45 protein-coding genes (1 of these 45 running past the window's edge) are annotated in these 57671 nt (G+C 57.9%); 13 read left to right on the forward strand and 32 right to left on the reverse strand.

Going from position 1 to position 57671, the window contains the following annotated elements; genetic code table 11:
- The 3 genes from CDH48_RS12410 to CDH48_RS12420 form a co-directional block, all read right to left on the reverse strand.
- On the reverse strand, positions 1-1078 hold a 1078-nt coding region (locus CDH48_RS12410; RefSeq protein WP_198515503.1), incomplete at its 3' end, for an alpha/beta hydrolase.
- 161 nt (positions 1079-1239) lie between these two features.
- Positions 1240-3405, reverse strand: coding sequence for a DNA helicase II (uvrD, locus tag CDH48_RS12415; protein ID WP_100689071.1), 2166 nt, complete (start codon positions 3403-3405; stop codon positions 1240-1242).
- Positions 3406-3536: 131 nt separating this feature from the next.
- Positions 3537-4991, reverse strand: coding sequence for an NAD-dependent succinate-semialdehyde dehydrogenase (locus tag CDH48_RS12420; protein ID WP_100689072.1), 1455 nt, complete (start codon positions 4989-4991; stop codon positions 3537-3539).
- A gap of 234 nt (positions 4992-5225) precedes the next feature.
- Between CDH48_RS12420 and CDH48_RS12425 the strand changes: the two genes are divergently transcribed.
- The gene (locus CDH48_RS12425) at positions 5226-6239 is read left to right on the forward strand and encodes a histone deacetylase family protein (RefSeq protein ID WP_100689073.1); all 1014 of its coding nucleotides are present in this window, start codon (positions 5226-5228) and stop codon (positions 6237-6239) included.
- 7 nt (positions 6240-6246) lie between these two features.
- Here the strand turns inward: CDH48_RS12425 and thiI are convergent, their stop codons facing one another.
- A complete protein-coding gene (gene thiI / locus CDH48_RS12430) occupies positions 6247-7701 on the reverse strand; it encodes a tRNA uracil 4-sulfurtransferase ThiI (protein ID WP_100689074.1) in 1455 nt (484 codons plus the stop codon).
- A 110-nt stretch (positions 7702-7811) separates the two neighbouring features.
- Between thiI and ppnN the strand changes: the two genes are divergently transcribed.
- A complete protein-coding gene (gene ppnN, locus CDH48_RS12435) occupies positions 7812-9194 on the forward strand; it encodes a nucleotide 5'-monophosphate nucleosidase PpnN (RefSeq protein ID WP_100689075.1) in 1383 nt (460 codons plus the stop codon).
- Positions 9195-9217: 23 nt separating this feature from the next.
- Here the strand turns inward: ppnN and CDH48_RS12440 are convergent, their stop codons facing one another.
- Positions 9218-9556, reverse strand: coding sequence for a c-type cytochrome (locus tag CDH48_RS12440; RefSeq protein WP_100689076.1), 339 nt, complete (start codon positions 9554-9556; stop codon positions 9218-9220).
- 219 nt (positions 9557-9775) lie between these two features.
- Between CDH48_RS12440 and CDH48_RS12445 the strand changes: the two genes are divergently transcribed.
- A complete protein-coding gene (locus tag CDH48_RS12445) occupies positions 9776-10879 on the forward strand; it encodes an enoyl-CoA hydratase/isomerase family protein (protein WP_100689077.1) in 1104 nt (367 codons plus the stop codon).
- Positions 10880-10900: 21 nt separating this feature from the next.
- Here CDH48_RS12445 and CDH48_RS12450 read toward each other — a convergent pair whose 3' ends face one another.
- The 3 genes from CDH48_RS12450 to CDH48_RS12460 form a co-directional block, all read right to left on the reverse strand.
- Entirely contained in the window at positions 10901-11608 is a 708-nt protein-coding gene (locus tag CDH48_RS12450; RefSeq protein ID WP_100689078.1) for an ankyrin repeat domain-containing protein, read from the reverse strand.
- Between the two features lie 70 nt (positions 11609-11678).
- Positions 11679-13835: a tRNA(Met) cytidine acetyltransferase TmcA gene (locus CDH48_RS12455; RefSeq protein ID WP_100689079.1), complete on the reverse strand. Its 2157-nt coding sequence runs from the start codon at positions 13833-13835 to the stop codon at positions 11679-11681.
- Positions 13835-14212, reverse strand: a complete 378-nt coding sequence (locus tag CDH48_RS12460; protein WP_100689080.1) for a DUF2237 family protein — start codon at positions 14210-14212, stop codon at positions 13835-13837. The genes CDH48_RS12455 and CDH48_RS12460 overlap by 1 nt, the downstream gene beginning before the upstream one ends.
- 224 nt (positions 14213-14436) lie before the next feature.
- On the opposite strand from CDH48_RS12460, the gene CDH48_RS12465 reads away from it, so the two are divergent.
- The gene (locus CDH48_RS12465; RefSeq protein WP_100689081.1) at positions 14437-16728 is read left to right on the forward strand and encodes an ATP-dependent helicase; all 2292 of its coding nucleotides are present in this window, start codon (positions 14437-14439) and stop codon (positions 16726-16728) included.
- A 171-nt stretch (positions 16729-16899) separates the two neighbouring features.
- Positions 16900-18021, forward strand: a complete 1122-nt coding sequence (locus tag CDH48_RS12470) for an OmpA family protein (protein WP_100689082.1) — start codon at positions 16900-16902, stop codon at positions 18019-18021.
- Between the two features lie 64 nt (positions 18022-18085).
- Here CDH48_RS12470 and CDH48_RS12475 read toward each other — a convergent pair whose 3' ends face one another.
- Positions 18086-19378 (reverse strand): methyltransferase, encoded by a 1293-nt coding sequence (locus tag CDH48_RS12475; RefSeq protein WP_100689083.1) that lies wholly within the window; start codon positions 19376-19378, stop codon positions 18086-18088.
- Positions 19339-20610, reverse strand: coding sequence for a D-amino acid dehydrogenase (locus CDH48_RS12480; RefSeq protein WP_100689084.1), 1272 nt, complete (start codon positions 20608-20610; stop codon positions 19339-19341). Before CDH48_RS12480 ends, CDH48_RS12475 begins: the two co-directional genes overlap by 40 nt.
- 178 nt (positions 20611-20788) lie before the next feature.
- Here CDH48_RS12480 and CDH48_RS12485 point away from each other — a divergent pair, with 178 nt between their 5' ends.
- Together CDH48_RS12485 and CDH48_RS12490 are read left to right on the forward strand one after the other, a co-directional pair.
- A complete protein-coding gene (locus CDH48_RS12485; protein ID WP_100689085.1) occupies positions 20789-21598 on the forward strand; it encodes a TatD family hydrolase in 810 nt (269 codons plus the stop codon).
- Positions 21595-22803 carry an HD-GYP domain-containing protein gene (locus CDH48_RS12490; protein WP_100689086.1) on the forward strand — a complete coding sequence of 403 codons (1209 nt, stop codon included), beginning with the start codon at positions 21595-21597 and terminating at the stop codon, positions 22801-22803. Before CDH48_RS12485 ends, CDH48_RS12490 begins: the two co-directional genes overlap by 4 nt.
- A gap of 32 nt (positions 22804-22835) precedes the next feature.
- Here CDH48_RS12490 and CDH48_RS12495 read toward each other — a convergent pair whose 3' ends face one another.
- Genes CDH48_RS12495 through CDH48_RS12515 form a run of 5 tightly spaced genes read right to left on the reverse strand, consistent with a single transcriptional unit; the run spans position 22836 to position 27303 of the window.
- On the reverse strand, positions 22836-23747 hold the full coding sequence (locus CDH48_RS12495; RefSeq protein WP_100689087.1) for a lysine exporter LysO family protein: 912 nt from the start codon (positions 23745-23747) through the stop codon (positions 22836-22838).
- Positions 23747-24067: a DUF2288 domain-containing protein gene (locus CDH48_RS12500; protein ID WP_100689088.1), complete on the reverse strand. Its 321-nt coding sequence runs from the start codon at positions 24065-24067 to the stop codon at positions 23747-23749. The genes CDH48_RS12495 and CDH48_RS12500 overlap by 1 nt, the downstream gene beginning before the upstream one ends.
- Before the next feature lie 41 nt (positions 24068-24108).
- Positions 24109-24507, reverse strand: coding sequence for a response regulator (locus tag CDH48_RS12505; RefSeq protein WP_100689089.1), 399 nt, complete (start codon positions 24505-24507; stop codon positions 24109-24111).
- Positions 24488-25648 (reverse strand): response regulator, encoded by a 1161-nt coding sequence (locus CDH48_RS12510; RefSeq protein ID WP_100689090.1) that lies wholly within the window; start codon positions 25646-25648, stop codon positions 24488-24490. Before CDH48_RS12510 ends, CDH48_RS12505 begins: the two co-directional genes overlap by 20 nt.
- Complete coding sequence (locus CDH48_RS12515; RefSeq protein ID WP_100689091.1) at positions 25639-27303, reverse strand: diguanylate cyclase; 1665 nt, start codon at positions 27301-27303, stop codon at positions 25639-25641. The genes CDH48_RS12510 and CDH48_RS12515 overlap by 10 nt, the downstream gene beginning before the upstream one ends.
- Positions 27304-27406: 103 nt before the next feature.
- Between CDH48_RS12515 and CDH48_RS12520 the strand changes: the two genes are divergently transcribed.
- Entirely contained in the window at positions 27407-29197 is a 1791-nt protein-coding gene (locus CDH48_RS12520; protein ID WP_227521076.1) for a sensor histidine kinase, read from the forward strand.
- A complete protein-coding gene (locus CDH48_RS12525; RefSeq protein WP_100689092.1) occupies positions 29194-31191 on the forward strand; it encodes an ATP-binding protein in 1998 nt (665 codons plus the stop codon). Before CDH48_RS12520 ends, CDH48_RS12525 begins: the two co-directional genes overlap by 4 nt.
- Before the next feature lie 62 nt (positions 31192-31253).
- Here the strand turns inward: CDH48_RS12525 and acnA are convergent, their stop codons facing one another.
- The gene (gene acnA, locus CDH48_RS12530; protein ID WP_100689093.1) at positions 31254-34031 is read right to left on the reverse strand and encodes an aconitate hydratase AcnA; all 2778 of its coding nucleotides are present in this window, start codon (positions 34029-34031) and stop codon (positions 31254-31256) included.
- 285 nt (positions 34032-34316) lie between these two features.
- On the opposite strand from acnA, the gene CDH48_RS12535 reads away from it, so the two are divergent.
- Entirely contained in the window at positions 34317-35780 is a 1464-nt protein-coding gene (locus CDH48_RS12535; RefSeq protein ID WP_100689094.1) for a B-box zinc finger protein, read from the forward strand.
- A 28-nt stretch (positions 35781-35808) separates the two neighbouring features.
- Here CDH48_RS12535 and CDH48_RS12540 read toward each other — a convergent pair whose 3' ends face one another.
- On the reverse strand, positions 35809-37257 hold the full coding sequence (locus CDH48_RS12540) for a rhomboid family intramembrane serine protease (RefSeq protein WP_100689095.1): 1449 nt from the start codon (positions 37255-37257) through the stop codon (positions 35809-35811).
- A gap of 195 nt (positions 37258-37452) precedes the next feature.
- On the opposite strand from CDH48_RS12540, the gene CDH48_RS12545 reads away from it, so the two are divergent.
- Positions 37453-37902, forward strand: a complete 450-nt coding sequence (locus CDH48_RS12545; protein ID WP_100689096.1) for an OmpA family protein — start codon at positions 37453-37455, stop codon at positions 37900-37902.
- 59 nt (positions 37903-37961) lie between these two features.
- On the opposite strand, the gene CDH48_RS12550 is transcribed toward CDH48_RS12545, so the two are convergent.
- The 5 genes from CDH48_RS12550 to CDH48_RS12570 form a co-directional block, all read right to left on the reverse strand.
- Positions 37962-38363 carry an MAPEG family protein gene (locus tag CDH48_RS12550; RefSeq protein ID WP_100689097.1) on the reverse strand — a complete coding sequence of 134 codons (402 nt, stop codon included), beginning with the start codon at positions 38361-38363 and terminating at the stop codon, positions 37962-37964.
- 2 nt (positions 38364-38365) lie between these two features.
- On the reverse strand, positions 38366-38608 hold the full coding sequence (locus CDH48_RS12555; protein ID WP_100689098.1) for a GlsB/YeaQ/YmgE family stress response membrane protein: 243 nt from the start codon (positions 38606-38608) through the stop codon (positions 38366-38368).
- A 120-nt stretch (positions 38609-38728) separates the two neighbouring features.
- The gene (locus CDH48_RS12560; RefSeq protein ID WP_100689099.1) at positions 38729-39427 is read right to left on the reverse strand and encodes a lysophospholipid acyltransferase family protein; all 699 of its coding nucleotides are present in this window, start codon (positions 39425-39427) and stop codon (positions 38729-38731) included.
- Between the two features lie 47 nt (positions 39428-39474).
- Complete coding sequence (locus CDH48_RS12565) at positions 39475-40077, reverse strand: class GN sortase (RefSeq protein WP_100689100.1); 603 nt, start codon at positions 40075-40077, stop codon at positions 39475-39477.
- Positions 40074-42113: a marine proteobacterial sortase target protein gene (locus CDH48_RS12570; protein ID WP_227521077.1), complete on the reverse strand. Its 2040-nt coding sequence runs from the start codon at positions 42111-42113 to the stop codon at positions 40074-40076. Before CDH48_RS12570 ends, CDH48_RS12565 begins: the two co-directional genes overlap by 4 nt.
- 423 nt (positions 42114-42536) lie before the next feature.
- Here CDH48_RS12570 and pdsR point away from each other — a divergent pair, with 423 nt between their 5' ends.
- Together pdsR and CDH48_RS12580 are read left to right on the forward strand one after the other, a co-directional pair.
- Positions 42537-43238 carry a proteobacterial dedicated sortase system response regulator gene (gene pdsR / locus CDH48_RS12575; protein WP_100689102.1) on the forward strand — a complete coding sequence of 234 codons (702 nt, stop codon included), beginning with the start codon at positions 42537-42539 and terminating at the stop codon, positions 43236-43238.
- Positions 43239-43241: 3 nt separating this feature from the next.
- Entirely contained in the window at positions 43242-45308 is a 2067-nt protein-coding gene (locus tag CDH48_RS12580; RefSeq protein WP_100689103.1) for an ATP-binding protein, read from the forward strand.
- Positions 45309-45323: 15 nt separating this feature from the next.
- On the opposite strand, the gene CDH48_RS12585 is transcribed toward CDH48_RS12580, so the two are convergent.
- From CDH48_RS12585 to tssH, 10 genes are all read right to left on the reverse strand, one after another.
- Positions 45324-46112, reverse strand: coding sequence for an ATP-binding protein (locus CDH48_RS12585; RefSeq protein ID WP_100689104.1), 789 nt, complete (start codon positions 46110-46112; stop codon positions 45324-45326).
- Between the two features lie 190 nt (positions 46113-46302).
- Positions 46303-46881 (reverse strand): porin family protein, encoded by a 579-nt coding sequence (locus CDH48_RS12590; protein WP_100689105.1) that lies wholly within the window; start codon positions 46879-46881, stop codon positions 46303-46305.
- A gap of 324 nt (positions 46882-47205) precedes the next feature.
- Positions 47206-47712 (reverse strand): hypothetical protein, encoded by a 507-nt coding sequence (locus tag CDH48_RS12595; protein WP_188437650.1) that lies wholly within the window; start codon positions 47710-47712, stop codon positions 47206-47208.
- Positions 47712-48035 carry a hypothetical protein gene (locus CDH48_RS12600; protein WP_100689106.1) on the reverse strand — a complete coding sequence of 108 codons (324 nt, stop codon included), beginning with the start codon at positions 48033-48035 and terminating at the stop codon, positions 47712-47714. The genes CDH48_RS12595 and CDH48_RS12600 overlap by 1 nt, the downstream gene beginning before the upstream one ends.
- A gap of 164 nt (positions 48036-48199) precedes the next feature.
- A complete protein-coding gene (locus CDH48_RS12605; protein WP_100689107.1) occupies positions 48200-49084 on the reverse strand; it encodes a DNA ligase in 885 nt (294 codons plus the stop codon).
- Positions 49085-49152: 68 nt separating this feature from the next.
- Complete coding sequence (gene tssM, locus CDH48_RS12610) at positions 49153-52764, reverse strand: type VI secretion system membrane subunit TssM (protein ID WP_100689108.1); 3612 nt, start codon at positions 52762-52764, stop codon at positions 49153-49155.
- 139 nt (positions 52765-52903) lie between these two features.
- Positions 52904-54358: a type VI secretion system protein TssA gene (tssA, locus tag CDH48_RS12615; RefSeq protein WP_100689109.1), complete on the reverse strand. Its 1455-nt coding sequence runs from the start codon at positions 54356-54358 to the stop codon at positions 52904-52906.
- Positions 54359-54398: 40 nt separating this feature from the next.
- The gene (gene vasI, locus CDH48_RS12620) at positions 54399-55109 is read right to left on the reverse strand and encodes a type VI secretion system-associated protein VasI (protein WP_227521079.1); all 711 of its coding nucleotides are present in this window, start codon (positions 55107-55109) and stop codon (positions 54399-54401) included.
- Positions 55106-56677, reverse strand: coding sequence for a sigma-54 interaction domain-containing protein (locus CDH48_RS12625; protein WP_100689110.1), 1572 nt, complete (start codon positions 56675-56677; stop codon positions 55106-55108). The genes vasI and CDH48_RS12625 overlap by 4 nt, the downstream gene beginning before the upstream one ends.
- 308 nt (positions 56678-56985) lie before the next feature.
- Positions 56986-57671: the 3' end of a type VI secretion system ATPase TssH gene (gene tssH / locus CDH48_RS12635; RefSeq protein WP_188437652.1), read on the reverse strand. It continues 1969 nt past the right edge of the window; 686 of the gene's 2655 nt are visible here — the last part of the coding sequence; the start codon falls outside the window, past its right edge — the gene reads right to left on this strand; its stop codon occupies positions 56986-56988.

Genomic DNA, 57671 nt, shown 5'->3' on the forward strand with positions numbered 1-57671 from the left:
CCGCTGGCTGCCAGAGAAACAGGTGGTCGACCAGATTGTGATGGCCGGTGGTGCCCAGAATGTTCAGGGCGGTCAGGCCCACCCGTGCCCCCAGTGAATGAGTGATGATGTTGATGGCAATGCCGGCGTTTGCCAGCTGGTGAAGTAGGGGCACCAAACGCCGCCCGCTTGCCATGGCATTCAGCTCCGCCTGCATGAAGTCGATGGCGCCGGTGTTCCCTGGCCAGGAAATATTGATAATGCGGCTGTAGGGCATCCAGTCCTGGCCATCAAAACCCGCAGCGCGGTTCAGCTGGTACTCCATGTGAATCGCCCAGTTGTGGGCGCCTGTGCCATTCAGCTTTTCCTCACCCGGTGTAACTGTGCTTTTGCCCGACAGTGCTTCCCCATCCTGCCAAACCGTGGCTTTATCGGGGTGCCAGCGATAGGCCTTTGCAAACGACGGTGCGTTGCCGTGGTAGGGCTCGCGGCTGCCGTCGTACTTCAGAAACCGCCCCCACTCCCCATGGGGCACGTTGTAGCCGTGTATATAGATAAGCGCGTTGTTGCCGTTTGCCCGGAAGTAATCCAGTTGCTCGTCTGTCAGTAAATCGCCTGTTGAAGGTGCCGGTTCGCGCAGGTTAATGATCACCGGTGGTGGCAAGTGTATGGCCCTGGCTGTGCGTTCGCCCTGAATAACGGTGAGATCTACCCCTTCGTCGAGGTGCTGGCCGGGGGCGAAGCGGCGTTGTTCGCTTAGGGTGTCGAACCCGATCAGGTGCTCGCCTTCTGGCTCCTCCGGCCAGTGCCAACTGGCGTTTCCGGTGACGAGTTGAGTGAAGAGAGCCTCGGCATTATCCGGCGTATCTTCAGTGCCGTTTTGCAGGTCAGCCGTGGCGACATGGCCGCTTTCATCCCTGATCGTGCCGGCGTGGGTAAAAGCCCTGGGGCGCCCGAGGTTATCCGAGCGTTGTAGCCGCACGTTTGCTTTTTCGTGTACGCAAATGGGTGCACCGTGGGCGCCCAGCGGTGCTGAGCTGGGGGTAAAGGGCAGGTTGCTTGCGTGAGCCTTCCGGCTCTGGGCTGTTGAGTCCTTCATGGTTACCTTCATCTATCCTTAGATGACCAAAAATGCAGAATGATAGTAGCCGAATGCGCAAATACTGTCACCCGCCTGATCTCTCAGAACCAATGCCCGGAAACGGCATACTGAACGAAGAGAAGGCTAAGCTTTGTGATCAGGCTCGCCGTTGCACGCACCTAGCAAGCCTCCAAGGGCGCATAAGCCAGCACCAGCCACTTGGCTCCTTCATCAAAGTTCACCTGCACCCGCGTATGGTGCCCGCTGCCCTCGGCGTTCAGAACAATACCTTCCCCAAACTTCGGGTGCCGCACTCTTTGGCCCAGGCTGAAGCCGGACTGCCGGGCAGCGTCCTGGCTGAACAGGCCTTCGTTGGGGCGATCCACCATGGCCGGGCGGGTTACCGTGTTGCGCAACCGGACCTCCTGCAGGCAATCGCTGGGGATCTCCCGCACGAACCGCGAGAGTGCGTGGAACTTTTCCTGACCATAAAGGCGGCGGGATTCTGCGTAGGTAATCACCAGCTTTTTCATGGCCCGAGTGATGCCCACATAGGCCAGTCGCCGCTCTTCCTCCATGCGCCCTGGCTCTTCCAGTGACATGCTGTGGGGGAACAGCCCTTCCTCCACACCGGCCAGGAACACCAACGGAAACTCCAGGCCCTTGGCGGAGTGCAGGGTCATGAGCTGCACACTGTCTTCATGGTCTCCCGCCTGGGATTCACCGGCATCCAGTGCCGCCTGGGCAATAAATTCCGAGAGTGGATCAACGCCCTCTTCCACCTCAAAATCCGCAAGGGCGTTAACCAGTTCTTCCAGGTTTTCCACCCGGGCCTGGGCCTTCTCACCTTTCTCGCTGGCGTGATAGTCCTTCAGTCCGCTGGCTTCAATGGTCTGCTTCATAAGCCCCTGAAGCGAGGCTTCTTCCGCCATGGCCGATAGCTCTTCAATAATGCCGATAAAGGTTTGCAAACCGGTTTTTGCCCGGCCTTTTACCTGCCCCGCCTCCAGCAATCTCTCAGCCGCCTCCCACAGGGACGCGCTCTGGTTGACTGCGTACTCACGCAGCTCCGCCAGGCTCTTGGCGCCAATGCCCCGGGTTGGCACGTTTACCACCCGCTCAAAGGCAGCATCGTCCCGCCGATAGTGCACCAAACGCAAGTAAGCCAGAGCATTGCGGATTTCCTGACGATCGTAAAAGCGCAGGCCGCCATACACCCGGTATGGAATACCATGACGCATCAGGGATTCTTCCAGCACCCGGGACTGGGCGTTGGAACGATAAAGAATCGCGGCTTCGCTGCGCAGATTACCTTCATTAACCCAAGCGGAAATGCTGTCGGCGATGTAATTGGCTTCGTCCTGCTCATTGAATGCGGCGTACAGGCTAATAGGCTCGCCTTCCACCCCGTCGGTCCAGAGTTCCTTGCCCAGCCGGCCCCGGTTGTTGGCAATCACCGAGTTGGCGGCCTTGAGGATCAGCTGGGTGGAGCGGTAATTCTGTTCCAGTCGCACCAGGCGGGCGTTGGGAAAATCCCGCTGGTACTGCTGGATGTTTTCAATTCTGGCGCCGCGCCAGCCATAAATGGACTGGTCGTCATCCCCCACCACCGTCAGCGGAACGCGTTTGCCTGCCAGCACCTGCAGCCAGGCGTACTGGATGGTGTTGGTGTCCTGAAACTCGTCTACCAGAATATGCTGGAAACGCTGCTGATAATGGGCCAGCAATTCCGGCCGGTGCAGCCAGAGCTCATGGGAGCGCAGCAGCAACTCGCCAAAATCCACCAGGCCACTCTGCTGGCAAAGCTGTTCGTAGCGCCGGTACACCTTCAGCATGGTGGAGGTGAAATGATCCCCGGGGTTTTCCTGGATATGGTCAGCCCGCAAGCCTTCGTCTTTCTGGCTGCTGATGAACCACTGGGCCTGCTTCGGCGGGAACTGGCTTTCGTCAATCTGCGCCTCCCGCATTACCCGCTTGATCAGCCGGAGCTGGTCGTCGCTGTCCAGTACCTGAAAGTTTTCCGGCAGGCCCGCGTCTTTCCAGTGCGCCCTCAGCAGGCGGTGGGCAATTCCGTGAAAGGTCCCGAACCACAATCCCCGCGACGGAATGTGCATCATCTCTTCAATGCGGAAGCGCATCTCTTTGGCAGCCTTGTTAGTAAAGGTGACTGCCAGAATCCCCGTAGGCGGAACCCGGTCTACCTGCATCAGCCACGCGATCCGGTGCACCAGTACCCGGGTTTTGCCACTCCCGGCACCGGCCAGCACCAGCAAATGGTCGTTCTGTGCCGTAACCGCCTCACGCTGGGCATCATTCAGGGAATCAATAATGTGGGAGACATCCATAGGGAACACTTTCGCTACTGGTTAAATGAACAGGTAGCAAGTATATCAGCCTTGCCCGGCGCCTGCTTTGCCGGACTGAAAACAAAGAAGGCGAGCCTCAGCCCGCCTTCTTTGTCTGCACGCCCGGGAGGTCAGAATCCGCGGGGCACCGTCTGTGCTTCAACGAACTCGAACAACCCCTCAAGCCCGCCTTCACGACCGATTCCGGAGGCTTTCATGCCGCCAAAAGGCGCCTCTGGCGTTGGCCCGGTGCCGGTATTCCAGCCCACATGGCCAAACCGCAGGCCGGCGGCAACGCGCTGGGCGCGCTCCGCATCGGCGGTGAACACGTAGGAGGCCAGACCAAATTCGGTATCGTTACCGGCCTCAATAACCTCGTCCTCAGTGCGGAAGCTGGCCATGGGCACCAGCGGCCCGAAGGTCTCTTCCCGGGAGCAGCACATATCCGGTGTTACGCCGGAAACCACCGTTGGCGGGAAAAACAGATGCCCTTCGCCCAGTTCGCCGGGCTGTTTACCCGCAACCAGCGACGCACCCTTGGCGAGCGCGTCCTCCAGATGGCGTTTTACCTTGTCGAACCCTGCTTTGTTGATGAGAGGCCCAAGGTCCACATCACCTGCAATACCATCTCCTACCGTCATTTTGTTCACACGCTCTGCAAGCTTTTCGCCAAATGCGTCCATCACCTTTTCATGAACAAAAATACGGTTTGCACACACGCAGGTCTGCCCGCCACCACGGAACTTGTTGGCGATGAGGTTATCCGCTGCAGCATCCAGATCCGCATCATCAAACACGATAAACGGCGCGTTGCCTCCCAGCTCCAGAGCCAGTTTTTTAACCTGGTCTGCAGTATCGAGAATCAGCTTGCGGCCCACCTCGGTGGAGCCGGTAAAGCTCAGCATGGGCACATCCGGGCTTTCGCACAGAACCTTGCCAATCACACTGGCCTTGCCCATTACCAGGTTCACCATACCGTCCGGCAGGTTCACGTGTTTATCCATCAGCCTGAACAGAGCGATCATGGTCAGGGGCGTTTCGCTGGCCGGTTTGATCACAGACGGACAACCTGCTGCCAGAGCGGCAGAAAGCTTTTTCGCAATCATTCCGATCGGGAAGTTCCAGGGTGTAATGAGCCCGGCGACCCCGACAGGTCGATAATGCACGGTCCAGGTACAGTCCTTGGGTTTTTCCGGGAGCGTGTGGGCGTCCAGTGCCTGAATGTGTCTGGAACAGTAATCGAAAAAGCCTGCGGCATAATCCACCTCGCCCTGGGCTTCGTTCAGGGGCTTGCCATGCTCAAGGCACAGGATACGGCCAACTTCTTCCCTGTTCTCTTTCAGCGCATCACGGATGTCTTCCAGCCATTTCCTGCGGGTTTCGATGGAATAAGGGTTGGTCAGTTTTAACGCGGATTTGCCGGCTTCCACCGCAGCCTCAACCTCACTCTCAGACATGGAAGCAACCTGGGCGATCACCTCGCCCGTTGCCGGGTTATAGACATCAAAAGTGTTGCCCGGTTTGTTATCAGTCCAGCGACCGCCGATGTAGCCGGTCAGCTTTTCCAGCAGTGGTGACTCGATCATTTCGGCTCCTGTTCAGTCAGTCAGTAAGACACCTGCAGAATAAATGCAAAGGTGCGCAAAATGTGAATGAAAGATGCATGGTTGCGTCAGTTAAATCTGTCTTTCATAGTGGATGCTGAATCACTACCTGTAAAGTCAATGGCCCGGCTTTTGAACAATCTCCATCTGTGCCTATACTCCCATTGCCTATGCTCACAGTACCGGAGCAGTACCGAACATTCAGGAGGTCGGATAATGAAAGCGTTTTTTCATCCCGCACAAGACAAGCACTCGCCCCGAACCTACTTCACCCGGGGCCAGATGCGTCAGCCTCAGGAGGTGCCGGACCGCACCAGCCAGATGCTGGAAGGTCTGAAAAAAATCGGCACACAGGTATTGCAGCCTTCGGATCAGGGTGCAGGGCCGATATCCAGGGTGCACGATCTGGGGTATCTGCGCTTTCTGGAATCCGCCCACCGGCGCTGGATGGAAATGGAGGACTGGGGAGAAGAAGTCATTTCCAACATTTTTGTCCGCTCCCCCAATCACCTGTCAGGCATTCTTGCAGAGGCAGCCCGCTATCAGGCGGACGGCAGCAGCCCCATCGGCGAACACACATGGGAAGCGGCCTACTGGTCGGCGCAGACCGCACTCGGCGCTGCGGACGCCCTCATGGCGGGTGATCGTACGGCCTACGCGGTTTGCCGGCCGCCGGGGCACCATGCCCGCAAGGACTCCGCAGGTGGTTTCTGCTATCTCAACAATGCTGCCATCGCCGCCGAACACATGAAGCCCCGTTTCCCGCGCCTGGTGATTCTGGATACCGACATGCACCACGGCCAGGGTATCCAGGAAATCTTCTACGATCGCAGCGACGTGCTTTACATCTCCATCCACGGCGACCCTACCAATTTTTACCCGGTGGTCACCGGTTTTGAAAATGAGCGCGGCGAAGGCGAGGGTTACGGCTACAACATCAACATGCCCATGCCCCACGGTTCATCTGAAGAAGATTTTTTTGGCAAACTCGACGAGGCCCTGGCGGCCATCCGGCTGTTCCAGCCCGACGCCCTGATCCTGACCCTGGGCTTTGATATTTACAAGGACGATCCACAGGCCAAGGTTTCGGTGTCCTCAGAGGGGTTTTGTCGCCTGAGCGCGCACATGCGCCAGCTTGGCCTTCCCATGCTGGTTGTTCAGGAAGGCGGCTACGATCTCGATACGCTGAGCGAAAATGTTCAGCAGTTCTTCAAGGGCCTGGCCGGCTGAAAAAGCCTTATGAAGCGGGCGCGTAAACCTTGATGTTTTCGTGCCCTTCCGCTTTCAGATGCACGGCGTGCATCCGGCTCATGGTGCCGCGATCGCAATAGAGCAGATACTGGCGCTCTGGCGGCAACTCTCCCACCTTGCGGTTCAATTCATAAAACGGAATCTTCAGGATCTCATTACCGGTGAGTTTTAACGGAGAATGTTCCCCTTCTGCCGGGTGCCGCACGTCAATAATGACATCATTCACAGCTGGCGTTGTCACCAGATCCACGTCTTCCGGGGTGGTGGTGGTTGCAAGCAGCTCATGAACCGGCGTTTCCTCACGGGCCTCAATAGCCTGCGACAGGACCAGAGGATCCATTGCTGCCTCATCTGCCTCCACCCTGCTCAGGCGCGCACGGGTGGCTGGCTTCCGGGATATCACACCACAGTATTCGGGCATGTTTCGAGCGTAGGGTTCTGTACCAATTTCCCGGGCAATGTTGATGATGGATTCCTTGTCCATGGCAATCAGCGGTCGCAGAACCACCACTTCGCTGGCCCGGTCAACCACGTTCAGGTTAGTCAGGGTCTGGCTCGAAACCTGGGCCACCGCGTCGCCGGTTACCAGGCCAACGGCATTGTTATTTCGGGCGATTTCGCTGGCGGCCTTCAGCATTTGCCGCTTAAGCACCACCCCCCAATGCCGGTGACCCACCGACCGCATGATTTCTTCCACCACACCTTCAAAAGGCACGGATATAAATTTGGCACCATGGGATGCCCCGTAGCGATCCCACAGGTAGTGGACGACCTGGCGTACACCAACTTCGTGCGCCACACCACCCAGATTGAAAAACAGAAAGTGGTTACGAAGGCCACGGCGCAGCATGAGGTAGGCTGCAACCGAGGAATCATAGCCCCCGGACACCAGTGTCATCACATTTTCAACACTGCCCAGCGGGTAGCCGCCCAAACCACGATGCCTGCGATGGGCAATGTGGAAGCGCTCGCCCCGCACTTCAATGCGTACCTCCACATCCGGAGATCGCAGATCAACACGGGCACCAGTTGCCGACTGCATCAGCGCCCTGCCTACCGCACGCTGGACATCCACCGATTGGAAGTCATGTTCTCCGTGGCGCCGGGCACGAACCGCAAAGGACTTTCTGTCAAGCCGCCCCGAGAACGCCGCCACCGCTTTATCCGCAATATCCTCCAGGCTGACAAGCGGGAACTCAGCTATCTCCTGAATGGTGGAAATGCCGGGAATGCGCAAAAGTTCATCGATTACCAGGCCGTCCAGCCCCCGGCCCTCTGGCACTTCAACATCCACCCGGTCCCAGCTGCCGTCTACTATAATACCGTAGTCAAGCTGTGCCAGAAGTTTACGGATATTCTGGCGCAGGTGCCGCATCTGGCGCCGGCGGACAGGCTTACTCTTGATGGTAACCTCAGGGGCAGGACGGATCAGAAGTTTCATAAATGGGCGCTTGGTCGGATGGTGTATTATGGGTAAAACGCTTAGTGTAACGTTTTGACGCTACGCCTCAAAATCTGGCAATACCGCAACACTCGGGAGCTGTTCCGTACATGACTGAAACAACCATCAATGCTCTTGTATCACCTGAGGGCAGCCTGGAAATACTTTCCAATCACGAAGTCAATCTGCTCAAAGACAGAAGCGAAGGCGGCCTGTACCGGCTGTTCCGCCAGTGCGCTCTTGCCGTGCTCAACACCGGCGTTGTGACTGATGACTGCCAGGGCTTGATGGATGCCCACAAGGATTTTGATATACGGCTGATACCCCAGCCAAGGGGCCTGAAGCTGGAGCTGATCAACGCCCCGGCACATGCCTTTGTGGACGACGAAATGCTGCGGGCCATTCGCGAGCACCTGTTCTCGGTACTGCGGGATATTGTTTACACCCACTCAACGCCGCCTTTTGCCCGGATTCTGAAGAGCAACGAGCCTGCTGATCTTACCAATATGGTGTTTCACATCCTGCGGAACGCCAGAGCGCTTCAGACTGGCCGTCAGCCCGATCTGGTCGTTTGCTGGGGGGGGCACTCCATCAGCGATAAGGAATACCAGTACAGCAAGGAGGTCGGGCACCAGCTTGGCCTGCGGAAACTGAGCATTTGCACCGGTTGTGGCCCGGGCGCCATGAAAGGCCCCATGAAAGGCGCCACCATTGCCCACGCCAAGCAGCGGATAAAAAATGGCCGCTATATCGGCATCACCGAGCCTGGCATTATCGGCGCGGAATCACCAAACCCTATTGTAAACGAACTGGTGATTATGCCAGACATCGAAAAACGCCTGGAGGCCTTTGTGCGCTGTGGCCACGGTGTGGTCGTTTTCCCCGGGGGTGTGGGCACAGCAGAGGAAATCCTCTACCTGCTGGGTATTCTCTTACATCCGGACAATGCCGACCTGCCGTTTCCGGTCGTTTTCACGGGCAGGCCGGAAAATGCTGAATATTTCGAGATGATCGACAAGTTCATCCGTAACGCCCTCGGTGATGACGCCGCCAGCAGATACGAAATCATCATTGATGACCCGGTGCGTGTAGCGCAGACCATGAAAAGAGGCATGAAAAAGGTCGAGACCTTCCGGCGCGCCATGCAGGATGCCTATTACTTCAACTGGATGCTGAAGATCGATCCGGTCTTCCAGCTGCCCTTCGAGCCGGATCACGAAAACATGCTCGCCCTGGAGTTACACCGCGATCAACCCGTGCACCTTATTGCCGCTAATCTGAGAAAGGCATTCAGTGGCATCGTTGCGGGCAATGTGAAGGAAGGAGGGATGCGGAAAGTAAAGGAGAGGGGGCCGTTTGAAATCGCCGGGGATCCAATGCTGCTCAAGCCGCTGGAAGCCATGCTGGAACAGTTCGTTGCGCAGAACCGGATGAAATTGCCGGGCGTATCGGCCTATCGCCCGAGCTATCGAATTGTCAACACAGCAGCCTGAGCTGCTGTGTTGACATACAGCCCTTACTTGCCGCCGTCTGCTGGCAGGCTTGCGAAGTAGGCTGCGAGGTCGGCGATATCCTCATCGCTGAGGGCCATGGCCTGGCCCTGCATGATGGCAGCCTGGCCACCGCTACGCTGCTTGTCCTTGTAGGCCTTCAGGGAGGAGACCAGATACTGTTCGTGCTGACCCGCCAGGTTAGGATACATTGGAATCTGGGCAATCCCGTTCTGGCCGTGGCAGGCAGCACAAACGGCCGCTTTGGCCTTGCCTGCTTCCGCATCACCGGCAGCCGAGGATACTGCAGGAACAGCGGCGCTCAGTGCAAAAAGACCTGCAACAGCATAGTGTTTGAAATTCATTATGGTTAACCTCTCATCATCGTTTTAAGGTTTGCGAACCGGTATTGTGAACCGAACCGAAAACTGGCTGAACCTTATAGCACACACGTGCGATAGCGCAAATGCCATAGGTCAATGCGTTTGACTCAAAGCTCGCATTCTTTCACTTTCAGCCGGTTAGAGCGATTATACGATCAAAGATCAAATTAGAGATTATTTTACCGAGCGGAGACACCGTTAATGTCCGTAGAGGTCCAGGAATTTCCCTGTCGCGAGGGACATATGGGGCTGATGACCCTGAACTCCCCCGCCACAATCAATGCCCTGACTGAAGAAATGATCCTCACTATCAGGGACACGCTGGAACACTGGGCGGCGGACGAGCGCATCTGCCTTGTTGTGATACGAGGCGCCGGAGACAGAGGCTTTTGCGCAGGGGGCGATATACAGCAACTGTATCGATCATTAAAAGGCATTGAGAATCCCGAAGCAGCCTTCAGTGTTTTCCGCTATGAATATGCGCTGGACTACGCCCTGCACCGGTTTCCGAAACCGGTTGTCGGCATCGGCCACGGCATCATAATGGGCGGCGGCCTGGGCCTGTTTTCCGCCTGCCGTTATCGCATGCTGACACCAAGCGCCACTCTGGCCATGCCGGAAATTTCCATAGGCCTGTTCCCGGATGTTGGTGCAAGCTGGTTTCTCAACCGGCTGCCGGGTCGCCTTGGTTTGTTTATGGGCCTGACCGGGGCTCGTATGAATGTGACCGACGCACTGCGCGTGGGGTTGGCAGACATGGCTCTGCCTTCGGAGGATCAGCAAGGCCTACTCACGCAACTGCGTAACGAGCGCTGGAGTGGCAACACAGCAGCCGATGACAATCGCCTGTTCCGCTTGCTGCATCAATTGGAAACCCGGGATTACCATGCGCTGCCGGCCAGCCACCTGGAGTTGCACGAAAGAGATATTGCAAGGCTGTGTGCTGGCTCCAGCCTGACGGACATTATTGACCGGTTGCTGACGGCTCGCATCGACACTGACTGGTGGCAAGCCTGCATCAAAACAATGCAGGCGGGTTGCCCCGTCTCGGCATGGCTACTGTGGAATCAGCTCGGAAAAGCCCAGCAGATGTCACTCAAAGATGTGTTCCGGATGGAACTGGCCATGGTCTGGGAATGCGCGCGCAGGCCCGATCTTCTCGAAGGCATAAGAGCCAGGTTGATTGACCGCGACCAGAACCCGCAGTGGTCTTTCCCGCGTATTGAAGACGTGCCCCAGAGCGTTATTGACGCCCACTTCCTGCCCGTGTGGGACGATCAGACTGACCCCATGCAGCTGGAATAATACAGGGCTTCCACGCTGGTATCAGAACTCGGCCCCCGCCTGCACCAGCAACACTTCCAGATCCCGATGATTGCCGGCGCGGGCCACGTCCAGAGCAGTCGTGCCACTCTCTGCACGGAAGTTCACATCGGCGCCAGCGGCCAGAAGCATCTCGGCAGTCAGCAAATCGCCCGTTGCTACCACTTTCATCAGCAGCGATTCGCCATCCTGGCTGACGTTCACGTTGGCACCCGCTGCCAGCAGTACCTTGACCACAGACAACTCACCCTTCTCGGCAGCCCGCATGATTGCTGTGTAGCCTTGGGTATCCGGAGCATTCACTTTGGCGCCAGCGGACAACAGCAGGCGCACAAGCCGACGGTCGCCCTGCTCCGAGGCCACCATCAGGGGTGTAACCTGATCACTCTCCGCAAGATCCGGATTCGCTCCGCGGCTTAACAGGTACCACACAACACGGTCTGCCTGCGCGCGAACAGCCGCCATTAACGGGGTGCCAGCCCCGGTAAGTGTATTCAGAGGGGCACCCGACTCGATCAGATTGCCAACCGCTTCAAAATCGCCCTCTGCGGCTGCCTTATAAAGAGTGGAGCCTGAAGGGCTGTCAGCCTGCTGGCTCAGATTGGCCGGAGCTGCTCTGGATGCGCAGCCTGAAAGCATAGTTAACGCTGGAAACAGCAACAAAGTGGATAGCAGGATCGAAAACAGGAAGGAGCCGGTTCCCTTGGCCATAACGGGTAGTCTCTGAAATTTTATTCCGGCCTATTCTGAGCGGGTGGCGGCCACAATTAAATCGAGCGGGTCACAACTCTGGCCCGTTTTGCAAAAGTTCACGGACCACAGCACGCATGCGGTCTTCACCCTCGCGCTGGCCCGAGCACAAGCCCTCCTTGCGCAACTCAGGCCAGCTCCACCCTTGCAGTACCGACCGGCACCAGAGGTGCGCATCCTGATGCCCGCGAAGCCAAACCATCACGGCCGGTGCCAGGCTCAGTTCACGCAGAACCGGCAGAGTCAGCAAAAACCCCCGGTGCCCACCCCCAAAATTTTTCAGATCCCGGATGTCTGCCGTATCCGGCGAGAGCCCTGCAGGCAGATCGCTGGTCATATCCATCAACAACGCCGGCTCCAGGGCTTTCCAGCTCAGTGGCACCAGCACCAGCCAGTGCCGGGCCAGCCGCATACGAATCCGCTGAACCAGAGATTCTCCCTGCGCACTCAGGGCACGGATCATCTGCACCGGGTACTCGCCGCTGGTGGCCTCCTGCTGAAAACCAATGCGTGCAAGCGCCAATCCGCTGGTGGCCCAGAAGCCATAAAGATCGGCACTGCCGCCAAAACTGGTACCGATAAAATCCACCCCCACCTGGCTGGCATCCAGAGCCGCCGCTGCAACCAGGCTGCCACCGATTCCCCTGCGCCGGGCCTGTGCGGACACGGCAATGCGGATAATCCGTAAACCACGCTGGCTGGCCGCCTCCGGAAACCCGCTGTGGCTGGCCAGGGACTGAGGCAGAAGGTGCCCGCGGACCCGGCGCTTGCCGCTGGCTACCTGTTCTGCCAGAGCGTTACTGAGGCCGCCTTCCACGGCACCCCAGAGCACACCCAGGGTTTGCCCGTTAATCCGGGCCCGCCAACTCCTTGCAAGCGGGTCGTCCATCCACTGGCGAAGGTCGGCCGGGGTTGTCCGGTAATGAGCATTGACCAGCAGACCAAATGCGTCCGCAAGTTCCGCTTCGGAAGCCAGCCCGGGCTGCCAGGGCTCGATCACCAGATCTCCGGACCGCTCCACTGCCAGGTCATCCGGATTATGATCGGCCCCCAATAAAAACAGCCTGAAAATCAAACGTTCCAGGGGATCATGAGTGGCCCAGCGTACAGGCCTTGAGAGCGTCTGTGATTGCCACTGAGGTGTGGCCTGTTCAAGAATCTGCCGGAAACGAACGGCAAACCCACGCCCCGCCCCTTCATAACCATGGACGGTGGAAGCAAAAGCGACTCGCGGCCAGCCCAGAAGAACTCGCTTGAGCAGGGAAACGGGAATAGCCGCAGCTTCGTCTACCATGATCACTTCCGCTTCCGGTTTTTCACTGAGTAACTCCCGAATCGGCAGAAAGCGTAGCAGCGCGCCCGACCCGGTTACTATGCGCTCTTCCCTGGCATCCTGCACCTCAGCACCCAGGCTTTGCCGGGCGTGCTCGAACAGAGCATTCACATTAGCCCTTGATGGCGCTGTTACCAGAACCTGCCTGCGCCCCTGCTGCAGTAACTGTGCTGCAGCCATGCCCAGCGCCGCAGATTTGCCCCGCCCCCGGTCAGCAGTCACCACAATTGGCCGGCGCCGGCGCCCCAGCCCGAAGGCCACCAGCTTGCCGACCAACTCCTGCTGATCGGGAGTTGTGGCAACGGTAAATTCGGGTTTGAGGTTGGGCAGCTCGGGCAGTGCCAGGGCTTCTGACGAACCAATCTGCACCCGGATTACTGACGAATCGGCCGCCAGAATGCCCGCCATTCGCCTGGCAAAAGGATGTGGCTGGTCATGGTCCAGACCGGTTCTTGCATAATCCGGATCGGCAAAGTGCTCCCACTCCGCCAGCGAAGGCATCAGCCAGAACAGCAACCCGCCCGCTTTCAACGTACCTGAAAGCGCCGCAAACGCATCCGGCGGGTTCCCCTGCCAGCCATCCCATACGATGACTGATGTTTCCTGCCCCAACCACTGGCGGGCCTTGGCCGGGTCAATACTGGTAAGGCGATTATCGGGCACATCACCGGCAGGCCCGACCCATAGCCCGCCTTCTGCGTTAATGCCTGGCAGCAGCGTTTGCAGCCACTGCATGGCAAGCGCACGCGCGCCTTCCAGCAATACCAGCCGCCGATGTCCGGCAGCGGCAAGGCCGGACTGCAGCGAGCGCCAGGCGTCGGCATCGGGCACAGGAGGCACTATCCCGAAGGTCATTAACTGAGATCTATGCCGTGGGATTTCAGATCACCAAGAGCACAGTGTTCCAGAGCCGCCTGATGCGTGGCCCGCAACCGGACTCGCGGCGCACTGCCGGCTTCAAACGCTTCATGCCAACGAGCCGCACACAGGCACCAGTTGTCTCCCGCTTTCAGGCCCGGAAACCCGAACGCGGGCACGGGCGTACTCAAATCGTTGCCGCGGGCTTTGGAAAACTCCAGAAATTCGTCGGTTACCACCGCGCAAACCGTATGCGACCCATGGTCATCCGGGCCGGTGTTGCAGCAACCGTCCCGGTAAAAGCCGGTTTCCGGGTCGGTGCCACAGGTTTCCAGTTCTTCACCCAGTACGTTAATCGATTTTTCAGTTTGCATGCCTGTTCTCTCTGGCCTTGGGAGTTAGCGACGAGGCGAGACCTTATCCAAAATACGCTGTAAATACATCCATGTACGCTCGGCTCCGCCATCCATGGCTCCGCACGATTTTGGATAAGGTCTCGCCTCGTCGCTCTCCAACTATTGAGGTGGATTCGCCCAGTTAATCCGTCATGTTAACGGCACAGGTACCGCCACTACCAGTTGGCCAGTACAATAGCCCCATGCCGACAAACACCCCGGAACCCCACACCCTGGATCTTCCTGATTTTCTCACCGACGAGCAGCGGGCAATTATTACCGCCGGCTACGAGCACTCGGTGATCACTGCTGTGGCCGGCAGTGGCAAAACCTCCACCCTGGCCTGGCGCATTCGCTATCTGCTGCAGCAAGGTCACGATCCGGCCCGCATGCTGGTGCTGATGTTCAACCGCAGCGCCCGTGTGGATTTTGAGCGCAAGCTGCAAGAGGTGTGTCATCAGAGCGGCTTGGTGCTTCCGGAAATCCGCACCTACCACGCCATGGGGCTGCGGCTGTATAAGCGCTTTGTACGGGAAGGTTACCTGCCTGGTTTTTCGGAGAAAATTCTGACCGAGCAGGAAATCAGTTTCCAGGCCTGGTTGTTAACCCGTCGGCTGGCGCCGGAAGAACTGGCGGATGAAATAAAGCGCAACAAGAAGGATTTTGTTGAAACCGCAACCGGGTTTATTGATCTGGTGAAAACCACCCTGTCGCCCGCCGAGATGGTATTTGAAGAGTTGGGTTATTCACAAAAGCACCGGTACCTGATTGATTTATTTCACAGTTTTGAACAGTGGCGCAAAGAGCACAGTCGGATCAGTTTCGCCGACATGCTGTACGAGCCGGTCATGGCCATTCACCAGAACCCGCCCCTGCAACGGCTGGTGGGCAACAAGATGGATCTGATTCTGGTGGATGAGTACCAGGACACCAACGAGATTCAGCACTTGTTGCTGCGCTACGTTGCCGGGGACCGTGCCCGGGTAACGGTCGTGGGGGATCCGGATCAGACCATTTACGAGTTCCGGGGCGCAAAGCCCGAGTTTATTCTCAAACGCTTCAGTGACGAGTTTGAAAGCCCGCTGGAGCAAACACTGAGTTATACCTTCCGCTATGGCCACCGCGTGGCACTGCTGGCCAACCATCTGATTTGCCACAACAGCGGGCGCAAGGATGTGCTGTGCCACTCCCACCCCTCCACGCCGGCTACGGAGATCACCCTGCACCGGGCTGCGAACGATGCAGAGGCGGTATTACAGATACTCGGGCGGGAAACAGGTGATGATCTTTCAGGTAACCTGGCGGACACCGCCATTTTGTTCCGGGTGTGGAGCCAGAGCGTGCCCATTGAGCTCAAGTTGCTGGCCCTGCAGATCCCTTATCGCATTGACGCTGGCAAAGGCGCGCTGTTCAGCCGCGAAGTACAGGCCATTACGGCATTGCTGAAAGTGGTTTCCGGAACGCTGGAAAGGCTGCCGGAGGACGATCGGCTTGAGCTGGCAAGACTGCTTCTGCGCTTCCCGCATGTCGGCCTCAAAGAATCGGAGCTGGAGCAACTGGCGCGTTTTCTTGCAGGGTTTACTTCCGCTTGGCATGAGCGCCTGCTGGCACTGGATTTTGGCGCCCTGGCTCCCATGGCTGCACGCAAGTTGCGTAAACTGGGTGAGATTCTGCAACAGTTGCGCGGTTATTCCGGCCCCGTTGCAGGGCTGATCACAGTCTATGCGGAGCACACCGACCTCTATGAAGGTGTTCGCAGCCTGGCGCTTACCCATGACACTGCAGAGGAGCGCATAGATACCATTCACGGCTTGCGCGAATACCTCAAAGGCCTGGATGTGGATGCTGAAGGAGCCCTTGTGCACCTCAAGGCACTGCGCCAGCAAGCCAGTGAAAAGCGGGCTGGCGGGGGCGTTCTGCTCTCCACCATTCATCGCACCAAGGGGCTGGAATGGTCGCGGGTGATTATTCCCGGGTTACAGGAGAAGTACCTGCCCCATAGCCCGCGCGCCCAGGACAATACCCGGGAGATTCTGGAAAGCGAACGACGCCTGCTGTACGTCGCCATGACACGCACCCGCAAAGCTTTGCACCTGATCAGCCGGCCAGAGAGCAACCAGCCCCATCTGGATGGTGATCAGGGCCCCAGCCGGTTTGTCGACGAATTCTGTTTTGATCTGGCCAATGAGTTCGGGCACTGGCTTGATAACCGGGCGCCCGATACCGACCGTTCCCTCAAGCTGGAAGCGCCATTAACGCCTGTTGGCTCCCGTTACGCAGCGCAGGAGGGTGTTGCCCTTGAGGGCAGGGCACTGACAATCGCCGGCAGCAAGTCACCCCTGTGGCACCAGCCGCGCCTCAATCACAGCATTTTTGGTATAGGTAGTGTGATCGCAGAAGACGAAAGCTCATTCGAAGTACATTTTTCCAGCGGCGAAAAAATGAACTTCAGTAAAAAAAGCGCACATCTCTATTTCAGCATTCCATCCCCGTGAAAGGTCAGACTATAGGGCCGGTCGAGGAACTGACACGTACATTCCCTGATGTAACATTAATTATCAATTCTTTGTTTTTTGTAACCCTTTAGCTTAAGTTACCCGTACATGCACACCCTGAACATTTCTATGATTCAGCCGTTGTAATAAAACCCGAACAGGAGGTTCTGCATGAACATCATGCGCCCGATCGCGATGGCTGCCATCGCCAGCACTCTTGCCGCGCCAGCCCTGGCCGAACGTAAAGAAACGGTATACATCAACCCTTTCGCCGCTTTTCAGCTTTTCGATGACAAGCGTGACCTGAGCGAAACCGGTACGTTTGGAGTGGGCCTGGAATACCGGTTTGCGCCCAACTGGGCGGTCGAGGCGTTATATTCCCGCGCCGATGCAGACCGGAAATACGTTGACGGCTCTTCAGAATTCGAAGAGCTCCGCCTGGATGCCACCTATTACTTTGCGCCCCAGGACAAAGCCTGGAACCCGTACGTATCCGTAGGCGCGGGCCATGCAGATTTCGGTGTCGGGGATACAATCAGCTATAACACCGCGGGTACTGGCCATGATGAAACCCGCGTTAACGTGGGTACCGGGTTTCGCTACAATGTAACGGATTCCTTAGCTTTGCGTGGCGACCTGCGCGAGTTTCACGGCATCGATGAAAGTACCTTTGACACCCAGGTATCTCTGGGTATCAGCTTTGCTTTTAACCGTACAGTAGGCACTTCGGCTCCTGCACCCAGGAGCCCGGTCGATACAGACGGTGATGGCGTGCCTGATGCGCGTGATGCCTGCCCTGACACGCCACGGGGTGCGGAGGTAGATAGCCGGGGCTGTGAACTGGACAGCGATAATGACGGTGTCGTCGACAGCCAGGATCTCTGCCCCAACACCACGGCGGGTGCCGTGGTCGATGAAACCGGTTGTGAAGGCGTAACCGAAACTATTGAAACCTTTACCATTGAGGTTCAGTTCCCGACCAACAGCTCTGTCATCAGCAATGCGTATGATGACGAGATTCGCCGCGTTGCCGATTTCCTGAGTGAAAACCCGGAAACCATCGTGGAAATTGCCGGCCACTCGGACAGCACCGGCGATGCCGGCTATAACCAGAGCCTGTCTCAGCGTCGCGCCGAAGCCGTTGCTGATCGCCTGACTGGCCCGCTGGGGGTAGATCCTGAAAAAGTCAGCGCCAGAGGCTATGGTGAATCACAGCCCGTTGCCTCCAACGACACTGCTGCAGGCCGCGCCCAGAACCGTCGGGTTGAAGCCCGCATTCAGGTTCGTCGCTGATTTAGCCTGAGCGCAGGTAAAAAGTAAGTGGAGTCAGAAAGGCGCCCTCGGGCGCCTTTCTGACTCAAAGACGGCTGTGTTGAGTCGGTGGAGTACCGCAAACCCTGACTGCGTCCAGCAACAGATTCCTGGGCGTCAGTGTGCGGGCACAAAAATGGCCAAGCCGCACCCTGTATCCCTGCTCTTCAAGAAAAACCGCGTAGTCCAGAACCATCCAGAGCTCCAGTGGTCGGCGAAACACATGCCGGAGCAGCTCATAGCGGCGAACCTCAGCGTGGCGTTGCATGCCGTGGGCGAGCCAGTAATCAAAATCGATGTTATCCGGCAGACGGAACTGTTTTTTCTCTGCGGCCCAATGGCAGAAGGCGGGGAACCCCTTGTGGATCAGCCGTGGAGAACACGAAGGCAGCGGCAGATAGTGATCGGCACCGCGAACAGCCCGTTGCAGGCCATCAAAGCCCAGCCGCCACTGGCTTAAGGTTGTCGCTTGCGCCCTGACGCCTGCCGGCGCGGTTACGGTTTCCCGCACCGCAAGGCGCAGATCATCGCGATGTGGCTTCAACCTGTTGTCATAGGCCCGTGCAAACTCAGAGAGTACCTCATAGGGGCCATCTGAAATCTTGTGGTAACAGCAGGGTGACACACTCAGGCGCGGCAAAGCCGCAGCAGCACCACGCCGCAGTAACTGCCGGTGAAGATCACCACAGGCATGCAGGGCTGCAACATGAACCTGGTCCGGCAAGCGCAGGCTCTGCGCCATCACATCCTGCCGGCGGATCTGAACGCCATCGCCGAAGCGGGCGGCCAGGCGATTACCGCTGGCCACCAGCTCCGGGTTCCATTCGTACCCTTCAGAGGGCTGCCGGCTCGAGGCCGCCAGGGTTCGGGACAAATGCCCCTTGCCACAGCACCAGTCAAGGGTGGCATGCTTCAGGGGTTGAAGCGCAGCCACAAAGGCACCCGCCTGTTCCCGCTTGCGCCCGGGCATGTCTGTTGCCCTGGCTTCCGGCAGTGTCGCCGCTCTGACCTCAGCAAGCCCGGGTGACAGATCAGGCAGGCTGGTCAGGCGATCGTACAGGGCCAGTTCCGGCAGGTGTCGGGAAGCCCTTTCGGCCAGCGCACCGGGTGCATCAGCCAGTGCATCACACTCCGCATCGGTAAGCTCTGCCAGCATGTGCGCCAACCCGGGATAGCTTTGAATCCAGCCTGGCCGACGTTGTGTAAACGGCGCCGGCTGCCAGATGGGCTGATGCTGCACCAGCCAGTCATTGAGCATTTGCCAGCGCGAGTAGTGGGATTCAGCTGGCTGCTGAACACTCACTCCTGATGGCGCCCCGGGCGGAAGGCATCCAGGCATACGGCGGGTTCCTCACCATCAATCACCTGGGCGATCACATCAGCACTGCCCGCCGAGAAGGTCCAGCCGAAGGTACCGTGGCCTGTATTGAGATACAGATTGCTGCGCGGTCCGCGGCCAATAATGGCAGGGCCGTCCGGCGTCATTGGGCGAAAACCGGTCCAGGTTTCTGCGGCACTGAGATCCGCGCAACCCGGATAGCGGGACTCCACGGATTTCCGGATGGTTGCGATACGCGCCTCAGGAATATCACGGTTGAAACCAGCCAGTTCCACAAAACCGGTGGCGCGCAAGCGGTCACCCAGGCGCGTCGACACAACTTTGTAGTTGTCGTCGTGGATCGTGGAAACCGGCGCCTTTTCCGGATTTTTCAGTGGCACGGTAATGCTGTAGCCCTTGATCGGGTATATGGGCAGTTTAAGACCCAGCGGCCGAACCAGTTCCGGCGACCAGCAACCGGCACTGATCACAAAGGCATCGGCTGCAAGGGTTTCTTGCTGACCAGTTTCGTTACGCAACAACACGGCCTCGACAGTCTGGCTATTGGCCTTCAGCCGCTCCACCTGAACGTTGTAACGGAACTGGACGCCTTTGTCCTGGCAGGCCCGGGCGAGACCCTGGGAAAACAGGTGGCAGTCACCCGTGCCATCGGTGTCATAACTCAAGGCGCCATATAACGGGCCATTGCGGGCCATGCCGGGTTCCGCCTCGTATACCTGCTCCGGTGTCAGCAGCCGGGACGCGATGCCCATTTCGTTCAATATCCGCTGCGTGCCCCGGTACACCTCCAGCTCGTCAGGCGTGCTGGCAAGGTGAAGCAGGCCACGGTGGCCGCCATCAAACGCCAGATTCAGTTCCTCTTCAAGCCTGAGAAAGCGTTCACGGCTGTGAATACCGAGGCGAAGCATGGCGCGTTTGTTCAAACCAAACAGGCCTGGTGACCAGGCATAACGCAGGGTAGACAACATGAATCGCACGGCATCCAGCGACGGTGGTAGCCGCAGTTTCAACGGACCATCCTGTTTGATGAGCCAGGGTAAGGCCTTAAAGACCATGCTCGGGTCCGCCCAGGGGTAAACCACACCGTAGGACCGCTGGGCGGCGTTACCCTTACTGGTTTCGTCCCCCGCGGTATCATGACGCTCAAGCACCGTAACCTGGTGCCCGCGACGGTTCAGTTCCCAGGCGGTGGTAACACCCACTACGCCACCACCAATAACGACAACGTGCATCCGCACCTCCATTTCTTATTAACCCTGTGGGGTAGCCTTTGGCTACGCGACACCCGCCATCAAGGAAACCCCGTACCAGTCACTGTAGGCCAATATACGGACAACTGATAAACTCGAAGCCAAGAATCCCCTTAAAGCAGTCAATATAACCGCCCGTATAGGAGCCTAGCAGCAGTTCATGAGTAAAAAACGTCGCGAGATTCCCGTATTCGATCACCCGATTATCGAGACCCATTGCCATCTGGATTACCTCAGGGACCGCCCCTTGCAGGAAACCCTTGAACAAACACATCGGGTGAATATCGAGCGGGTCATCACTATCGCCGTTTCACCAGGCAATCTGGCGCGCGTACGTGAACTCACCACTATGGCGTCCTGGCTTTACGGCACCCAGGGCATCCATCCCCATGAGGCGGAGAGCTACAACGATGCGGTCGAACAGGAAATCCGTACGCACGCCCGGGACGACGGAATCGTTGCGGTTGGCGAAATCGGGCTGGATTATTTTTACGATAATGCAGACCGTGGTGTACAGCGTGAGGTATTCCGGCGCCAGCTTCAGATTGCCTGTGACACCGACCGCCCGGTGGTTATCCACAGCCGGGATGCAGACGAAGACACCATCGCCATACTCAAAGAGTTTGAGCGGTCTCTCAAACGCCGTGGCGTCATCCACAGCTTCACCTCGGGCCCGGGTCTTGCAAGATATGCACTGGATCAGGGCTGGAATCTCGGCTTTAACGGCATTACCACCTTCAACAAGGCGGAAAACGTGCGGGATATTGTTCGTATGGCCCCCATCAGCCAGATTCTTCTGGAAACCGATGCCCCGTTTCTCACCCCCGTGCCCTACCGTGGCCGGGAGAATGCCCCCTTCTACCTGCCTTTCATAGCGGAAAAGATCGCCGAAGTGAAACAAATGCCACTGGACGACGTATTGATCCAGACCTATCAGAACAGCCTGAGAACGTTTTTCCCCACACAATGATCAAACGCATCCCCATCTCCGCACTGAGGGTCGGCATGTACATCACCGACCTGAACAACGACTGGATCCCTCACAATGTTCAGCGCAGGCGCGGTCTCATCAAGCGGGAAGAGACCATAGACAAGATCCGCAGGATGGGCGTGCGGTATGTCTATATCAATGCGGACAAAGGACTGGACACCCAGGATTCCGAGACAGTGGCAGAGGTGGACACTCGCAATGAAGCAGCCCTGCAACAGGCGGGGGAGCAAAAACCCGGCATTGCACCCCGTGTTTCGCTTAATGAAGAAATGCCCGCCGCCATGGCGATTCATGCGGAAGCCCAGGGGCTGGTCAATAATTTCATGAACAGTGCAAAACTGGGCACGCCTGTTGATGTTGCACCTATTCACAAGCTCGCGGACGAACTGCAAAACTCCGCGTCCCGAAACCCTAACGCCCTGAGTTGTCTGGGGCGTATACGGGAGAAAGATAACTACCTGCTTGAACACTCGGTAAATCTGAGTGTCCTGATGACGGTCTTCGGACAGTACCAGAAACTGCCTGCGGATATCATGCATCAAACCGTTGTGGGTGCCCTGCTGCACGATCTCGGAAAAATTCTCACGCCCGATGACGTGCTGCACAAGCCCGGCCGCCTTACGCCGGAAGAGTATGAAGTCATGAAACTCCATGCCCGGCACTCCCGCGACATTCTGGCTGCAACAGAGGGCATCGGCGAACTTACCGTCATCACCGCAGCGCAACACCACGAGCGCATGGATGGCACCGGCTATCCGGAGGGTCTCAAGGGCGATAATATTTCAGTTTACGGACGTATGGTAGCCATTGCAGATGTCTATGATGCGATTACCGCAGACCGCGTTTATCACAAGGGCCTGACGCCCTCGCAAGGTCTCAGGAAACTGCTGGAATGGAGTGGAGATCACCTGGATCCGGCGTTGGTCAAGGCGTTCATCCGCTGCATCGGCCTGTATCCGGTCGGGTCGCTGGTTTTACTGGACAGCGGGCGGCTTGGCGTTGTGGTGGAAACCAATGAAGAAGATCAGCGGCTACCGGTTGTGCGGGTGATGTATCACACCAAATTCCGCATGCCGATCACCGTAACGACCATCGATCTCTCGAAAGCCGGCAATCAGGACCGCATTCTGCGCACCGTCGATCCCGGGCAATACAAAATTGATGTGCGCAAATTTCTTGCCTGAAGCATTACTGCCGTATTGAAGCGCTCTGTCAATCAACCCAACGACAGGAAAACGCCCATCAGTACCGGCGACAGAAACGACAACAGAAAGCCCGAGGCAATCGCTACGGGTACGCAGCTGAGCCCACCACTGCTGCGGATAATCGGAAGTGTGAAGTCCATGGACGTGGCCCCGCCATAACCTATGGCCATGGCCGGCCGGGTACCAATCACCAGGGGGATGATGGCCAGAGCTATGATTTCACGCAGCACATCATTCACAAATGCCACGCCGCCCCATGCCGGCCCCAGGGCATCGCCGATCACAATGCCCGACAGTGAGTACCAGCCAAACCCCGAAGCCAGCGCAAGCACGTCATGCCACGGCAGCCCCAGCACAGGAACAAGAGCGATACCTGCCAGCAAAGAACTGATCACCAGCACCAGTGCGATGCCAAGACCCTGAGTATTCATCAGAAGTTTACGCAAAGACAGCCCGGCATTGCGAAGCTGCAGGCCGATCAGAAACAGCAGAAGCATCAGTGCCCCAGTGGCAACCTGCTCCGCCTGTGGCAGCTCCGGTAGCAGAAAGTAGCCCGACAGCACACCCGCCAGCACTGCCAGCAGGGGCCTGGCCGCTGCCATGAACAGGCGCACATACCCTGTTCCGCCAGAGGCTGCATCCCGGGGCTCCGGGGTCATCGGTCGCCAGCGGTGAAACAGCCACAGTCCTGCCATGTTGGCAACAAACAGCACGATCACCAGCATCGACATCTGTACAGCCATGGTACCGAGCTGATCCGACAAGCCCTCCATCTGGCCCAGCCCGAGCCCCAGCAGGGCCAGAATGAAGTACACCAGCGCCTCCACAAGATAGTGAATGGCCGTCATCAGACGGCGATTTTCAAGAGCCAGGGCAAAGCCCAGAAACAGCGGGGCAAGAATCAGCAATGCATCTGTGAGCATCAATGCACCGTTGAGTCGGAGCGATCCTGAACCAGCACCCAGGGTGCCACAACCACTGCCCACAGTTCTGCGTCACGATCATACCAGGCGCGGGCCAGATCCGGTGATACGTCACCGACATCGCCAGCAGCCAGCCATTGCTCGAACCGGGCCCGGTTATCGGCGGTGAGCTCAGAGGCCACATCCAGCAAATCCAGCGCCTTGCCAACACGCACGACCTGGCCCCGGGCGTAGTAGGTTTGCAGCTCGTGCCAGCGTATGCGGGAGGTTTCCAGATTAAGCCTGGCTTTGATTTCATCAATGTTGCGGGAAGAAGTCATGGCGGCCTTTTACAGTAATGGCAGAATAAACGGGCGGGAGCTTAACCGATCGTACAGTCCTGGTTCCAGATCCCACGAATTCTTTCGGCCAGCGTAAGCGGATCAAAGGGTTTGGGAATAACGCCCGCTGCCCCCTGTGCAAGGTAGCTCTCTATTTCGTCACTCTGCACTTTTGCTGTCATGAACACAGCGGGCGTTTCCGTATAACCCGGCAAATCGCGGATGGCCTTCAGCGTGGCAGGGCCGTCCATACCCGGCATCATCACATCAAGGAGGATCAGCTGGGGCCGGCATTCATCTATCTGCTCCAGCGCCTGAGTCCCGGATTCGCAGGTTGTCAGATCAAAACCACCAATATCCTCAAGTGCCAGCGCTGCGACGGTTCGGATATCCGGTTCGTCTTCAATCATCAGAATGCGTTCAAGAACCGTGTCTGGCATCGTCTGCGCCCTGTTCCTTGTGTTCAATTCCCAGCCTTCGCAGCAAAGTAATGCATTCCGCACTGCCTGCCTGCTCAGCCGCCAGTAGAGCCGCTGTTCTCATGACCAGTTTCGACTGGCTGACATTGCTTTTGCTTAGAAAATACACGGCACCGATCAGCTCTCTCAGATCCAGGGGCAAACGCCACTGCACCTTGATCCGGTTGCCCAGCCTTTCTGCCCAGTAAGCGATGGCCGAATCAATCTCTTCAAACTCGGGCGGCTCACCGCTTTGGTCGCAGTGGTTCTGCAACACTTTCAAGGCTGCCAATTCCCCGGCACGGCTCAGCAGGCCAGCCGTGTAATAGATCGCCGGCGTGTCACCCACTTTTCTGGCCAGCGCACGGGCAGCTTCAGCCACTCGCAACGCCTGTTCCTGCTCAAGCTGTGCCCGCTCTGCCAGGCGCGGGCAGGAAAGCTTGCCGGCAATATCCAGCGACAGGGCCAGCGCCTGATTCAGCGCCATCGCAACACCCAGCAGACTGATTGCCTCTTTCAGGGTTTTGATCGGCGTGCCAGAGCGACGAAACGAAGCGCTGTTCGCCACCTCCAGCATTTTTGCGCTCAGCGCCGGTTGCTTTTTCCATTCTTCAGCGAGCATGCCGGCATCCAGCTCATCACGTTTTTCCATGAGCGAGAGTATTGCCCCGGAATCGATCTGGCCGGGCAACTGAATTGGGGAATTACAGGCTGCCTCCATTTTTTCATTCAAGGTGGTGGAGGCGCCATCCAGATTGATTGCGGCAGGCACCAGTTCAGTCAGTCTCTGGTGCAGAACATCCACCTGAAACGGCTTGCTGATGTAACCATTGATGCGCAGATGCGCGGCTGCGAGGATGGAGTCGCGATCCGCACGGCCACTGATCATGATTACAGGCACATCGTTATCGACTTTTCGCACCGCACGAATAAGCTCAAGCCCGGTGCCATCCGGCAGATTCCAGTCTGTGATAACCAGATCCACACGCTGTTTCTGCCAGCCCTCGAGCGCATCTTCCACCCGGGTATGCTTGCGGATCGCGACCCCCGGGTAAGCAGCCGCCACAACGGTTTCCAGAAGGTCACCGATCAGCTCGTCATCTTCGAGTATCATTACCTGCATGGCGGTTCCTCAATGGCAACCGTAACGCCATTGCGCCCGGCCCGCTTGCGCTGATACAGGGCCTGATCTGCCGCCTCGATGGCCTTTTCACCAGACGCAAAGGCGTTCAGTGCCGCAACACCGGCGCTGAAAGTCACTGAAAACTCTTCATTACCTGCGTTAAACACCAGCCGCGCAAAATCCTGGCTCAGGGCCTCAAGCACTTCAACAGCTTTATCCAGCGAGCATTCAGGCAACACAACGACAAATTCCTCGCCACCATAGCGGCCAATGATATCGGTATTACGCAACCGGTGGCGCAGCAGGTTGGACAAGGCCTTGATCACCGTATCGCCCGTTGCATGGCCATAGGTATCATTGATCCGTTTGAAATGATCCAGATCGAGCATGGCGACCACCGAGTCATGGCCGGAACGGATACAACGTGCGTGCTCGCGATTCAGCTCGGTTTTTGCAAGCCCGTGTTTGAGAAGGCCTGTGAGGCTGTCAAGCGACACCAGCTTGCCAAGCTGGCGGGCACGATAGCAGCGTATTCTCGCGGTGCGTAGCAAAAACTCGTCGGATACCGGCTTGGTGACAAAATCATCACCGCCCCGGGCCAGAACGTCCAACTGAAGATCCCGGTCTTCTTCCGAGGAAAAGAAGATAATCGGCAAACTGACCCATTCTGCCTGGAATCGCAGCATCCGTGCCAGAACCGGGCCCTGGTAGTGCCCCATCTGTACATCCATGAACAGTATATCGGGCCGGAATTCGGCCAGCTCCGCCAACAGGCGAGACGGGTCATCAAGCGCCCTGACCTCCAGGCCGCCGCTGGTGAGAACCAGCCGGTAATGCTCAAGCAACTCCGGATCATCGTCAATGATCATCACCCGTCCGGTCAGTGTTGCCAGCCCCTCCGCAAGCAGTTGCTCAACGCGATCGGCCAATGCCGGAATATCCTGGGGTTCATCAATACAGGCATCCACGCCAAAACGGGCCAGCCGGTAGCGGGTGGTAAAATCATGGGCCTCGCTGAAACAGATTGCAGGGACGCTGTGCAGTCTCTCGCTCCAGCCTGCATTCTCATCCTGCAAAAGCGTGTCCCTCACCATGACAAGCTCCACATCCTCCATGCTTTCCGGCCAATCCTCCTGCGGGCCGAGACTGCGAAGCCGGTAACCATACAAAGACAAGCCTTGGGAAATCAGCTGCGCAAGTTCCTGGTCCGGTTCCTGAATCAACAATACTGGCTGCGCGCAGGTTTCAAACGCCCTGGGCTGGTGCCAACCCGTTGATACCGGCTCGGCTGAGCCCAGGAGATCGCCAAGACCGACAATCTGGCTTTCAAGGCCTGCCGCCAGCATGTGTGTCAGCTGCCGGCGAATCTGCTCACGGTCTGCCCCGAGAACAACCTTGTCTGCCAGAGGCTGGAGGGCAATTTCCAGCTTTCTGGCCTGTTCACCCAGCCTGGGAAACCCCATGGTGCCCGCAGAGCCAGCCAGGCGGTGCAGCAGCTGGCTGGCAGCAATCAGCTCGCCGACCGCTTCCGCATTCCGGGATGCATTGAATATACTGGCGACCAAACAATCAATTTCACGTATCGTTTTATCCTGAAAACGGTTACGCAGAGTCTCCAGTTTTTTGCGCACCTCGTATGAAGGACTGTGAGGCATAAAGGCTCTTGTTGGTTTGTCACGCACGAATGCTATGAATGTCGTTTCAATTACTGTTCAATCAAAACAAGTTTTTCTGTAAATAGCCAGACAGGAGCAGGTCTTGAGTCATATTTCCCTGGTTGTCCGCCTTGTCATCATAGTGATTGCCGGCAGCCTGACAGCGGTTGGTGCCGTTGTCTATACCGCTTATGGGGCGTTAGTGGAGGACTTTCAGGCCAATCTTTCTGCCCAGCAGGCAAGCGAAACAGCCAATGTTTCCAATCTTGTCAGTCAAAGCCTGGAACTTCGCCTCAGCGCGCTTGATCAATTCACCCCCCTGTTGGTTGATGATAACCGGCTATTGCCCCGAGACCGGCTAACAGAACTGCTGCGCAAACAGAAAAAACTGGCGGAGCTGTTTCCCCACAGCCTCGTTGTGATGTCTTCAGACGCCACCGCACTCGCGGAGAACGTTCATGTGCCCGGCAGAGTGGGCACCTGGTACGGCGACCGCTACCACGTAAAAGACGCCATTGAAGCCCGCCGTCCCATCATAAGCCGCCCCATTATAGGCCGGACGACGGGTGTGCCGCTGATGGTCTTTACTGCTCCTATTGAATCCAACAACGGGGAGCTTCTGGGCCTTCTGAGCGGCAGTTTGCGCATGGACCAGACACGGCTGATCCCTGAGTATATACGAAGCGGTGCCAGTGACGACTCATTGTTCCTGGTCGTCGATACCAGCAATTTCTTCTTTGTTGAAGGCTCTGGCGAAAGCCGGATGATCGAGATGCTGCCAGATCCCGGGGAAAACCTGCTAATTGATGCCGCCCTCTCAGGCATTCGCTTTGGCGAAGTGAAAGCCGAATCGGGGCAAACGCTGATCTATGCAACCAGCCACCTGCAACGTCTCGGGTGGCTGTTCATCCGTGCGGTGCCCAAGTCACTTGCAACGGCCCCGGCCATGGAAGCCTTTGACCGGTTTCTGCTGGCCAGCGCCGGCCTCACCCTCGGCATACTGCTATTAAGCTACGTGGCTCTCGGATCAACCACCGCAACATTGACCCGGATGACCCGGCGCATAGGCTCCATGATACAGAAGCCCGAATCTTCCCGGCGCCTCCGGGAGCAAGGTGCCCCGGAAGTGCGGGATCTGGCCCGGGCATTTAACCGTTTAATGGATGAACGGGATGCCACCAACCGCCTCAAAGACAATTTTGTTTCCAATGTCAGCCATGAATTACGCACCCCTCTGACATCCATGAACGGTGCCCTGAAGCTCCTCCAGTCCGGAGCAGCAGGGGAGCTTCCCGAGCGCGCCAGAGACATGACCGCACTGGCCCTGCGCAACGGTGAACGCCTGCAACTGCTTATCCGGGACATGCTGGATTTCAACAAGCTCGCCAGCGGCAAGATGCGCCTGAGTTTTCAGGCGGAAAACCTGCAGGATCTTGTTAGGGATGCGGTATGCAGTAACCAGGGCATGGCGCAGGAGGCGGGAGTCCGGTTAACCGCAAAGGAAATCCCCAAAACAACTCTGTACACAGACGGCCACAGGCTGCGCCAGATTCTCGATAACTTTATCAGCAACGCCATCAAATTCTCACCTGCGAACGGTCAGGTGAGTGTCCATGCCCGGCAGACCGGCGATAACCGGCTGCGCATTACTATCAGCGATCAGGGGCCCGGCGTGCCGGATGATTTCAAAAACGAGATTTTTGAACGCTTCGCGCAGGCGGAAGTGGGCACCACAAGGGCAAAGGGTGGCACCGGCCTGGGGCTGACCATCAGTCACCAGCTTGCGGAGCTCCTGAACGGCAGTGTCGGGTTCTATAACAACAACGGCGCGCATTTCTGGGTGGAACTGCCCATGGGCGACCCTGAAGCAGACGAGGCGGCGAAGGTATCATGAAAGCACCCGACCTACCTGAAAATGAAAGTGCCCGGCAGGCGGCACTGGACCAGCTGCGGATTCTCGATACCCCGCCTGAAGCCCGCTTCGACCGGCTCACCCGCATGGCCGCCAGGCTTCTGGATGCCCCCATTGCGCTGATTTCCCTGATTGACCACGACCGTCAGTGGTTCAAGTCATCTGTCGGCCTGGATGTCAGTGAAACCCCGAGAAGCCTGTCATTTTGCGGTCATGCCATTTTCGACAAGGAGCCGCTGGTCATCGAAGACGCGCGCCTGGATGAACGCTTCCACGACAACCCGCTGGTGACCGGCGACCCGAGCATCCGGTTCTACGCAGGCATGCCCCTTCACACTGCCGATGGCCACGCCCTGGGCACCTTGTGCGTTATCGACCGCAAACCGCGCACACTTGGCAAAGAGTGCCGTCAGTACCTGCGCGACCTGGCCGACTGCATCGAGGAACAGATCAGTGCCCGCAAGCTGGCTCTGCACTACCGGGAACAGGAGCTGCAAAACCAGAATGACTCGCTGGTCATGCTCAAACAGCTTGTCGACCTGGTGCCCGGAGGGCTGTATCAGTTCCGCCGGTATCCGGATGAAAGCATGAGCTTTCCGTTCACCAGCAAGGGGGTCGAGCGCTGGTTTGGCGTAACGGAAGAGCAGGCCCGGGAGAGCGCGGCCGAGCTTTTTGCAATGATCCACCCGGAAGATACGTCTGCCGTAATGGCTTCCATTGAGGAGTCCGCCCGGCAGCTGAGCACCTGGTCCATTCAGTTCCGGATATGCGACAAAAACGGGCAGGTACGCTGGGTTGAAGGCAATTCCACACCACAGAAACTCCCGGATGAAAGCATCATCTGGCACGGATACATGGAAGACATCAACGACAAAATGCAGGCTACGGTAAAGCTGCAAGAAAGCGAACAACAGCTCCGCCGGCTGTTCGAACTCGCCCCCTCGGGCATTGTTCTTGCCGACTATCGCAGCGGTGCCATCATTGATGTGAACGCCTCCATGCTGAGATCAACGGGCTATCGTAAAGAGCAGTTCCTCGAACTGGACTACCGCCAACTGCTCGCCCCCAGTCATCTGTCGTTGCGCGCTGAAATTCTGAAACAGCTGCAAGAAACCGGCTACTTTGGCCCTGTAGAGCAGGAGATGATTGACAGCAAAGGCAATTTTTATCCTGCCATTGTGCACAGCATGCTGATTCGTGACGCTGTCGATCGCAAACTTTTATGGGTCCTTGCAGAAGATATCTCCGAGCGTAAAAAAATAGAGCGCATGAAAAACCAGTTCGTTTCTACCGTCAGCCACGAACTGCGTACACCACTCACGTCGATCACAGGTTCCATAAGCCTGCTGGCCAGCGGCGCCGCCGGTGTTTTGCCTCCGAAAGCGCACAGTATGATGGCCATTGCCGAACGTAATACGAAGCATCTGGCCTCACTGATCAACGACTTGCTGGACATAGAAAAACTGGTAGAGGGCAAGCTGAGCCTGGAGTTGCGGAAACAGGCGCTCGCGCCACTACTGGAGCAGGCAGTTTCTTTAAATGAGCCCTACGGTGCGCAGCGTGACGTCACACTTGCTCTGTCCCCCGATACCCCCCGGACAGATGTGGTGGTAGATAGCCAGCGGCTGCTGCAGGCGCTGAACAACCTGATATCCAACGCCATCAAGTTTTCCCCGGCGCCGGGCCAGGTTGAGGTTTCAGCGCAGCTGCATGCGGATGTGGAAAAACCGTTTGTTTCCATTGCCGTTGTCGACAACGGCGAGGGAGTTCCGGAGGCCTTCCGGGACCAGATTTTCAATCGTTTCGCCCAGGCGGACAGTTCCGATACCCGCAGGCAGGGCGGAACCGGCCTGGGGCTGGCAATCACGCGGGAACTGGTTACGGCCATGCATGGCGAGGTCGGTTTCGACTCGGTGCCGGGACAGGGTTCCACTTTCTGGATACGCCTGCCGGTGGCCGGTAACTATACGCCATAATAAAAACCGGCAGCCTTTATTCAGACTGCCGGTTTTCGTTTTCAACCAGCCAAACGGCTGGATCAGGCAGATTTAAGCATCTCTCGCACCACATAGTGCAGGATGCCACCGTGGACGAAGTACACCGCCTCGTTGGCCGTATCAATCCGCGATTTCAGATCACAGCTTGCGGTGGAACCGTCCTTGTAGGTTACCGTCATGGTCAGGGTCTGGCCCGGTGTTATGTCACCAGACAAACCATTGATGCTGATGGTTTCCTCACCGGTCAGCTTGAGGCTCTTGCGGTCCGTACCTTCCGGGAACTGCAGTGGCATTACGCCCATGCCGATCAGGTTGGAACGGTGAATCCGCTCGTAGGATTCCGCCACGACCGCGCGCACGCCCAGCAACCGAGTGCCCTTGGCCGCCCAGTCGCGGCTTGAGCCGGTTCCGTATTCCTTTCCGGCAATCACAACCAGCGGGGTTCCCTGCTCCTGGTACTTCATGGCGGCATCGTAGACCGGCATTTGCTCCCCGGTGGGCACAAACTTGGTGAAACCGCCTTCAACACCGTCCAGCATTTCGTTGCGGATGCGCACGTTGGCAAAGGTGCCGCGCATCATCACTTCGTGGTTACCCCGGCGGGAGCCGTAGGAGTTGAAGTTTTTCGGCTCTACTCCGCGCTCCTGCAGGTACTTGCCAGCGGGGCTGTCAGCACTGAAGGAACCGGCGGGGGAAATGTGGTCGGTGGTCACCGAATCCCCCAGCAGGGCCAGAATATTCGCGTCCACAATATCTTCCACCGGGTCCGGCTCCGGGCCCATACCTTCAAAGAAGGGCGGGTGCTGGATGTAGGTGGAATCTTCCGACCAGGTGTACACCTTGGTTTGCGGCACTTCTATGGCCTGCCAGGTGGCATCGCCGTCGAACACCGCGGCGTATTCGGTGCGGAACATGTCGGTTTTGACTTTTTCCACCGCCTCGGCCACTTCCTGCTGGCTCGGCCACAGGTCTTTCAGATACACCGGGTTGCCATCCTGGTCCTCACCCAGCGGGTCTTCCGCCAGGTTCAGCCGCACGTTGCCAGCCAGGGCGTATGCCACTACCAGGGGCGGCGATGCCAGCCAGTTGGTTTTCACCAACGGGTGAATACGGCCTTCAAAGTTACGGTTGCCAGACAGCACCGAGGCCACAGTTATATCGCCATCGGTAATGGCTTTTTCTACCGCATCCGGCAGCGGGCCGGAGTTACCGATACAGGTGGTGCAGCCGTAACCCACCAGGTCAAAACCCAGCTTGTTCAAGTCGTCCTGGAAGCCACCCGCCTCCAGGTACTCGGTAACCACTTTGGAGCCTGGCGCCAGAGAGGTTTTTACCCAGGGTTTGGTTTTCAGGCCTTTGGCCACGGCTTTGCGGGCCACCAGGCCAGCCGCCATCATCACACTGGGATTGGAGGTGTTGGTGCAGGAAGTAATGGCAGCAATCACCACCGCGCCCGGGTCCAGACGGGTATCCTGCCCGTTGAGGGTCAGCTCCCGGCTGCAGGGATGACGATAGCTCTTATCGACACCCACGGCGGTCTGGCCACCTTCGGACTTCAGTTGGCTCTCACGCTTGTCTGGCCCGTCCGAGGCTTTCGGACTGCCTTCGGCGGTTTCCATCAGCAACTCGAACGCCGCTTTCATGTTTTTCAGGGCGACCCGGTCCTGCGGGCGCTTGGGTCCGGCCATGCTGGCTTCAACATCGCCCATGTCGAGCTCAAGAGTGGCCGTGTAAACCGGCTCATGGCCCGGCTCACGCCACAAACCCTGGGCTTTGGCGTAGGCTTCCACAAGCTCGATCTGCTGATCGTCGCGACCAGTCAGCCGCAGGTATTTGAGGGTTTGCTCATCCACCGGGAAGAAGCCGCAGGTTGCGCCATATTCCGGCGACATATTGGCGATGGTGGCACGGTCTGCCACGGGCATGTCTTTGAGGCCATCACCGTAGAATTCCACAAACTTGCCCACCACGCCTTTCTTGCGCAGCATCTCGGTAACGGTGAGAACGAGATCCGTGGCGGTGATGCCCTCTCGCAGTTTGCCGGTGATCTTGAAACCCACCACCTCGGGTATCAGCATGGAGACCGGCTGCCCGAGCATGGCGGCTTCGGCTTCAATGCCACCCACACCCCAGCCAAGAATGCCCAGGCCGTTAATCATGGTGGTGTGGGAGTCTGTACCCACCAGCGTATCCGGATAGGCAATGGTTTTATCGCCCTGTTCCCTGTGCCAGACGGTTTTGCCAAGATATTCAAGGTTTACCTGATGGCAGATACCGGTTCCCGGCGGCACCACGCGGAAGTTATCAAAGGCTTGCTGGCCCCAGCGCAGGAATTCGTAGCGCTCCTGGTTGCGCTCCATTTCGATGGCAACGTTTTCTTCAAAGGCTGATGAAGTGCCGAACCTGTCGACCATTACCGAGTGGTCAATAACCAGATCCACAGGCGACAGCGGGTTGATCAGCGCGGGATCTCCACCTGCCTTTTTAACCGCCTCGCGCATGGCGGCCAGATCCACCACGCCGGGCACGCCGGTAAAGTCCTGCATGAGAACCCGCGCCGGGCGGAACTGGATCTCCGTATCCGAGCGCTTGTCTTTCAGCCATTGCACCATGGCATCTACGTGGCTCTGATCCACGGTTACGCCGTCTTCATTGCGCAACAGGTTTTCCAGAAGTACTTTCAGGGAAAAAGGCAGGCGATTGATGTCGCCGAGGGACTCTGCCGCTTTCGGCAGACTGTAATAATGGAAGGTTTTACCGCCAGCACTCAGGCTGGTGAGTGTATTCAGGCTGTCTTTGCCAAGGCTGTCATTCGTCATAAATTGTGCCTCCGTTCTTCGTCATGATCCGAGCACTTTTACAAGTTCCGCTGCGACCGCAAACAATCAGGCTGGCGCAAAACTCAGGGAATGTGAAGTCTTATATAACTATTGCATCGAATAATTATAGTTCAACCTCACTCCCGTGAATGTTCGCAATTCATGGCCCGAATACCACACTGCGAACACAACCACGACAATCTGCCAAAGGGTTTGCTGCGATTGTCCCGGACATCTGGCATGATTGTAACTCCGCTTTCTGACGGATCAGGACAAACACCTACCGTGAAACACGATTGCCACTACCACCCGGGCGACCCTGCCAAATGGCACTGCGGCGAATGCCAGATTCACTACTGCGCGCGCTGCATGCCTGATGCGGATACCCGTCAACGCCGAGCTCTGTGCCCGGGGTGCAGTAAAGCCATGCGGTATCTGGGAGCCGCCACAGAGATCGTCCCCTTCTGGAACCGCATTGGTTCGTTTTTTCGCTACCCGTTCCACACGGATCCGCTGATCGTCATCGCTATCTGCACACTGGTCCCTCTTTTTGCACCCGCCAACCTGATCGGTCTTATCGTATGGCTGGTGCTCGCTCTGGCCCTGTTCAAATACACCTACGCGGTGATCAATCATACAGCGGAAGGCCACCTGACTCCTCCATCCGTATCGGTTGCCTTCACCGGCAGCGGGTTCAACGTGGTTATACTCCAGTTGCTGGTGTTCATTGTCATGGGCGGCCTGGTGGCCTCAGCCGCCATGCTGGGCGGCCCCTTGCTGATGCTGCTTGCATTGGCATTTGTGGTACTGGCATTGCCTGCCAGCATCATGATACTCGCCATGGAGCGGTCGGTGACCGCTGCGGTCAACCCAATGAACCTGGCCGTTCTGATGTCCCGTATTGGCACGCCCTACTTCCTGCTTTATGGCTACCTGATCCTGCTTACCCTGGCCTCCGGTGTGGCCCAGGATTTTGCCCACAATCACTTTCCTTTCTGGTTTTCACAGCCTTTGTCCGGTTTTCTGAACAGTACCTTCACCCTGATCCTGTTCAATATGCTGGGCTACCTGTTGTTCCAGTATCAGGAGGAGCTGGGATTTGCCTCGGATATTCAGGGCGACACCGATGGCATGGATATGCATCAGCGGGATCGCAGCACGCGCTTTGACGCCGACATTGATATGAACCTGAAAGATGGAAATTACGACCGTGTTCAGAGCATGCTGAAAGAGGCGCTGAAGCGGAACCGGGAGGACCCGCTGCGTATCGGCCAGCTCCACCAACTGCTGGTTGCCCGAAACGATGCGACGGAGCTTTACCAGTATCACCCGAGGATCCTGGGCTGGCTGGCCGACCGGAACGATAACGCGGGCATAGCCAGGGTTCTGGCCATGCTTGAGGAAGCCGAGCCGGGGTTCAAGCTGGATGACCCGGAGCTGTCCGTGCGCTGTGCCCGCTGCCTGTATCAGCGGGGGCAATACAAGCTGGCTCTAAAACTGCTGCAGGACTTCCACAAACGTTTTCCGGACAGCGAAGAGCTGGCTCCCGCCTATTTGCTGGTTGCACAAACGCTGGCAAACGGTCTGAACCAGTGGGAGAAGGCGACAGCGTTTCTGACGTTTATCCAGAAGCGTTGCGCGAATCACCCGCTGCATGAACAAGTGCCGGTGTTTCTGGAGCAAGCTGAGAAGAGAGAGTTGCTCAAAGGCCCAAAGGCGTCATTCTCACTGGCAGACCAGGGAAGGTGAGGGGAGGCCCTCCCGGCTACCGCCAAACTTAGCCAGCCTGAAGCAACTGCCGGTAGTGCCGGGCTTTCGGTGCCATTTGGAGCTTTTCAAACTCTTCTGCTAACAGGCGACACGCCTCTGCAGTCAGCAGCGGATCATCCGCTCCACGCAGCCGCTCAAAGGCTTTCTCTGCCGCCTTGAGATCGTGCTGCTTGAGACTGGCGAACAACACCCGGTTATGGTCTTCTGCCGCAAGGGGATTATGGCCCTCCCCTTTGCTCAGGTATTCCTGCCACACGGAAATCATCTGCTCCGGCTGGCGGCGACTCAGGGCATCATTCATCAGCTCCCGGGTGCGGTTCCGATACTCTGGCAAGTCCGGTCGGAGTTTGGCGAGATGGTATAGGTGCTCCAGCAGTATGGGCCTGTCGGGATAATTCCCGCGCAAAGCTTCAAACTGCCGCCGGGCCAGATCGAAATCCATCCTGCCCAGGCTTGCCATGGCCTGGGCGTAGCCGGCTGTGAAGCGTTCGTCCTTTTCGTCCTCTTCCGGCTCAAAAAACTCCTCGCGTACCTGCAGCCAGCTTTTGCCCAGCAGCCAGACCAGCCCGGCACCAGCCAGCAGGCCGCCAGCGTGGGCCATGTAGGCAATACCGGTTGCACCGGCGTACCAGTAGTCGTAAATTTCCTTGCCCAGCCACACCGGGAGTATGGCCAGAGCAGGCGCCCGGAAGTAGTTGAAGTACACACCGATGAAATAGAAGAAGCGGATTTTTTTCAAGCCGTAGATGGCCACGTACATGCCCATCAGCCCGGAGATCGAACCGGAGGCCCCTACAAGCGGTACATGGCTGCCCGGCGAGAACAGGGTGAAAACAACACCAGACAGCGCACCGCAGAGCAGATAGGCCAGCAGATACCGGCCCGGGCCGAGGGCTTTTTCAACGGTAAAACCCAGCAGGAACAGGAACAGCAGGTTACCGACAATGTGCCCCCAGCCCCCGTGCAGGAACTGGTAGGTAATCAGCGTGTATAAGGACAGTTGCGCGGGAATCAGCCCCAGTTGTTGCGCACTCAGGCGCTGGATGTAGGTTTCTTCAATAAGGCTCCTCTGCTCCAGCCAGTGTCTTCGCTCAGCGGGCGCCCAGATCACCTCGCGATTTTGCAGCAGGTACTGGTAAAACTCGCGATCCATGAGCAGGCTGACGGAAAGCCAGAATTCCTCGTCATCTTCCCGCAACTTCTGGAACTGCCGAAGCTCGAAAACCCGGTCTTCTTCACCGTCAAAGCGGATTTTGCGCTGCAGATAATCCTCATAGGCGGGCCCTTCCAGTGCCGGCAACCCGGAATCCATATAGGTATCGACTGCCTGTTCCAGCTTGCGGCTGTCTCCCCCCTGGTAAAACAGGGAAACCAGAATGCAACTGAGCATCAGTCCAAGAGTAACCCAGGGTGGGTGCTTCCAGTTAACGGCGTTCTCGGCGGGAATTATCAACATGGGCGGTCACAATTCATCATAATCTGTCCCTGAAATGGTGTTTTCTATCATATCAGTGTCTTGTTTTGGCGCTTAAATGGCTTTCAGCGCGAAGGTTATTTCTAGACCTTCCGCCAATTGCCGTTATTCCCGCCTCCGCTGATAGTGAGCCGGAATAACAAGAAAAACCAGAGACCTGGAACAAGGATACTGCAGATGACCATACTCGTACTGGAGAACCCGGAGCTGATTGCCAAAGCTGTCCTGGCATCCGGTTTTAATGCGACGACCTTTCCGGCCCAGACCGCTGAAGCCATACGCCCGCACCGGATGAGGTTTCACTACAGTTTCAACAAGCACACGCTGGAGAGCTCAGACAGGGCGATTATCCGCCAACATGCTGCCTATCTGAGGCAGCACCCGTCCATCAATATCCGGATACATGGTCATGCTGATAACTTCGGTGCCGAGGACTATAACCGGTTTTTGTCACGACTGCGGACAAACGCTGTCGCCAGACTGCTCATTGAAGAGGGGGTTTGCGAATCACGCCTTCTCACTGCCAGCTGGGGGTCAGCCCGCCCCTTCACAACGCCGGATGACAGGGCCGCTAACCGCCGGGTTGAGATTGAATATCTGACCAGCGAGATGGCAAAAGCTCTCTAGAGAAGCAATGGCCGGGGCCGGAATGGTTGGGTTGGCCCCGGATTCTGTGGCTGGCACCGTCAGCCGTATACGCTCCAGACATTCCAGAGCAGAAGAATCGCGGCTGCCAGAATGGCCAGCCAGGTCAGCACTATGCCAAGCGCCCGTGCTTTATGCTCGCCGCCATGGCCACTAATCATGCCCCAGGCATGGAGAATACGGCCCACCACCAGAGCCATACCTGTCCAGTAAACAAGGCCGCTCGCCACACCGTTCAGCTCCGCGATACCCAGCATGATAAGACCCAGCGGTGCATACTCTATAAGATTACCGTGGGCCCGGACGGCCGCCTCAAAATCACGATCGTCGGTTGTGCCCAGGGCTTTTTTGTACTTCAGGCGGAATCTCACCACCTGCACCGATAACACCAGCAGAAGAATACCGAGTACGGCCGCAAACACTCCGGTAACAGGTACAATCATGTTCAGCTCTTCCTGATTTTGCTGACAATCGCCAGCAGTAATATTGCACCCACTGTGGCGGTTACCAGTTCGCCAACTGCGCCCTGCGCCGCAAGGCCCAGCAAACGGAATACAAAGCCGCCAAGGAAGGAACCGACGATACCAATACCAATATTAGCCAGCACACCGAAACCACGGCCTTTCATAATCAGACCGGCGAGCCAGCCGGCTACACCACCAATAATCAGGAACAGAATCAGGTTCATCTTTTGCCTCTCTTGTAGCGGGGATTCCATGAAGCATTCATCGAAAAGCGCAATCAGACTCGCAAAGACTGCCCTGTTTTTGCCCTTGTTTCAACCACTTCGGCCAACGAACGCTCGACCTCAGAGAGAGGCAACGGCTGCTGTCATCTGTTGGTGGCAACGTTCGATCAGAGCGGGAACATCATCAGTGGTCAGGCCTGTAGTTTCCACGGGCGGCAAAATCCGGACAGCAACAGGTTCCCGCTTACCGAGCCAGCTCACTGCCTTGTTCCGGTATTCTGCGTTGCAAACCATGACAATCGGAGCACCGGATGCCACGGCCGCATAAAAGGCCCCTTTTTTGAATTTCTGCACGCCACGGCCTTTGCTGCGAGTCCCTTCCGGGAATACCCACAGGCTTTTGTTGTCCTGAATAATGGCATCGCTGGTGGCCTGCATAACAGCAACAGCCTTACGGGAACGAGAGCGGTTCAGCATCACGTTGCCTCCCAGCCAGAACACAAGCCCAAATCCGGGGAGCCACACGAGCGCTGATTTACCAACCGTAACCGTACGTGGAGGCATCAGATCACCCATTACAAACAGATCATCGTTGTATTGATGGTTGGCAATGACCACAACCGGTCGGTCTTTTGGCATGTTCTCTGCCCCCTGCAGGGGCCGCTTCATACCCAGTATTACCCGGCCAACACGCGCCATGGTCCAGCCCAGCAGCCGGTTGTTGTCCGGGTTGAACGGCCGGAAAATATAAACCGGTAACGCCAGGAAGCAGATCACAGGAACACTCAGCCAGGCCAGCAGACTTCTTGCAACATCCATACGGAAAACTCTGAAACAGGATTTTGGCGCACAAGTGTACGCCAGATTTACAGACCTGCAACAGTGTCAATTTCCACTGGCGGGCCCTGGATACTGCCACCCTCTGCATGAGCCTCCACCACATACCGGAGCGGGCCTCCCGCATCCATGCTGTTGAATGGATAACAGGTAACCAACAGCAGCACATTCCCGGGCAACGTTTGTGTATCAATGAACTCCGAGCGGCTATCCACAATTCGTGTTTCGTGTACCCGATAACCCTGCCACCGGCCGTCCCGGCGTTGCAACCGGAGCTCGTCACCTTGTTCCAGGTGTTTCAGGGGCCGGAAATGTGTATCCCTGTGCCCCGCAATCACCACAGCACCCCGCTGGCCATAGGCTCCCATCATCTGACCTGGCCCGAATGCCAGGCTTTCGCCATGGACGCCGGCCAGTACAATCATGGAATCGCCCACATCCGGCATAGACAGCTTTGCAACAGGCCAGGTATCTGCCCAGGGCCATGGCCGTGCCTCCGTCTGCCGAGCCTGGCTTTCAGCCCAGGCAATTTCCAGCAATTCCTGGGCTACCACCGCTTTTAACGGAACCCAAAGGCCGAACACCAACAGGGTGGCAGAGCTGGTTATAAGCAACAGCAGTAAACGGCTCATGGGTACGCCCGCCTTTGCAGCAGCATCATCGCAGCACCGAGCATCAAGCCAAAAAAACCCAGGGCAATCAGCAAAGGCGCGAAAGTAGCCGTTTGTGGGTAGCGCGCCAAACCGGGCTGGCTGCCAGCGGGTAACAGAGTCGGCAGATGATCCCGCACCAGACGGGTCTCTGCAGCACGAGCCGGCGTTTTATCAACCGCCACGAAGCTGGTAAAAGGCGACATCAGACTGTGCTTAACCGCCAGTTCAGTGATCTGTGTTTTGGCCGGTTCTTTCGCCTGAATCCGCGCTTCATCCAGAAGACTGTCGATTTTCTCCCGCGCCCAGTAGCGATTCAGCCCGGTGCCGGGTGCTGCCTGCTGTAAATCCAGGTTTTGCTGCCACTTGCCACCTCCCGGCAGCTGGCCAGACACACTCAACTCACCCGTCGGCGAAACGCCACGTACCACCTGCAACAAGGGCTCGCCCTGAAACAGGTCACCGGGCCGGAGCGGAAAGCTGTCTTCCATTGCCGCTTCAGACTGCCCCGGCCAGTTCACCTGGATATCCGTCAACACCGGCGCCTCCATGGCCGCAAACAACCTTGCCAGCGGCCCACTGATATCCGCCGGATCCTGTACCGAGGTATAGCTGCCACGCCCCCAGCGTGCGGCCTCGCGCATGAAATGCCTGTTGGGCGCTGAACCTATGGCCACCGTAAACAACCGCTGATCACCCAGCTGGCGCCGAATCTGGCTGAACAGCGCCGATTCATTGCCCACCGCGCCGTCAGTTATAAACACCACCTGGCGAACTCTTGTGGATTCTTCCTGCAGCTCACCAGTGTTCTCGCCCTGTCCTTCCAGTGCCAGGGTCAGTGCCGGCGCCATTTCCGTACCCCCATCGGCCGTCAACCCGCTCACATACTGCCGCGCCCGGGCCAGATTATTGGCCGTCGCCATTTCCGGTCGCATAAACAAAGCGTGGGGCTGGGAATTAAACTGAATCACATTAAACCGATCACCAGGCGCCAGCGTTTCCAGCCCCAGCTGTAAAGCTTCCCTCGCCTGCCGAATCGACTCCCCGGCCATAGAGCCGGAAGTATCAATCACAAACGTCAGGTTCCGGGGCAAACGGGTTTTACCCGCCCGCCCCGGCATCACCATCGCCAGCAGATAATCTTCCCCCTCCCACTGCTGATGAAAAACCGCCGCCCCCGGCTCCTGCCCCGCAATCGGCTGCCAGCGCAACACAAAATCCCGGTTCATCACAATATTCCCCGCCCGGGGTGCTACCGACACCACCTGCCCATCCTGCCGGGCAGCCACCTCATGGCTGGGGCTGAATACCCGCGCCAGCGGCAACCCGGCATCAACCGTAAGCCGGACCGAAGCCCGGTGGCTGTCCGCTGCCACATCGGCCACATCCACCGTAAAGGGACTGATCGCATCCGCATCCGCCACCTCCGTGGTGGGCACCGCCCAGCCACCCTGCCACTGCTGCGGCGCCACCACCAAAGGCTCACCCGGCATATACCGGGGCGTCAGCGTCGTCGGCACACTCAACTCAAACACCCCATCCCGATAGCTCACCAACTGCTGATAACTGAGCTCCACACTCACCTCAGCCCCCGGCGGAATATTCGCCACCCGAGTGGTAAATAAATTCGGCCGCTGCTGCTCAACCGTCGCCGCATGACGCCCGGCATCCCGAGCCGCCTCATAAGTCTTCTTCGCTTCCGCACGGGGCTGAACCTCCCCCACAATCGTGCGCCTTCCCACCTTCATGGTCAGCCCATAAACACTGGCCTTTTCCGGCAGCGGAAACACAAACACCCCCTCGCGCCAGTCATCACTCGTGTTCTTAAACGACCGCACCAGCTTACTGTCTGCAATCAGCCCACTAACCCGAACATCAAAGTCACTCCCCAGCACCAAAGCGGGTTCCTGCCACTGCCCTTTACCGTCCACAAAGTGCAAGGCTCCTGCGGAATCTTCATTGCCGGTGTTGGCCTCTGCATAAAGCGGCTGCACAAACAAAACCAGCAACATAGCCATCCACAAACTAACCCCTTCCATAAAGCGCCGAACACGAATCGAGCGCCCTGCACTGAGCCCGCGCGAGCGGCTGAAGCCCCTCCCGAAACCGTGCGGAGCCATGGATGGCGGAGCCGAGCGTACAGGGACGTATCCACAGCATGTTTCGGGAGGGGCTTCAGCCGCTCGGGTGGGCGGACTAGAGCAAAACGGGAAAGCGCTATGTTGAGAGGACAGAGAAGAAAACATCATGGCAATAATCCTTTGGCTACATGACTAAATCAGACACAGCCATTCCACCAACCAAAAAAGGTACCCCCATGGCAGAATCAAACATTCCGCGAACAAAAAATGATGAATTATGGCAACGCAGCAAGCTACCCTTGTTCTAAACGCCTCCCGTGTTTAAATAGACCCCAACACCCACAAACAACAGCCAAAAACATGAAAAAACACCTGGTTCTGATAGAGGACGAACCCGCCATCCGCGACAACTACCGCGCCGCCTTCGAACGCCGCGGTTATCGCGTATCCACCTACGGTGATCGGTCATCAGCATGGCAGGTCCTGCGCCAAAGCCTGCCCGACCTCGCCATCATCGACGTCGGCCTGGGCAACGAACCCGAAGGCGGCTTCACCCTATGCCAGGACCTGCGCTCGCTATCCGCAACCCTGCCCATCATCTTTCTGACCGCCCGCGACAGCGACATAGACTCAGTACACGGCCTGCGCCTGGGCGCCGATGATTACGTCACCAAAGACATGAGCATGGAACATCTGCTGGCAAGAGTGACCGCCCTGCTGCGCCGGGCCGACGCCTGGGCCGAAGCCCTGCAAAAGCCGGATGAAGTGGTCAACCGGGGCCGCCTCAGCCTCAATGTGGACCGCATGACCGTAGCCTGGGATGAAAACGCAATCGACCTCACGGTTACCGAATTCTGGATGTTGCATTCACTGGTGCAGCACCCCGGCCACGTGCGCAGCCGCGAGCAACTGATGAAAGCCGCCAACACGCACCTGGATGACAACACCGTCACCTCCCACATCAAACGCATCCGCAGCAAATTCCTGCAGATCGACAGCACCTTCGACAGCATCCAGACCGCCTACGGCATGGGCTATCGCTGGAACGCCCGTGAGCTCTGATTCGTGACCCTCAAGCGCCAACTCTTCGTTGCCAGCCTGCTGATGCTGCTGATTCCCTGGGCCGGCCTGCAGTTTGTTCTGGAACTGGACCAGGCTCTTCGACAACAGGCGCTGCAGCAATTAAAAGACCAGGCAGAGCGATTGGCGCAGACTGCCGGCGACCTCAGCCTGGACCTTCCCCCGGTGGCCTCCCGGACGCCTGCCATCTACGTGGAAAGCCTGAACACCCCACTCAAACTGGACGGTTTCAGTGACGACTGGCCGGGCTACGATGAGAGTGAGCAGCTTCAGCCCTGGCAGTCTGCTGCACAGTCGGATCAACCCAGAGAAAGCACCGGCAAACCCACCCTGCGCTGGCAAGCGGCTACCGACCAGAGACATCTGTACCTGCTGATACGCGTTGGCAACCGCCAGCCTGTATTTTTCAACCCCGGCTCCCCGGAACAGCCCCATGACCGGCTCCTGCTCTGGCTGGAGCCTGCAGACGGGTCACTGAACCCCGCGGCCCGGACAGCTTCCTGGCTGATACGAACTCCTGCACCGGGCAAGGTTTATGCAACGACGGTTGATGCCGCCAGTAAAGCAAGCGAAAACACACCCGACTATCGTGTCAGCGGAGCCTGGCAGCCGGCAGGCAACGGCTGGCAGCTGGAATTGGAGCTTCCCAAGCCGCCGCGGGGCAGCCGCCTGGGTTTTGCTGCCCGATGGCAGGACACCCCGGAACCGGCCCAGATATCCACATCAACAAACCCGCTACCGGTTCTGGTCGAGCGCAAACCCTTGCTGGAACGGCAGCTGGCCCCGGGTATGGACCGGGGGCAAATGGCCCGGCTGGTTGAGCCCGCGGGCTGGATAATCGCTCAACAATCAACACCTGCGCGGCAAAAACGGCCAGAGTTTGATGAACTCAGCCTCTTGCAGATTGCCGAACACATCAGCCTCAATGCCTTGCGGGCGCTGATACAGATCTATCAACCAGAACCGGCAACCCTTGCTGCCGGTGCCAACCGGCTGAACATGGATGCCCTGCCAGCCGAAGGCCTCGTGCGCCATGAAAACGGCAGCGTCTGGCTGATGACCACCGAGCCTGTCTTCGGGGGACGAACCCTGGTACTGGAACAATCCATGGACCAACTGTTAACACTGTCCGGCTCCACCCTTGGCTCAGTCATCGCCCGCAGCACACTGATGATTGTTGGCCTCACGCTGGTTTTGCTGGGCTATGCCAGCTGGCTGTCCTGGCGTATTACCCGCCTGCAGCGTGCAGTCAGTACCAGCATTGATGCCGACGGCCGGATCATTGGCACCCTTCCGGGCTCCAGCGCCCAGGACGAACTGGGGCAGCTACAGAACCACTTCGCCCAGATGGCCGACCGGCTGCACGGCTATAATCGTTACCTGGAGAGCTTTTCGCGGCGCCTGTCCCATGAACTCAAAACTCCGGTGGCGGTGGTGCGATCTTCGCTGGAAAACCTCTCCCACAGTGAAACTGAAGAAGAGCGCTCGCAATACATCGGGCGCGCAGCCGCAGCGACCGAGCGCTTGCGGAAAATACTCAATGGCATGAGCGAGGCGGCCAGGTTGGAGCAAAGCTTTGATCATGCTGACAAAGAGACCTTCGATCTGGCGGAGGTTATCAGCCAGGCAACTGCGGCCTATCAGACCCTGGATCCACATCATCAATTTAACTTCACAGGGCCGGAATCCGGTATCCTTCTGGCCGGCTCCCCTGAGCTGATGGTGCAGCTGCTTGACAAACTCGTGGATAATGCCCGGGATTTCACGCCGCAAGACGGTCAGATTCATATTGGCGTTGAGCAAGCGGGGAGTCAGATTTGCCTGTCCGTTTTCAACGAAGGCTCGGCCCTGCCGGATAATCCGGACACCAGCATTTTCAGCCCCTTCGTATCCGTTCGCCAGGGCCAGGAAGAAGGGCATCTCGGGCAAGGCCTGTTAATCGTTCAACTGATCGCCGATTTTCACGGTGGGCGCGTTGAAGCCGAAAATCAGGCTCGCCATGGCGTTGAAGGTGTGTGTTTCAAGGTTCTTATGCCGTCCGCCCATTGCTAGTGTCCCGTCTGGAACTCATCTCTCCAAACCGGTTTCATCACCGGCAAACTGCCGGTAAAACTGCTGCGCCGTGCGGCCATTGCGCACGCCTTTTTGGGTGGCAAAGCGGATGGCTTCACGGTGCAGGTTTTCCCGATCCACAGCGTCCGGGAATAGCGCATCCACCGCCTGCAAATACACTTCCTGGGGAAAGGCGTAAAAGGATAGCTGCAGGCCAAAGCGGTCGGCCAGGGAAACCTGTTCCTCAATGGCCTCAGCGGGATGAATTTCGCCATCCTGAGTGTGGCCTTTCAGGTTGTCAGACATGAATTCCGGCATCAGATGGCGCCGATTCGAGGTGGCGTATACCCGAACATTCTCCGGAGGCAGCTCCAGTGAACCTTCAAGCACGCTCTTCAGGGCCTTGTAGCCGGATTCGCCCACATCAAAGGACAGGTCATCACAGAAAATGATGAAGCGATACGGCAAATCGCAGATGTTATCCACAATCTCCGGCAGGTTCACCAGATCATCCTTGTCGACTTCGATGATTCTCAGGCCCTGCTCCCTGTAACGATTAAGCAGTGCCTTGATCAGGGAAGACTTGCCAGTGCCTCTTGCACCCCAGAGCAGCACGTTATTGGACGGCTTGCCGGCCAGAAAGCGTTCGGTGTTGCGGGCAAGCGCCTGCTGCTGGTGCTCAATACCGGTCAGAGAGCCCCATTGAACCGGATCCAGCCTTCGCACCGCACGCAAGCCGGAGCGATGGCGCCGCCACACCGCTGCGGGGGTTGATGACCAGTCAAAGGGTTCATTTCCAGACATGTGCTCTGTTCCTGTTCAGCTGTTTATTTACCGCCTTGCGTTCCGGCTCACCGTCGGGCAATGCGGTATCAGTATATCTGTATGAGCTGCAGGGGGGCTATCGGGAAGCTAACAAGGAGAAAAGGTGCAGAAGCCTCGCCTCTGCACCTTATCGGGGGTCAGACTACATCGGGGGTCATACTACGGCGGATCAGAACTGGAACTTGAGACCAACCTGAGCGGTATCGAAGTCCGGGCCATCATTGTTCAACTGGCCGTTAAAGTCGTCTTCGTCTACGTCAACATTGTAGCGATTATATTCCAGGAACGTGGTCAGGTGCTCTGTAATGCGGAAGTCAACACCTGCGCCCACAACGGGGCTTACCTCATCATAGGTCTCGCTCTCATCGAACGCGTCCACGTCCAGCGCAGCCGCAAAGGCACCCGCTTTGGCGTAAACACCAAAGCTGTCCGTTACCGGCAGACGACCAACTGCCACCAGGGAGCCACCCTTCAGCTTACTTTCAACGTCGTCTTTACCGAAGTTGCCAAAGTCTATGTAATCCGCTTCCAGAGCAAAAAACTGGTTGAACTGATAACCGACACCTGCGCCGTACAGATCATTCGAATCGTCAAAGTCGCCATTGTGCGACTTGTAACCACCGTAGCTACCCTTGATGTAAGGGCCGGAGGCGTCACGATCCGAAGAACTTTGAGCGAAGGCTGCCGGGGCAGCGAATACACTGGCAGACAAAATCGTGGCACAGGCAATACGAGCTTTGGAGTTCATAATGCTTTTTCCTCGCTGGTTAGAAGTTCCGTTCGTAAAAGCGTTTTCCGGGTAGCTGCATTGATTCATGACTCCCGAAACACGTATTTCCACCCTAACGCCTCTGATCACGAATTTGGGTTAAATCCGGACTAAATCCTCTTAATTCTTTATTAATATTTTTCAAAAAAAACCCTGAATAAATCTTTGAAGTCATAGACTTGAATGTCTGGAACGGTTGCAGCCCGACAGCTGTGCAAATACAGTAATCATGCCTTGAGGAAAGAAATCCTGAGGTCCCAGAAGGGAGGGTGCAAAAAGGACAAACAACAGGATGGCAAACGATCAGTCGACGGGAGCCTTGTCTGCCGGGGGTGCTGGAGCCTCTTCCGGTGCACCGGTCCCCGGGGCATCAGATTCGGCAGATTGGCGCATCAGAACCATGCCGCCCTGGAGCAACAATTTCTTTAATCTCGGGTCGCTCTGCTCTGCAACGCCAACGGCAAACGCCAGCGCCGCCGCCTCTAGTGGATTGCGGGTAATCAGTGAGCGTAATAGCTCAATGGGCGAGCCCAAGTGCGGACTGCTGCTTTGCGCATCGCGGCCGGCTTTGGCCGGGCGGGTCATGCGATAGAAGAAGAACGCGAGCAGGCACAGGCATACACCCCCTGTAATCGCCATGGCGCCTGGCTTACCCACAAAGGGAGCCAGGGCCAGGGTCGCTGCGTTGACCAGCAGATAAAAGCCGGTAACCAACAACGCCGTAAGCAGCACCAACGCCAAAACCATCCCGGTGATTGCCGCGACAGCCTTGCGAAGGGCGCTCTGGATCGTTGCAGAATCAGGCATCATCAGCGGTCAAGCATCTTACCTACAATGATACCGGCGAGGAACATGAGGATGACCGTAAGAAACGGCCTTTCCTCAATTTTGTGCTCCACGCTCTCGACCGTTTGTGAGCCTGCCTCCGTCGCACGAGTCAGGGCAGCATCGCCCCGTTTGCGCAGGTTTTCAAACACGGCATGAGCCTCACGGCTGATCTCTTCTTTCAGGTTACTGGCACTGGTTTTCTGACCTTCTGCAACGGCTTTGGTCAGTGAGGCAAGGTCTTCCCTCAGTAGCTGAAGGTCTTCTTTGACGCGAGCGTAATCATCTTGTGCTGTTTGCTTTTCCATGAGCTTGTCTCCTGATTGATTCCTGACTTCATTCGACAACGGCCTGGAACAGGCCCCTTTCGAGAACCCATAAAGCCATTCACAGATTACTCTAGCACAAGGCCTGAATTTCGTGACAACTGGCAAATCTTCCAGAGACACCTGATAAAGCCGGTAAAACCGTATTACGGCTGAAATCCGGACGATTCCGGCTCATCGTCACGCACACGCAAAAAACTTGCAAAGCGCGGTAGACCGGTTGCCGTAAGGCCATAGTATTTGAAGGTAATGCGGGTTCCGGGCAGGGGTGGTCGAGTGCGCAGATCGTCACTGAAGCCGGTGCCTATGCGGAAGCGCCGGCCGCTGGGAAGCTCCACCTCTAACGCCCCCATCATGCCCTGGAGCCGGCCCTTGCCCGGTATATGCGCGACCACCACCGCCTCGGCATCCTCATAGGTCTTCACCTTCAGCAAGTCGTCAGAGCGGCCCGCTCTGTATAAACTGTCTTGCCGTTTCAACATCAGGCCCTCACCGCCCTGTGCGACGATCCTTTCCAGATCGGCCATCAATGCGGAATGGGAGGTTGCAGGCTTTTGCGCCACCAGTACCAGGTGCGGAGAACGGGATTCCAGTACCAACCTCTGCAACTGTTCATACCGTTGATAAAACGGGCCGGGGCCTGGCACGTCAAACACATGAAACCGGATCCCACGCCACTCCTCATCCAGCGGTGTCTGTTTACGCACGGCACCGGAAAGTTCTGCGAAGCGCTGGCGACCCATCCACAGCTCACCGTCCAGAGGTATAGCGGGGAACTCTGAAGTAAACCAGGCCGGGGCCTGATAGACGTTGCCATTGCGGGATAAAAAGGCCTGGCCATTCCAGTAAGCTCTTACGCCATCCAGTTTCTCACTGATCCAGTAATTCTCCAGTGCAACGCCTTGCTGATAGGTACTGGCCAGGGGCACGGGGGGCAAGCTGACCTCACCAGATCTCACAGCAACAGCCAAAGCCAGCCATAAAGCAGACAACATAAGCCTGAAAGCGAATGTTGTTCGGCCAGTCAGCATTCTTTATTCCCTGCCTTTTGCTGCCAATTCATCGCAGGCTACTCCATGTCGCTTTTGAGGTAGGTCACTTAATACAAGTTGCGCGGTATCCGGTACCCGGATAACAGCTGCTGGGTAAACGGATTGATATTGCTGGCCGCGTGCAGGCGGTAGCGCATTTCTCCGTCATCCACCCGGAAGCGCACATCCACGGCACTGCTGCTGACGCCGGTTATATCGGCTTTATCCAGTAACCGGAATAATGCCCAGGGCCCGTTCTCTGAAATGCTGCGGGGTGAACGGTTTACCTGCACCGGCACCAGGGTAATCCGGCTTTCAACCGCTTCGCGCAGGGTGTTGGGCCAGACCAGCGGTATGCTCTGGCGCGGGCCATGGCTGAACTCCACCAACTGGCCATCCAGATTCACCACACTGCGGCGTTTGTTGGAAGACAGGTTCAGGGGCTCCAGGGCAAACTCCACATCCAGGGTGCCACTGCGGGTGAAGTAGGCACTGCGAATCTTGTCCGCGTTGCCTAGAGCCGCCAGCACATCCCGGCGCACCAGGCTGGCCCGGCGGGCATCCCCGACCTGCTCCGGATGATCCTCCAGGAACAGCTTCAGGTTGTCCTTGTAGAAGCTGTCCAGCACGCCGCCGGGGGCAAAAAACCGCTCAAAATCCTGCAGCGCCACATCGCGCCCGGCACTGGCGTTAAACGGATAATGCCTGGCCAGGTTCTGCTGGAACGGCTGGTAGACCTCCCGGTACCATTCCCGCTCCAGTTGCGCCACGGCCTGGTCCAGCAATACCCGCCAGCTTTCTGTGGCCAGCCGGTTCAGCAACCGGTTCAGTGGCTCGGGCTGGTGCACCGCCATGCGCTGCAGGGTGAAAATCGGGTCGGCGCCCTGCAACCCCATTCTGGCCCGGGCGGCGTTAAGGGCGGCCTTACCCTTGTCCGGCGACTCCTGAACATTGCGCATGTATTCGTGCAGGTCGCTGACCACCCGCATGATCTGCTCAAGCCCGCTGGGTTGGTCCCCGTTCTTGAGGGTGAGCTGGTTCAGGTCGGCAAACTGGCGCTCAATGTTCTGCAGCATGCGGAAATGCGGCGACTGCTCCAGCAACTCACGGGCCGTGACACCCTCCCCTTCGGCAGCGGGTATCAACCGGGTATTACGGCTTACCTGACCAAGGAACTGGGCCAGGGGCTGATGACCACCGGTCAGGCTTTCCAGTATGCGGACCCCGTGATTCAGGTCGTCAAAGGTCTGAATGTCCACCCGGCTCAGGGCGGTTCGCCAGGCATTGGCGTAGTGTTCGGCGTAGAGATTCTGCAAGCTGGCCTGCAACTCAGCCTCGTCGGCTTTACTGAATTCCACGTTGTCCCGGCGGCCCAGCACCCAGGCGTCGATCAGGGCCAACTCGGTCACCGTGGCGGATTTGCGCAGGAACCATTTCTCCAGGCCATCACGGGTCAGTAAGGCCGGGATGCTCAGGGGATCATCAGCCAGCGCCTGTGCCGCTTGCCGTTCAGATTCATTGGCAACCGGCTCGCCGTACTGGTCTATCCGCACAAACACGTTGCTGAAGGCAGGGCCGGAGGTGCGGGCCAGGTCGTTTGGCTGGCTGAATTCCCGGGCGGCTTCAATTTCCAGATCCCGATACACCCGGTCTGGCGTAGAGATACGCCCCAGTTCGTGCTGTGACCACTGTACGCTGCTTTTGAAGGGAGCCAGCGCCATATCCGCAGTGACATCCCCGTTCCGCGCCTGTTGGGCCAGGTCTGTGTAAGACATGGCGTAGTCCAGATGCCCCATCAATCTTTGCTGAACATCCCGGCGCCCCGGGAAGGCCCGCTGCCAGTATTCGCTCATGTAGCGGGAAACAATATCCTGGCGACGACCACTGGCATCGTAGAGCATCCTGAGCACCCTCAGGTGTTCAAGGCGCTCCGGGCTGTTGTCCGGTGCCCGGCTCATCTCACCCATCACCCCGAACATCAGCGCCGGCAGGTACTGGTACGCCAGCATATCCAGGTAGGAAGCTTCCACTTCCGGCCCCACCTTGTGGCCCTGATACAGCCCCATATCGCTGATCAGCGGCCATTGTTTGCGGTGGTCACCGAACGCCAGGGTCGCCCGGCGTAACTGATCCAGAGGCTCCAGCAGGTTACGCCCCGTGGTGTCCGGCTCGTAACCCACAGGCTGCCAGTTATCGATAAAGCTTTTAACCCGTGTTTCAACCGAGGCCGCGGCTTCCGCGTTCTTGATGAAGTAATGCTGCCAGCCCGCGGTTACGCCGGTACCGACACACACTGCCACCACCGCCGCAGCGGCCACGCGGCGCTGGCGGCTGCGCACAACCCGCCGGTTATCCCCGGCAAGCCCGGCTTCGGGATAGATGATCCCGGGGAAAAGCGATTGGGTAAACAGGCTGGCAGACTGGCCTGTACGCTGAGCGGGCTGTATGGGGCCGGATACCTGATAGTGGCTGGCGGCGGCAGAAACAAAGGCATCTTCCGGCACGCCTTCCTGCACAACCGAGGTGAAGTAGGTACCGCGAACCAGGGCCGGTGTTGAAAACGCATCCGCCGACAGAAGGCTGGTGAGGAAGTTTTCCAGCGCGGGCTTCATGCCTGCAAGCTGGCGGGTAAATGAGTAGGTAGATGCCCGCTCCTCTGCGTCCCGGGTATTGGCCAGCACGTCTGGCAGGCGCTCGCTCAGGCGCGCCACCATCCCGCTGTAGCGTTCGGAGAATTCGTTCAGCCAATCGTCGTTATCCAGTTGACCTTCCAGCCGGAAGGTGAAACCCAACGCCTGTTCTTTTTCCTGCTTGCTCATGCTTCGTACAAAGGGCCCAAAGCCGTACAGCAGATCCATTTTGGTGAAGGACACATAGACCGGCAGGCGCGAGCCTATTTGCTCCATCAACTCTCGCAGCCGGGTGCGCAGCAAAATGGCATGAGCTTCCCGCTGCTCCTCGCTGGCCGTGCTCAGCTGGGCCAGATCAATGGCCAGAATCACGCCGTTAAGCGGGCGTTGCGGGCGGTTGCGCTCAAGCCACTGGATAAAATGCGCCCACAACCGCTGCTGTATTTCCCCGGCAGTGCTTTGATTCTCTCCCTGGCTCAGCAGTTCACCATCCGGGTCAATCAGCACGCCGTTATCGCCAATCCACCAGTCAAACCCGAAGGGATTGCGATCCGCCCGATTGTTGCGGGTGACGTTGGTGAGGGTATAGATTTGCCCGGAACGCTGGATCAGACTGGTTTTACCGGCATCTTCCAGACCCATAACCAGATACCAGGGCAAGCGGTAAACACCCCGGCGCCCCGGCAGGTTGCTCTTCAGCGCCGTAAGTTGGCGATCCAGCAAGCGCTGCTGACGGCGCTCCATGGGCAGGATCGGATCTTCCTGCTCCTGCTGTTCCTCGGCTTTCGCTGCATTTACCTTGCCCAGGCGGCGGGCCAGCACCGTGCCCCAGACCATGACGACCAGCAGCACAACGCCCAGAGTCACCAGCGCCCGCATCTGCCAGGCTGCCAGCGGGAACTCACCGCGCACCTCCCACCTTGGCCCCAGCCACCAGGTAGCTACCAGGACCGCAATCAGGCCCAGCGCCAAGGTAACCGGTGCCGCGTTTTTAATGTATGGCAGAAGCCAGCGACCGATGAGTAAAGCTTTTCTCCACATGGTGTCCATTCCTGCTGTGTGTACGTCTTACAATAACCAGTGTTCGGCTGGCTAATTCGTTAATCCCGGACTGAGAGCTCTGGCCAAGGCGCCAACCTGCCGGTGTGGTGGTTCCACAGCAAAGGTTGGCAACACAGGTCCAGAGTTCTCAGGACAGTCGATCAAGTTGTTTCAGGAGTGCGGGCTCCCAGTCTTCAATAACCAGGCCCGCTACCTGCTGCTGCAGATCCTGAACCTGCCGCGAAGCCAGGCTCACCAGGCCGCTGTCTTTCATCAGCTGTGCCGACGCCAGGCGCCAATAGAACTGTTCCCGCGGCTCCCTGGCCCCGGCCAGCCCGTCTTCCAGCAATTGCATCGCCGGCGCCAGACCTTTCTGGGTAGACAGCTCCCGCGCTGTGTCATAAGCCTGTTCCCAGGGGCTGGCACCGCCGCCGGACTGCCCGGAAGCACTGGCAGGAGCAGACAGAAGCCATTCTTCTGTTTCCGAGGGTAAAAACGGGGTGCCATCGTTGAACGTCAATTCCGCCAGTTGCGGCAGCTTTTCCAAAAACTCGTTAGCGGCTGCCCGAATGGCTTCGGCACAGGCGTCACACCCCAGTGCGGCGGCCACACCAGCGCTGAGGCGGTGACCCTCAAGCCAGAAGGGGCTTACCGACAGGCTCTGCTCTATGCGCTGCCAAAGGGTATGATCCGGTGCCTTTTCCAGGGCTTCCCGGTAATCGGCTACCCGGTCGGCACTCACGGCCGCCAGATCTGAACGCTTGCCATCCCGGGTAGGCGGCACCGACGTAATGCTCTGCCAGATGGCGTAGCGGCGGATCTGATAGCCCAGGGGCCGCTCCGGTTCGGTGCCGGTGAGCATATCCGCCACTTTCAGCAGGCTCTGGCGGGTGGTCCGCACGTCGCTCGGGTCCAATGTGAGCGCGCCAAGGGATGGGCTGGCAGGTGTGCTTGCAGGCGTTGCACTGGCTTTGGTGCCGCCTGCTGTGCTGGACGGGCTTGTAGCTTGCGCCTCGGGTTTGCTTTCAGCCCGGGTGCCGGTTTCCTGAGCCCGGGGCAACTTTTCAACAGCGCGTTTCAGATCCCGCAACGCATCATCGGGCAACTCTTTTTGTTCCGCCTGAGCCTGAAGCTTTGCCAGCAACTCAAGACAATAGCTGCGGCCATCCCCCACGCTGGCATCAAAGGTTTTTCCATCGACACCCTTGGCTGCCCGCTGGAGCATCTGGGTAAACATCATTTTCCGCGCCCGCTTGCCCTTGTCACCGGGGTAAGGCCCGCCTGCCTCCCACCAGCCATCAAGCACGCGATGGAGCAGATACAGGGAGAGGGCGAAGCGTTCGCCGTCGCCGCCACGCTGCAGGGCAATCAGAAGAAAGCCGAGCACTTTCAGGTCTTTGCTTCTGGCAGACAGGATTTTCAGGGATTCGCTCTCAACCTTGCCCCAGTCGATATCCGTGTGAGCAAGGGAGCCGATTTTCATGATTTCGTCTTCCAGAAACGCCAGGGCGGCATCCTCGCCCAGCGCCTGGCCTGTGGGCAATTCGACTTCCAATGGCGATACCACCTGTTCAATGTAGGGATGCTGTTCTATTACCTGCATGGTCTCTTCCCTCGCGTCCTTGCCTGTCTATTCCCGCCGGTTACCAGCCACAGCGTTTACGAAGCGGGCGAATGGCGTCTCCAAAACCCGTCAAATCAAATAACAGACCGTCTATGGGGCTGTTTTGAGAGAACACACGAATGTCTGTTTCCCGCTCTATGGCCTTGACCGCCCGGATTGCCGGCAAACCGCGGCCGATGCTGAGTACGTAGCCGTTGTCGCGCACTCGCCAGGCGTTTTGACCGGTGTTTTCCGAGGTACCAAGCCCGATGTTCACTCGCTCCGCCTCAAGCGGCTCCGGCAGCATCAGGGTCAGTTCGGTGATGTTGTTATGGCACTGCAACGCAAGCAAAGGCCGGGGCGGCTGCGCACCCAAAGCCGGCACGGTTACCAGAAGGCCTGCGGCCTGGCCGGTGTCGCGGTATTGAACGCCACCGGTGGAGGCATCTGCTTCTGCCTGGGCATAAGCCTGGCGCCAGCGGCTGGAAGCGGGCCTGAGGTTAACCTGTGTGCCGGGCACAGCACCGGCTACAGGTTCCGCCAAAGGCGTACCGAACACCTGGTCAAAACACGCCAGTCGCTCCAGCCGCCGGGTTTCGCTGGTGCATTTTCGGGCATGGTCCAGCAATCCGGCCTGCACCGGGGTATTTGCCGCCCCAAGCATCACAAGGGCGGCGTAAAAGCCGGTTAGCGATGGCTTTTTAAACAATGCCCAGGCGCACGCAAGGAAGTGCCTCATTGCAAGTTTCATAAATCGGTTACCTGATACTTCAAACACTTGTGGGCCAGGGTGCGCTTGGGTAGTCCCAGACTCTCGGCAGCCTGGGCGCGGTTGCCGCCGTACTGGTGCAAACGCTCCCGGATAACCGCGGCTTCAAAGGCCTGAGCGGCGGCTTTGAGGTCGCGGATTTCCCCGGTACCGGGCACGGAGGCTATGCCCGGGCTTTGAATCTCGCCACCATAGGTCTCCGAAACGCAGGGATCGGTATACAGGTCGGTGAGTTGCAGCATTTCCGGCTGAATGTCATCCCCTGCCGGGGTCTGCAAGCATGCCAATTCAATGATGTTGCGCAACTCCCGGGCGTTACCGGGAAAATCGTAAGTTGCCAGCACTTTCAAGGCGTGGCTGCTGATGCCCAGAGGCCCGGCACCTTCACGCTCGGTATACAGGCGGATAAAGTGACGGCTGAGGGCTTCCAGATCATCCAGGCGTTCCCGCAGCGGCAATATCTGCAGTGGGAACTGGCTCAGGCGGTAGAACAGGTCCCGGCGGAAGCTGCCGTCCTCTATGCTTTGGCGCAGGGGTTGGTGGGTAGCCGCGACCAGCCGGAAATCGGAGTGCTGTTCCTTTTGTGCGCCAAGGGGCCGGAACTGACGGCTTTCCAGAACCCGCAAGAGTTTGGATTGCAGCGCCATGGGCATGTCGCCAATTTCGTCCAGAAACAGGGTGCCGCCATTGGCCTGGGCCAGAAGCCCCTCTTTGGCCTGATCGGCACCGGAGAAGGCGCCTTTGGTGTGGCCGAAGAGTTCGCTCTCCAGCAGGCTGTCCGGTATGGCGGCGCAGTTGACCACCACTAGGGGGCCGTCGGCGCGGTCGGATAGTTCGTGGATGCCTCTGGCCACGACGTCTTTGCCACAGCCGGTTTCGCCCTGAACCAGCACGGATAACTGGCTGCTGGCTGCGCGCACTACCTGGGCACGCAGGCGGGTCATGGCTTCGGAGGGGCCGACCAGTGTTTGCGCCAGGTTTTCGCTGCGCTTGCGGAGGGTTTCGGCGTCGTGCAGGTCGTCCAGAGAGCGTTTTAGCAGGCGGCGTTGCCACACCTGGTCACGGCTTTGCAGCTGGGCGATCCATTGGTGGGTGAGCAACTGCAGGAGGCCGCGGTACAGGGGTTGGGCGGTTATGCCGTTCCAGTCGGATTCGTCGCGGCAGAGGATGAGTATGCCCAGGGTTCGGCCGTCGTCGCCTTTTAGGGGTTCGAGCCACAGGGATTTGGGGCGGTCGCTGGCTTCCATGAGGCTTTGGAAGCCAGGGTGATCGAGGCGGTAGCTTGCGGCCCGTGTGAGTTCGCGGGCTTTGCCGGTTTGCAGCAGGTGGGCGAAGGGGTGGCTGAAGTCGCCGCAGTCGAATTCGCCGGTTTCAGCCAGGTCGCTGCAGTGCAGTGTGCGGCCGCTGAGGTCGAGTTCGAGTGCCCAGCAGCGGGTAAGGCCGAAGGTGTTTTCCAGCTGCGTTGTGGCGGTTTTCAGCAAATCCGGCAATGTGGTTTGGCGTGTCAGTGCGACTGCCAGCTCTATGCCGGTGTGCAGTTCCATCTGCATCCGTCCCATTTTTCTTTTCCCTTATATTCCTGTTATCCGGCCTTGTTCTGGCCCGGTCGCACAGCGTGGGGCTTGGCTTTCCAGAATGTGCTTTGACTGCCGCTCAGCAAGCGGATTGGCTTCCCGAAACACGCTGTGAATACATCCTTGTACGCTTGGCTCTTGTTTACCGCCCGCACACCACGGGGTTGAGCTTTCCAAAACACGCCGTGAATACGTCCCTGTAGGCTCCGCTCCGCCATCCATGGCTCCGCAGGGTTTTGGAAAGCTCAACCCCGCGGTGCGCTACGATTCAGGAAGCCTTCACGTTAAGCTACGATTCCAGTAAATTTGTTCTCTGAAACCCCAAGGGTTACCTGTGTTACCGGCTCTTTCGCCGCCAGCTTCTCCAGCAACGCCAACGAGATCGGCGGCAACAGTTCACCTTCAATGATCGATTCCAGCATGCGGGCACCGTTTTCGCTTCTGGTTGCGCGGCTGCGGATGGCTTCTACCAGGCCGTCTTCCATCACCACCTCTGTGTGGTAACGGTCGCGGATTTGCTGTGCCAGGCGTTCCAGTTTGTCGCCGACGATGCGGTTGAGGGTGTCTTCGCCCAACGGCAGGTAGGGTACGACTTCCATTCGGGCCAGCAACGCGGGTTTGAAGAAGTCGGCCAGTTCCGGGTAGAGGGCTTCTTCGATGTTCTCCGGGTGTTCGGCGTGGTTGACGATGGTCTGGTAGCCGAGGTTGGAGGTGAGGAAGAAGACCACGTTTTTGCAGTCGATCAACCGGCCTTCGCCGTCTGCCAGTTCGCCTTTGTCGAAGGCCTGGTAGAAGAGGTTGAGGACTTCCGGGTGGGCTTTTTCGACTTCGTCGAGCAACACCACGGAGTAGGGTTTCTGGCGGATGGCTTCGGTGAGGATGCCGCCTTCGCCAAAGCCGACGTAGCCCGGAGGTGAGCCGATGAGGCGGGAGACTGTGTGTTTCTCCTGGTACTCGGACATGTTGATGG

Source organism: Marinobacter aromaticivorans, assembly GCF_002806975.1.
GTDB classification, from domain to species: domain Bacteria; phylum Pseudomonadota; class Gammaproteobacteria; order Pseudomonadales; family Oleiphilaceae; genus Marinobacter; species Marinobacter aromaticivorans.

Coding starts and splice junctions, on each gene's coding strand:
- uvrD (WP_100689071.1), bottom strand. CDS start 3,405: ATGGATGTCTCCCACATTATTGATTCCCTGAATGATGCCCAGCGTGAG.
- CDH48_RS12420 (WP_100689072.1), bottom strand. CDS start 4,991: ATGATCGAGTCACCACTGCTGGAAAAGCTGACCGGCTACATCGGCGGT.
- CDH48_RS12425 (WP_100689073.1), top strand. CDS start 5,226: ATGAAAGCGTTTTTTCATCCCGCACAAGACAAGCACTCGCCCCGAACC.
- thiI (WP_100689074.1), bottom strand. CDS start 7,701: ATGAAACTTCTGATCCGTCCTGCCCCTGAGGTTACCATCAAGAGTAAG.
- ppnN (WP_100689075.1), top strand. CDS start 7,812: ATGACTGAAACAACCATCAATGCTCTTGTATCACCTGAGGGCAGCCTG.
- CDH48_RS12440 (WP_100689076.1), bottom strand. CDS start 9,556: ATGAATTTCAAACACTATGCTGTTGCAGGTCTTTTTGCACTGAGCGCC.
- CDH48_RS12445 (WP_100689077.1), top strand. CDS start 9,776: ATGTCCGTAGAGGTCCAGGAATTTCCCTGTCGCGAGGGACATATGGGG.
- CDH48_RS12450 (WP_100689078.1), bottom strand. CDS start 11,608: ATGGCCAAGGGAACCGGCTCCTTCCTGTTTTCGATCCTGCTATCCACT.
- CDH48_RS12455 (WP_100689079.1), bottom strand. CDS start 13,835: ATGACCTTCGGGATAGTGCCTCCTGTGCCCGATGCCGACGCCTGGCGC.
- CDH48_RS12460 (WP_100689080.1), bottom strand. CDS start 14,212: ATGCAAACTGAAAAATCGATTAACGTACTGGGTGAAGAACTGGAAACC.
- CDH48_RS12465 (WP_100689081.1), top strand. CDS start 14,437: ATGCCGACAAACACCCCGGAACCCCACACCCTGGATCTTCCTGATTTT.
- CDH48_RS12470 (WP_100689082.1), top strand. CDS start 16,900: ATGAACATCATGCGCCCGATCGCGATGGCTGCCATCGCCAGCACTCTT.
- CDH48_RS12475 (WP_100689083.1), bottom strand. CDS start 19,378: ATGCCTGGATGCCTTCCGCCCGGGGCGCCATCAGGAGTGAGTGTTCAG.
- CDH48_RS12480 (WP_100689084.1), bottom strand. CDS start 20,610: ATGCACGTTGTCGTTATTGGTGGTGGCGTAGTGGGTGTTACCACCGCC.
- CDH48_RS12485 (WP_100689085.1), top strand. CDS start 20,789: ATGAGTAAAAAACGTCGCGAGATTCCCGTATTCGATCACCCGATTATC.
- CDH48_RS12490 (WP_100689086.1), top strand. CDS start 21,595: ATGATCAAACGCATCCCCATCTCCGCACTGAGGGTCGGCATGTACATC.
- CDH48_RS12495 (WP_100689087.1), bottom strand. CDS start 23,747: ATGCTCACAGATGCATTGCTGATTCTTGCCCCGCTGTTTCTGGGCTTT.
- CDH48_RS12500 (WP_100689088.1), bottom strand. CDS start 24,067: ATGACTTCTTCCCGCAACATTGATGAAATCAAAGCCAGGCTTAATCTG.
- CDH48_RS12505 (WP_100689089.1), bottom strand. CDS start 24,507: ATGCCAGACACGGTTCTTGAACGCATTCTGATGATTGAAGACGAACCG.
- CDH48_RS12510 (WP_100689090.1), bottom strand. CDS start 25,648: ATGCAGGTAATGATACTCGAAGATGACGAGCTGATCGGTGACCTTCTG.
- CDH48_RS12515 (WP_100689091.1), bottom strand. CDS start 27,303: ATGCCTCACAGTCCTTCATACGAGGTGCGCAAAAAACTGGAGACTCTG.
- CDH48_RS12525 (WP_100689092.1), top strand. CDS start 29,194: ATGAAAGCACCCGACCTACCTGAAAATGAAAGTGCCCGGCAGGCGGCA.
- acnA (WP_100689093.1), bottom strand. CDS start 34,031: ATGACGAATGACAGCCTTGGCAAAGACAGCCTGAATACACTCACCAGC.
- CDH48_RS12540 (WP_100689095.1), bottom strand. CDS start 37,257: ATGTTGATAATTCCCGCCGAGAACGCCGTTAACTGGAAGCACCCACCC.
- CDH48_RS12545 (WP_100689096.1), top strand. CDS start 37,453: ATGACCATACTCGTACTGGAGAACCCGGAGCTGATTGCCAAAGCTGTC.
- CDH48_RS12550 (WP_100689097.1), bottom strand. CDS start 38,363: ATGATTGTACCTGTTACCGGAGTGTTTGCGGCCGTACTCGGTATTCTT.
- CDH48_RS12555 (WP_100689098.1), bottom strand. CDS start 38,608: ATGAACCTGATTCTGTTCCTGATTATTGGTGGTGTAGCCGGCTGGCTC.
- CDH48_RS12560 (WP_100689099.1), bottom strand. CDS start 39,427: ATGGATGTTGCAAGAAGTCTGCTGGCCTGGCTGAGTGTTCCTGTGATC.
- CDH48_RS12565 (WP_100689100.1), bottom strand. CDS start 40,077: ATGAGCCGTTTACTGCTGTTGCTTATAACCAGCTCTGCCACCCTGTTG.
- CDH48_RS12570 (WP_227521077.1), bottom strand. CDS start 42,113: ATGGCTATGTTGCTGGTTTTGTTTGTGCAGCCGCTTTATGCAGAGGCC.
- pdsR (WP_100689102.1), top strand. CDS start 42,537: ATGAAAAAACACCTGGTTCTGATAGAGGACGAACCCGCCATCCGCGAC.
- CDH48_RS12585 (WP_100689104.1), bottom strand. CDS start 46,112: ATGTCTGGAAATGAACCCTTTGACTGGTCATCAACCCCCGCAGCGGTG.
- CDH48_RS12590 (WP_100689105.1), bottom strand. CDS start 46,881: ATGAACTCCAAAGCTCGTATTGCCTGTGCCACGATTTTGTCTGCCAGT.
- CDH48_RS12595 (WP_188437650.1), bottom strand. CDS start 47,712: ATGATGCCTGATTCTGCAACGATCCAGAGCGCCCTTCGCAAGGCTGTC.
- CDH48_RS12600 (WP_100689106.1), bottom strand. CDS start 48,035: ATGGAAAAGCAAACAGCACAAGATGATTACGCTCGCGTCAAAGAAGAC.
- CDH48_RS12605 (WP_100689107.1), bottom strand. CDS start 49,084: ATGCTGACTGGCCGAACAACATTCGCTTTCAGGCTTATGTTGTCTGCT.
- tssM (WP_100689108.1), bottom strand. CDS start 52,764: ATGGACACCATGTGGAGAAAAGCTTTACTCATCGGTCGCTGGCTTCTG.
- tssA (WP_100689109.1), bottom strand. CDS start 54,358: ATGCAGGTAATAGAACAGCATCCCTACATTGAACAGGTGGTATCGCCA.
- vasI (WP_227521079.1), bottom strand. CDS start 55,109: ATGAAACTTGCAATGAGGCACTTCCTTGCGTGCGCCTGGGCATTGTTT.
- CDH48_RS12625 (WP_100689110.1), bottom strand. CDS start 56,677: ATGCAGATGGAACTGCACACCGGCATAGAGCTGGCAGTCGCACTGACA.